Below are 57,671 nucleotides of genomic sequence, written 5' to 3'. Positions count from 1 at the left end.
ACTGATAATGCGTTTTGCCAACGCCTGCACCTGACCGATGTTATCGACGTCCGGCATCATCACAATAAATTCATCCCCGCCGATGCGCCCTACGGTATCGCTGGCACGCAAGATGTGCGTGAGGCGGCGCGCTACCTCAATGATCAACTCATCGCCCGCATGATGGCCATAGGTATCATTGATGTTTTTAAAGCGATCGAGATCAAGCAACAGCAGCGCCACACGTTGATCGTGCCGGGCGGATGCAGCCAGCGCCTGGGTCAGCCGATCTTCCACCAGTGCCCGATTAGGCAGTCCGGTAAGCACATCGTGAAAAGCCAGATGCTGCGCCTGCGCCTCACTGGCGCCGAGCTTAAGCAACGATTGCGACAGATTGAGAGAGGAGGTCCAGATGCGCCTGACCATAAACAGGCAGAGCAGGGTAATCAGCACCACGGATAACAGTGTTGAAGGGCCGAGCATGCGCAGCATCTGCGCGCCGGGTTTATCCGGTAGCCAGCTCAGGTAACCCACTGCATCGCCTTGCTGTGAATTCAGTTGGTAGAGTGCATCTGTTCCAGGCTGCGGTGCGCCATCGCTGAAATGCAGCTGTTGCAGTTGGCTGCGATCCGCCAGATTACGTAAATAGCCATCATCGAGGAATTTGATACTGACTAATCGATAGCGGCCTGCTTCACGTGTGCTGCTGATATCGCCCACAGCGAGGGCCGTGGCACGTTGCCCAATGCGCACGAAATCGGCGCGATCGCTGGGACCCGCCACTTCATCACTGCTCACCACGAGCGGACTGGCCAGCATGTCTTTTAGGTATTGCCCCACGCTGTCACTGGGCACGCGTTTACCCTCACGCCAGATCGCCAGCGGCTGATTGTTACGATCCATCAGCAGAATCAACTGGTGGTCAAACATGTCATAAAGCCAGCCGCCGATATTTTGATCTAACCAGCTCTGATCCGGTACGCCCAATGCCAATTGGTCCGCGAGAGGCGACCAGCGAGTCAAACTGCGCAGCTGACGCAAATGTTCATTCAAACTTTGGCTAAAGGAGGCCTCAATCATGCGTTGCTGTTGATCGCGAGCCTGTTCATTGCTCAGCGAGGTGCCCCAGAACAAGCCAACACCTGCTCCGGCAAAGGTTAAAACTAAAATCGCCACCAACGGCAAAATAACTTCCCGTACAAAATTGCGGCGAAAACCGTCGGACAGTTTGATTGTGTTAATCATTTTAGGGTTCGCGTAACAAGGAGGGATCATTAATAACGTTAGCAGACTTTACGCAAGCTGCATCCTGTAAGGGAAGCGATAAAGCTGTGAAAATAAGCGATAATTTTTTGAACACTGTCACAAAGGTAACAGTTAAAAATTTTTTATTAAAACCACAGCCGTTTCGCTTCGATCCTGCTGCCCTAAAGCAAATTCATCCTCACGTCATTGAGCCGTCACGGCGCTGTCATCTGGCTCGCGCACTGTAGTCGCCATCTCGCAGCACTTGTCGCTGCGCTCCTCAACCCATAGCGAATGAGGTATTGAACGTGATGGAGATATCCAGACATCCGACCACTGTGTATCAGGCGGTCGCCGCCCAACTGGAGCAGGCACTGCAAGAGCGTTATCGCTGTGGTGACTATCTGCCTTCTGAACAACAGTTAGCCGATCACTATGAAGTCAACCGCCATACGTTGCGCCGCGCGGTAGATGAACTGGTGAACAAAGGGCTGCTGCAACGCCGTCACGGTGTTGGCATTTTGGTGCTGATGCGTCCCTATGATTACCCCTTACATGCGCAGGCGCGCTTTAGCCAAAACCTGCTGGAGCAGGGCAGCCACCCCACCAGTGAGCGTCTGCTGGCGGTGCTGCGTCCCGCCAGTGGCGATGTGGCCAGTGCGCTCGCCATTAATGAAGGCGACAACGTGATTCATCTGCGCACGCTGCGCCGCGTGAATGGCGTGCCGGTGTGTGTCATCAATCACTTCCTGCCAGAACTGAGCTGGTGGCCGACGATACAGCAGTTCCAGAACGGCTCGCTGCATGACTTTATGCAGCAGCACCTTGGCCTCGATTTAACGCGTTCGCAAACCCGAATCAGCACCCGCCGCGCCCAGGCTAAAGAGTGTAAACAGCTGGAGATTGCCCTGCAGTCACCGCTGCTGTGCGTGCGCACCCTGAATAAACACCGTGACGGTCAGGTAGCGGAATACTCCGTCAGCCTGACGCGTGGCGACATGATTGAACTGACTCTGGAGCATGAATGAAACAGCAAACCGCTCGCCAGCATTGGCTATCGGTACTCGCGCACAGCGAAGCCAGCCAGCTAAATGCCCACTGGCAGTCGCTGCACCTCAATGCGCAATTTGAAGCGATTCGTCCCGCTGAAACCGGTTTAACCCGTTTGCAGGCGCGCATGGGCGGTAGCGGCAAACGCTTCGTGATGGGCGATGCCACCGTCACGCGTGCCGTAGTGAAACTGCATGATGGCACCCTCGGTTTCAGTTATGTGCTGGGCCGCGATAAAGCCCATGCCGAACGCTGCGCCGTGATTGATGCGCTGCTGCAACAGCCGGAAACCCATGCGCTGTTGCAGGAAAAATTAATTGCCCCGCTGGCGGCCCTGCGTGAAGAGCAGCGTCAGCTGCGCGCACGTGAAATCGCCAGCTCTAAAGTGGACTTCTTTACGCTGGTACGCGGAGATAACTCATGACATTACTCGCCAGTTTTAACCATCCGGTTGCCGATTCACAGCGTGCCTTCCGCCGCATTCTTAAAGCGATGAGCGAGCCAGGCGTGATGGTCTCTCTGCCACTGGAACAGGGCTGGGGCGACCTGTCGCCTGCCGCAACGGCGGTACTGCTGACGCTGGTGGATCAGGAGAGTGCGTTGTGGCTGGATGGTCGCGTAGATAGTGAAATCGTGCGTAACAACCTGCGTTTTCACACCGGTGTGCCGATTGTGGAAGAGCGCCATGCACCCTTTGCCCTGACGCATGCGGTATCCAATCCGGATCCCGCGCAGTTTGCGCCGGGCGACAATATGTCACCGGAAAAAAGCACCACACTGATCATTGAAGTGCCATCACTGAACGGCGGCTTAACCCTGCGCCTGTCTGGTCCTGGCCTGCGTGAGTCACGCGCCATCGCCCCGCAGCTTCCCGAAGCCATTCTGACCTATCTGCGCGAGCGTCCGCATCCGTTCCCACTGGGCGTGGATCTGATTTTCACCTGCGGTGAAGCGATGATGGCCTTGCCACGCACTACCGACGTGGAGGTGTGCTGATGTACGTTGCGGTGAAAGGGGGCGAGAAGGCGATAGCCAGTGCTCATGAGCTACAGGCTGATTTGCGCCGTGGCGACCGCGATATCGCAGAACTCGGTTGCGATCAGGTCGCACAGCAGCTGGGATTAGCGGTGGATCGCGTGATGACCGAAGGCGGTATCTACGATCCCCAACTGGCGGCACTCGCCATTAAACAAGCCAGCGGCGATTTGGTCGAAGCGATCTTTCTGCTGCGTGCCTATCGCACGACGCTACCACGTCTGGCTGACAGCCTGGCGCTGGACACCGATGAGATGCGCATCGAACGTCGTATCTCGGCGGTGTACAAAGATTTGCCGGGCGGTCAGGTGCTCGGTCCTACCTACGATTACAGCCATCGCCTGCTCGATTTCACCCTGCTGGCTAACGGTGAAACCCCGGCGGCACCGCGTGACGATCAGGCGCTACCAGAGCACTGCCCGCATGTGTTCAGCATGATGACCAGAGAGGGCCTGGCAGCGCGCGAAGAGGATGATGGCAGCGAGCCTTGTGATATCACGCGTGAACCGCCTGGCTATCCGGCCACGCGCGCGGCACGTCTGCAACAGTTGGTACGCGGCGACGAAGGTTTCTTGCTGGCGCTCGGCTACTCCACGCAGCGCGGTTATGGCCGCAACCACCCGTTTGCTGGCGAAATCCGTACCGGCTATCTCAGCGTGTCGATCTGCCCGGAAGAACTGGGCTTTGAGATTGATATCGGTGAAATCCTGCTGACCGAGTGTGAAATGGTCAACGGCTTCACCACGCAAACCGAAGGTGCGCCGCACTTCACGCGCGGCTACGGGCTGGTGTTTGGCCGTTCAGAGCGCAAGGCGATGGCGATGGCACTGGTGGATCGTGCCCTGCAAGCACCCGATTACAACGAACGTATTGCAGGCCCGGCGCAGGACGAAGAGTTCGTGCTGTCGCATGCCGACAACGTGGAAGCGGCGGGCTTTGTTTCGCATCTGAAACTGCCGCACTACGTCGATTTCCAGGCGGAGCTGGAGTTGCTGAAACGGCTGCGTGAACAGGTTCAGGAGCAAAACGATGAGTGAGTTAACCGGCTATAACAACGGCTATCTGGATGAGCAGACCAAGCGCACCCTTCGTCGCGCGATCCTCAAAGCGGTAGCGATTCCGGGTTATCAGGTGCCGTTTGCCGGACGTGAAATGCCGATGCCTTACGGCTGGGGCACCGGCGGGATCCAGATCACCGCCAGCATCATTGGCGACAGCGACGTGCTGAAGGTGATTGACCAGGGCGCGGATGACACCACCAACGCCGTGTCGATCCGTCGCTTCTTCCAGCGTGTCAGTGGTGCAGCCACCACCGAAGCTACCAAAGACGCCACGCTGATCCAGACGCGTCACCGCATTCCAGAGACGCCATTGCAGGAAGATCAGGTGCTGATTTTCCAGGTGCCGATTCCTGAGCCGCTGCGCTTCATCGAGCCGCGCGAAACGGAAACCCGCACCATGCACGCACTGGAAGAGTACGGCATCATGCAGGTCAAACTGTATGAAGATATCGCCCGCTACGGCCATATCGCCACCACCTATGCCTATCCGGTGAAGGTCAACGATCGCTACGTGATGGACCCTTCGCCGATCCCGAAATTCGATAACCCGAAAATGCACATGATGCCTGCGCTGCAGCTGTTTGGCGCCGGGCGTGAAAAGCGCATTTATGCCTTACCGCCTTATACCAAAGTGGAAAGCCTCGACTTCGACGACCACCCATTCACCGTACAAAGCTGGGATGAACCCTGTGCCCTGTGCGGTTCACACCACAGCTACCTCGATGAGGTGGTCATGGATGATGCCGGTACGCGCATGTTTGTCTGCTCCGATACCGATTTTTGCCACCAGCAGCAGGAACAACAACATGCACAGTGAACAGCCGCTGCTTGCGGTCAACAATCTGACGCATCTTTATGCGCCAGGCAAAGGTTTTGAAGACGTCAGCTTTGAACTCTATCCAGGGGAAGTCTTGGGCATTGTGGGTGAGTCGGGTTCCGGCAAAACCACCTTGCTGCGCAGCCTGTCTGCGCGTTTAGCGCCGCAGCAGGGCAACATTCTTTATCGTGCTCAGGACCTTTATCAACTGAGTGAGAGCGACCGCCGACGTCTATTGCGCACTGAATGGGGCGTGGTGCATCAGCATCCGCTGGACGGATTGCGCCCGCAGGTCACGGCGGGAGGCAACATCGGTGAGCGCTTGATGGCCGTCGGCCAGCGTCATTACGGTGACATCCGTAAAGAGGCGATGCGCTGGTTGCAGGACGTCGAAATCCCCGCCAACCGCATCGACGATTTGCCGACCACCTTCTCTGGCGGTATGCAGCAGCGTTTGCAGATTGCACGCAACCTGGTGACGCAACCCACGCTGGTGTTTATGGATGAGCCGACCGGTGGTCTGGATGTGTCGGTGCAGGCACGACTGCTGGATCTGCTGCGAACGCTGGTGCGCGAGCTCAATCTGGCGGTGGTGATCGTCACCCACGATCTCGGCGTCGCGCGCTTGCTGGCGCACCGCCTGCTGGTGATGAAGCAGGGCAAGGTGGTGGAGAGCGGTCTGACCGACCGGGTGCTGGACGATCCGCACCATCCTTACACGCAACTGCTGGTCTCATCGGTGCTGGCTTAACTTCATCAGGACATCAACATGCAACCTTTATTGCGCGTAGAGAAACTTAGCAAAACCTTCGTGCTGCACAACCAGAGCGGTGCTGAACTGCCGGTGCTGCAGGATGCCAATCTTGAGGTCGGCGCCGGTGAATGTGTGGTGCTGCACGGCCGTTCCGGCAGCGGTAAATCCACGCTGCTGCGCGCGCTGTACGGCAACTATCAGGCCAACAGCGGTCATATCTGGCTGCAACATCAGGGCGCATGGATCGACATGGCACAGGCGCCCGCGCGGCAGATTTTGGCGATTCGTCGCGAAACCGTTGGCTGGGTCAGCCAGTTCTTGCGCGTTATTCCCCGTGTGCCCACGTTGGAAATCGTCATGCAACCTCTGCTCGAACGCGGCGTGGATCGTGCTTTTTGCGAGAAGCGAGCCAAAGACCTGCTGACCAGGCTGAATGTGCCTGAACGTTTGTGGTCACTCGCACCGTCCACGTTCTCGGGCGGTGAACAGCAGCGCGTGAACATCGCACGGGGTTTTATCGCGGATTATCCGGTACTGCTGCTGGATGAACCCACCGCCTCACTCGACAGTGCGAATAGCGCAGCGGTGGTGGAATTGATTGAACAGGCGCGCACCCGTGGCGCCGCCATTGTTGGCATTTTCCATGACGAAGCGGTGCGCGCACGCGTGGCCGATCGCCTGCACGTCATGCAGCCGGTTAAAACAGGAGCAGAAGCATGATCGTCAATAATGTCCGTCTGGTGCTGGAAAATGAGGTTGTCGCCGGTTCGCTGGAGATCCGCGATGGTCGCATCGCCAGTTTCAGCGACAGCACCAGCCAATTGCCTGGTGCGCTGGATGGCGAAAACGCCTTCCTGTTACCAGGACTGGTTGAGCTGCATACCGACAACCTCGACAAATTCTTCACGCCGCGTCCAAAAGTGGATTGGCCCGCGCACTCGGCAATGAGCAGCCACGATGCCCTGATGGTTGCCAGCGGCATTACCACGGTGCTGGATGCGATTGGCGTCGGCGATGTGCGTGATGGCGGTCATCGCCTCGAGAACCTGAGCAAAATGATCAACGCCATTCAGGACAGCAACCGCAAAGGCATCAACCGGGTCGACCACCATCTGCATCTGCGCTGTGAGTTGCCACACAACACCACGCTGCCGCTGTTTGAAAAGTTGATGAGCACGCCTGAGCTGTCACTGGTATCGCTGATGGACCATTCGCCAGGCCAACGTCAATACGCCTCGCTGGAGATGTATCGCACCTATTACCAGGGCAAATACTCGTTGAATGATGAGCAGATGGATCAGTTCGAACGTGAGCAACTGGCACTGGCCGCCGAGTTCTCGACACCGAACCGCAACGCCATCTCCAGCCTGTGCCGTTCACGGGGGATCCCGATTGCCAGTCACGATGATGCTACTGCCGCACATGTGGCCGAATCGCATGAGGTGGGCAGCACCATTGCGGAGTTCCCCACCACCATCGAGGCTGCCCGCGCCTCGCGTGAGTGCGGTATGCAGGTGTTAATGGGCGCGCCGAATATCGTGCGTGGTGGATCGCACTCGGGCAACGTAGCGGCCTGGGAGCTGGCCAGCCATGGGCTGCTGGATATTCTGTCATCAGATTACTACCCAGCGAGCCTGCTGGACGCGGTGTTCCGCTTAGTGGCAGATGAACGCAACAGCCTGACGTTGCCACAGGCCGCCGCGTTGGTGACACGTCATCCGGCGCGTGCCATTGGCTTGCACGATCGCGGCGTGATTGGCGAAGGCATGCGTGCCGACCTGGTACTGGCGCATACCGAACATGGGCATCCACACATTCGCCACGTCTGGTCGCAGGGCAGGCTGGTGTTCTGATGGCGCGCCTGATCTGGCTCACCGGGCCTTCGGGCTCGGGTAAAGACAGTTTGTTGAATGCGCTACGCGAAGCGCCGCCAGATAACCTGGTGATCGCCCATCGCTACATTACGCGCCCGGCTGATGCCGGGGGCGAAAATCATGTGGCGCTGAGCGAGGCTGAGTTTAGGCGTCGTCAAGCCATGGGGTTGTTTGCCATCAGCTGGCAGGCACACGGCCTCTACTACGGGCTGGGAGAAGAGATCGACCACTGGCTGGCGCGCGGGTTGAATGTGCTGGTCAACGGTTCGCGTCTGCATCTGCCGATTGTCGAGCAACATTACGGCACACAACTGTTGCCGCTGGTGCTGCACGTTTCACCGGCGGTGCTGGAAATGCGCTTACGGCAGCGCGGACGTGAAAGTGAAGGGGAGATTCGTCAACGGCTGGCGCGCGCATCAGAACCGCTCCCTGCGCACTGCCATCCGCTCAATAACGATGGCGCACTCAGCGATACGCTCAACGGGTTGCGTCAATTGCTGGAGCATCCACCATGAAACTCACTTTTCTCGGTACGGGTGGCGTGCAGTCTGCGCCGCTGTTTGGCTGTGATTGCCACGCTTGCGAACGTGCGCGTCTTGAGCCTCGGCGCGCACGCGCCGCGACCAGTGCACTCATTGACACGGGCAGCGAGCGTATCTTACTGGATGCCGGCCGCCACGACCTGCATCAGCGCTTTCGACCCGGTGAACTGAGCCGTATTTTGCTCACCCACTTTCATATGGACCATGTGGCAGGACTGTTCAGTTTACGTTGGGGATTAGGTCAACCGATTCCGGTGTGGGCACCACCGGATGAGAAGGGCTGCGATGACCTGTTTAAACATCCTGGTTTGCTGGATTTCCGTTCTGCCCTCACGCCTTTCGTCCCTCATCGCTTTGGTGCGCTGCAGGTGACACCTCTACCGCTGCAGCACTCAAAACTCACTTATGGCTACCTGTTCGACTGGCAGGGTACGCGTCTCGCCTGGCTTTGTGATACCTGTGGATTGCCACCTGACACTGCAGATTTTCTTCATGGTCAACCGCTGGATCAACTGGTGATTGACTGCAATGACCCGCCACGAGAAAGCGCACGCAATCATAACGATGTGACGCGCGCATTGCAGATTATTGAACAGCTGGCACCGCGCCAGGCGTGGCTTATCCACCTCAGTCATGAGATGGATGGCTGGTTACTTAATAATCGCTTACCTGACAATGTGCTGGCGGCCACCGACGGCCAGACGATTACGGTCGGCTCCGCACTCAGTGTCACTGTTTAATCATTTAACTGTCATTAAGTCTTCATCGGATTTGCCCGTAATAACGGGCAATCAAGACCTCAGAGAGATGGAGTGCAACATGGCACAGGCATTACTGAAAACCGTTATCGACAATCCTTATGTTCCGCACGCCGGGCAAGGCAACAAGGTGCTGTCGGTGCAGGGACTGTGCAAGGCGTACGGCGAAAACCGCGTACTGGATAATGTCAGCTTCGATCTGCATGCGGGCGAGCTGGTGGCCGTGATTGGTCGCTCAGGCGCAGGCAAATCGACACTGTTACACATGCTGAACGGCACCATCAGTGCTTCGCAGGGTGCGATTCTCAGTAATCGTCAGGGTGAAGCCGATCGTGATGTGGTGACGCTCAATAGCCGCCAGATGCGCGAATGGCGCAGCGAATGCGGCATGATTTTCCAGGATTTCTGTCTGGTGCCGCGTCTGGATGTACTGACCAACGTACTGCTGGGGCGCCTGAGCCAGACTTCAACACTGAAATCGTTCTTCAAAGTGTTCTCCGAAGCGGACCGCGCGCAGGCGATTGAGCTGCTGCAGTGGATGAACATGCTGCCGCAGGCGCTGCAGCGTGCGGAGAACCTGTCAGGTGGGCAGATGCAGCGCGTGGCGATTTGCCGTGCGCTGATGCAAAACCCGCGCATTCTGCTGGCAGATGAGCCGGTGGCCTCACTCGATCCGAAAAACACCAAACGCATCATGGATGTGCTGCGTCAGGTGAGTGAGCAGGGCATCAGCGTCATGGTGAACCTGCACTCGATTGAACTGGTGAAGCAGTACTGCACCCGTGTTATCGGCATTCAGCGCGGCAAAGTGCTGTTTGACGGACATCCTTCTCAGTTGACCGATGGCTTGCTGCATGAGCTGTACGGCGACGAAATTAACCAGCTCCACTAACTTCCACGGCAAGAGAAAAAACACGAATGAAACTGACCTCTTTAGCTTTATTGACTGTTGCAATGACTTTTGGCGTTAACGCAGCGGATGCACCAAAAGAATTGAACCTCGGGATTTTGGGTGGACAGAACGCCACTCAGCAGATCGGCGATAACCAGTGCGTGAAAGATTTCTTCGACAAAGAGCTGAACGTCGATACCAAAATGCGCAACTCGTCTGACTACTCAGGCGTGATTCAGGGCCTGCTGGGTAACAAAATTGATATGGTGCTGAGCATGTCTCCAGCATCTTATGCGTCGGTTTATCTGCAGAACCCGAAAGCGGTTGACGTGGTCGGCATCGTGGTGGATGACAAAGACGGATCACAGGGTTATCACTCTGTGGTGATCGTGAAAGCAGACAGCCCGTACAAAAAGCTGGAAGACCTGAAAGGCAAATCCTTTGGTATGGCCGATCCGGATTCAACTTCTGGCTTCCTGATGCCAAACCAGGCGTTCAAGAAAGAGTTTGGAGGCACGGTTGACGACAAGTACAACAACACCTTCTCCAGCGTGATCTTCTCTGGCGGCCACGAGCAAGACATTCTGGGTGTGTTGAATGGTCAGTTCGAAGGCGCAGTGACCTGGACTTCAATGATCGGTGATTATGACAAGGGTTATACCTCTGGTGCCTTTGGCCGCATGATGCGTATGGATCAGCCTGACCTGATGAAGAAAATTCGCATCATCTGGCAGTCTCCGCTGATCCCGAACGGTCCAATCCTCGTGAGCAACAATTTGCCCGCTGACTTCAAACAGAAGCTGGTGGCTGCGATCAAGAAGCTGGATAAAGAAGACCACAGTTGCTTTGTTAAAGCGGTGGGCGGTGCTCAGCACATCGGCCCGGCAACCGTTGCCGATTATCAGAACATCATCGATATGAAACGTGATTTGATGAAAGGTTCACGCGGTTAATGAACCTGCGGGGCAGGTGTGCTGGTAAAGCATACCTGCCTGATGCGCTTGCAGCAAACCGTAGCGGCGCGATGAATCGCGTGGTTTTGACCCGCAGATGAGCGGGTATCAGTGTGCAATGAATCGTGCCGCTACATCGTTGTGCCACGCAATATTACCTCCAATACAGGACATCCCCCTTGACCGATTTCGAACACTACTACCAACGCATCCGTCGTCAGCAAAAACGCGACACTGTGCTCTGGTCGCTGCTGTTGGTGGCGCTCTACCTCGCTGCGGGCAAGATGGCGGAATTCAATCTGGTCACGGTCTGGCAATCACTGCCACACTTTTTTGATTACATCGGCGAAACCGTGCCGGTGTTGCATTGGTCGGTGTTGTTCGCGGATGTCAAAACCGAAGGCTCGCTGGCCTACTGGGGCTACCGCCTGCATTTTCAGCTGCCGCTGATTTGGGAAACTTTGCAGCTGGCGCTGTCGTCGACCATCGTTGCCGTGATGGTCGCTGGGGTACTGGCGTTTTTCGCCGCCGACAACACCCAAACGCCGCGCAGCGTCCGCTTTGCGATCCGTGCCTTTGTCGCTTTCCTGCGCACCATGCCTGAACTGGCGTGGGCGGTGATGTTCGTCATGGCGTTTGGCATTGGGGCGATTCCCGGCTTCCTCGCACTGGCGCTGCACACCGTGGGAAGCCTGACCAAACTGTTTTATGAATCGATTGAGAGCGCTTCGGACAAACCGGTGCGCGGCCTCGCGGCCTGCGGCGCCACCAAATTACAGCGCATGCGCTTCGCCTTCTGGCCACAGGTGAAACCGACGTTTCTCTCCTACAGCTTTATGCGCCTTGAAGTGAACTTCCGTTCTTCCACCATCCTCGGATTGGTCGGTGCGGGCGGTATCGGCCAGGAGCTGATGACCAACATCAAACTGGACCGTTACGATCAGGTCAGTATTACGCTGCTGCTGATCATTGTGGTGGTTTCGCTGCTGGATACGGTATCCGGCTGGTTGCGCCGTCGCGTGGTGGAAGGGGATATAAAATGATCGCATTAGCACCGGATGTAGCAAAACTGAAGCAGGAACATCCTGCACTGTTCGCCGCCCAAAACCGTTATCTGCGCCGGGTGGCTGGCGTTGCACTTGCCATCGCGCTTTATTACCTGTTCTTCTTTGAGTTCTTTGGCATTGAGTGGAGCCGAGTCATTATCGGTTGCGAGCAACTAGGGCGTTACTTCCTGCGCATGTTTGTTTGGCAAGACTTTATGAACTGGCCATTTGGCTATTATTTCTCGCAGATTGGCATAACGCTGGCGATTGTATTTGCCGGGACATTGACCGCATCGCTGATCGCGTTGCCAGTGTCGTTCCTTGCAGCGCGTAACGTGATGCACGATCCCATTGCCCGTCCGATCTCCTTAGTGGTGCGCCGTTTGCTCGACATCCTACGCGGTGTCGATATGGCCATCTGGGGATTGATTTTTGTGCGTGCGGTTGGCATGGGGCCGTTGGCGGGCGTACTGGCGATTGTGGTTCAGGATGTGGGCTTGCTGGGTAAACTGTATGCGGAAGGGCATGAAGCGGTTGAACGTTCGCCAAGCCGTGGTTTAGGTGCGGTGGGGGCCAATAGCCTGCAGAAACATCGCTTTGGCATCTTTACCCAATCCTTCCCGACCTTCCTGGCATTGAGCCTGTACCAGATTGAATCCAATACCCGTTCGGCGGCGGTACTTGGCTTTGTCGGGGCAGGTGGCGTCGGCCTGGTGTATGCCGAGAATATGCGTCTGTGGAACTGGGATGTGGTGATGTTCCTGACCATCCTTCTGGTCGGCGTGGTGATGATTATGGATGTCATCTCCAGCAAATTGCGTAAACGCTACATCACGGGGAAACCGTTGCCGCTGTGGCAGCCTGCCGTGCGCGATTAAGCCGTTCACTGCGTTGCCAGGCGCGCTCCAGCGCCTGCGCCAACTGCACCTGTTGCCAGGGTTTTGCCAACCGTTCACACAGCGGCAAAGTGACCTGACTTTGACGCAAATCCTGACCGCTAATCAGCAGCGTGGCCAGTTCCGGCCACTGCTGTTGTGCCTGACGAATCACATCCGCGCCGTTTAAGGTACCGGGTAACATCAGATCACTGATCAGTAACTCAATGTCTGGCGTCTGCCGCAGCAGCGTTAACGCGGATTCGCCATCGTCACACTCTAATGTGAGATAGCCGAGCTGATGCAAGTGCTCACACAATGTCTGCCTGACGGCGGGTTCATCATCCAGGACCAACACCAGACGGTCGCTGCTGGCAACTGGCGTGAATTCCGGCAGCGCCGGTGCAGACTGGGCCGCTTCCGGTGCACGCGGCAGTAACAGACGCACGGTGGTGCCCTGACCGGGGGCGGTTTCCACCTCGATCTGTCCGCCGGATTGACGCACAAATCCATATACCATCGACAAGCCAAGTCCGCTGCCGCTGCCAGTCTCTTTGGTGGTGAAAAATGGCTCAAACACTTGTTCTCGCACCTCGGCTGACATGCCGCAGCCGTGATCGATAACTTCAATGGTCACGCGATCGCGTTTGCCATCCGCTTCCTGCATTCGCTGATTCCAGATGCGCAGGCGAATTTCCCCGCTTTGTTTCTCCATGGCATCGCGCGCATTGACCACCAGATTCATCAGCGCATTTTCCAGTTGCCCGGCATCGATCCACGCTGGCCAGCCGGGGCGTTGCGCATCTACCACTAATTGCTGACCGGACAACAGTGAATGCTGCAACAGTGAGTGCAGATTATCGACCAGCTCAATCACTGATACCGCACGCGGATAAAGCGACTGTTTACGCGAGAAGGCCAGCAGCCGCTGGGTAAGCTGTGCCGCGCGGTCGGCCGCCAGCCGCGCACGATCGATTCGACTGGCCAGCGAACCAGGGGGGAGTTGGCCCACGGTGAGCGCCAGACTGCCAATAATCACGGCCAGCAGGTTGTTGAAGTCATGAGCGATGCCGCCAGTGAGTTGGCCCACCGCTTTCATTTTTTGGCTGTGCAGCAGCGCTTCTTCCAGCGCCTTGCGCGTGGTGCGCTCCAGTACGGTATTGACCATGCCACGGCGTGGCACCGGGCTAAAGCGCAGTTCCAGCGTGCGGCCGTCGGGCAGGCGAACTTCCTGCGCATCGTGCAGGCTGGTGAGTTGCACATCCATCCGCTCTAGCAGACGTTGATAATGCAGGCCGCGATGCAGGTCGCGCGCCGGAATGCCGAGCAACTCAGCATATTGCGCGTTCCAGACCACCAGTTGCCCGCTGTTATCGAACAACGCAAAGCCATCGCGCATCGCGAGGAAAGTGGATTCCAGTTGATTACTTTTCTCTTTTAACAGGCGCGAAGTGTGGGCCAGTGAAGCGGTATTGCGCGCAAAGACGTTAAAGGCGCGAGCCAGATCGCCAAGCTCATCGCGGCGGGCCAATCCCGGAACATTGACGCTTTTCTCGCCCTGGGCCAGGCGCGTCATGGCCTGGGCGATAGCGGTCAGGCTCGAACCGAGATTCCGATAGATGTAGTAGCCCGCGTAACCGGTGATCAACAGTGCCAGCAGCATAAACAGACCAATAAACCCGATGATGGAGTCCAGCTCCTGATGCGTCACCGTGCTACGCGCATCGCTCTGCTGCGCGACCAGTTGCACATAATGGGTGATGTCACCATTCAGCATCGCAACCAGTGCTTTGATGCGATAGGTCGCGTAGGCAATGGCGATATCGCTCTGCTCAAGCTGTTGAGCGACGGGTTGTAAGCTGCGCGTGGTGTCGACCAAGCGGTCACGCTGCATCGCCAGCGCATCCTGTAGCGGCAGGGCGGACCAAATGGGCAGTACCTGTTGTAATTGCTGTTCAGCAGCTTGCGGTGCCGTGGACTGGATCGCCACCTTTAACAGGGCATCCGTTTGCTGGCGCAGCGGCAAAAAAGCGCCGTCGCTGGCGAGTACATCAATGCGATTCAGCAGCAATTGCGCCTGCCACAGACCACTCAGCATCACGTTGCGTTGTAAGTGGCGTTGATGACCAACACGCAGCAGCTGATTGATGCTCTGTTCCAGCATCTGGCTGCGTTCACGAATGCGCGCCAGCAGCGCGGGTTGCTGTGCGGCCAATGGCGCGTTCGCCAGCAGGGATAAAGACTGCTGCAAGGCTTGCTGCGTCTGTTGCAGACGTGCCGACTCGCTCTGGTACTCCAGCGCACCCACCACCTGCGCCAATCGTACGGCGGCGGTGGCCACGTTGGCCGTATCCCGCGCCAGCGCCAGGCTGCCGTTCATATCCGCCAGGGTTTGCGCCTGTGCCTGCTCCTGAATGTGACCCGCGTGGCGAAATCCAAAAATAGCCACCAGGCTCACCGCCAGCGTCACGCTCACCACCAACAGGTTAAACAGCAGCAAGCGACCCCGTGCGCCAGCGTGCCAGTGCAGACTCTGACTCATTTGCGGACACTCCTTACCTCTCAACTCCCGGCGAGTATAAAAGCGTGAACGGGGTGCAATATGACAAATATGAATGGCCGCTGACATTTTCCATTTATCTGGCGTTGCAACACTCGGCGACAACTTCACACAGCAGGAGCCTGGCGATGGCGGCGACACCTATATTAGAAATGCGCGAAATCACCCGACGCTTCGGCAGCTTCTACGCCTTAAAAGGCGTGGATCTGACCGTGTGGCCGGGTGAAGTCCATGCGCTGATGGGCGAAAACGGTGCCGGAAAAAGTACGCTGATGAAGATTCTGGCCGGTGCGTATATCGCCAGCAGCGGGGAAATTCTTATTGATGGTCAGCCCTACGCCATTAAAGGCCCGAAAGAGGCGCTGGCAGCGGGCATCACACTGATTTATCAGGAAATCAATCTGGCGCCCAATCTCACGGTGGCAGAGAACATTTTTCTCGGCAGCGAGATCACGCGTGGCGGGCTGGTGAAACGTCGGCAGATGGCAGAAGAAGCACAGCAGGTGATTGATCGTTTGGGTGCGCAATTCAGCGCAACCGATCTGGTGAGCAGGCTGAGCATCGCCGAGCAACAGCAGGTGGAGATCGCCCGCGCGCTGCATCGCAACAGCCGTATTCTGGTGATGGATGAACCCACTGCCGCACTCTCCAATCGTGAAACCGAACAGCTGTTTGCGCTGATTAAACGCCTGCGCAGTGAAGGCATGGCGATCATTTATATCAGTCATCGCATGGCGGAAGTGTATGAGCTCTCCGATCGCGTCAGCGTGCTGCGTGATGGACAGTATGTTGGCAGCCTGACGCGTGACCAACTGAATGCCAGTGAACTGGTGCGCATGATGGTCGGGCGTCCACTCAGCGATCTGTTTAATAAAGACCGCAATATTCCCTTCGGTAAGGTGCGCCTGGCCGTTAATCATCTCACCGATAACCGGAAAGTGCATCCCAGCAGTCTCTCGGTGCGTGCCGGTGAAATTGTCGGGCTGGCAGGTTTGGTCGGTGCCGGGCGCAGTGAGTTGGCTCAGCTGATTTTTGGCGTGCACCAGCCGAAAGGCGGCGAGATCTGGATCGATGGGGAGAAGGTGAAAATTCACTCCCCGCGGGATGCCATAGCACGTGGCATTGGTTTCCTGACCGAGAACCGTAAAGAGCAAGGGCTGTTTCTGGAACTGGCCGCGCAGGAAAACATCGTGATGGCCACGCTGGAGCGTGATGCCAGCTACGGTCTGCTCAATCGGCGCAAAGGGCAAAAGATCGCTGGTGATGCCATCGAATCACTCAATATCCGTGTGCCGCACGCTCAGGTGCGGGCAGGTGGATTATCGGGCGGTAACCAACAGAAGCTGCTGATTTCACGCTGGGTGGCGATTGCACCGCGCATCCTGCTGCTGGACGAACCCACGCGCGGCGTGGATGTCGGCGCCAAAAGCGAAATCTACCGCATGATGAATCAGATGGCGCAACAGGGCGTGGCGATATTGATGATCTCCAGCGAGCTGCCGGAGGTGGTCGGGATGAGTGACCGCGTCTACGTGATGCGCGAAGGCAGCATTGCGGGCGAGTTGAGCGGCGCAGAGATCAGCCAGGAAAACATCATGACACTGGCCACCGGCGCACAGCCGGTTCAGGCCTGAGGAGACCGAAATGACCAGTGAAACCGCACGCGTAAAAAGTCCTACGCTCAAACGCGCCTTAATGAGCGATCTGCTGCAAACGGTGGGCATTCTGCCGATTTTGATTCTGATTGTGGCGGTTTTTGGCTTTGTCGCACCGAACTTCTTTACCGAAGCCAACCTGCTGAATATTACCCGGCAGGCTTCGATCAATATCGTGCTGGCGGCGGGGATGACCTTTGTCATCCTCACTGGCGGGATAGATTTATCCGTCGGTTCGATGCTCGGCACCACGGCGGTGGTGGCGATGGTGGTGTCACTCGATCCCGCCTTTGCCGGGCTGACGATACCGGCGGCGCTCGGCGCAGGGCTGATTATGGGGCTGTTTAACGGCATTTTAGTGGCGTGGGCCGGTTTACCGCCCTTTATCGTCACGCTCGGCACCTATACCGCCTTGCGCGGCGCGGCTTATTTGCTGGCGAACGGCACCACCGTCATCAACTCTGATATCAATTTCGAGTGGATAGGCAACGGTTATCTCGGGCCGATCCCATGGCTGATCATCATTGCCTTTGCCGTCATCGCGCTGTGCTGGTTCATTCTGCGCCGCACCACCCTGGGCGTACACATCTACGCTGTGGGCGGCAACATGCAGGCGGCTCGTCTTACCGGCATTAAGGTCGGCATGGTGTTGGTGTTTGTCTATGCCATGAGCGGCATGTTGTCGGGATTGGGCGGATTGATGAGTGCATCACGCCTCTACAGTGCCAATGGCAATCTGGGGGTGGGATACGAGTTGGATGCGATAGCGGCGGTGATCCTGGGCGGTACCAGTTTTGTCGGCGGCATCGGCACCATCACCGGCACGCTAATTGGTGCGCTGATTATCGCCACGTTGAACAACGGCATGACGCTGATGGGCGTGTCTTACTTCTGGCAACTGGTGATCAAGGGCGGAGTGATCATTATTGCCGTGCTGATCGATAAGTACCGTACGCGTCATCACGTGGGTTAAGGGCTATTTGCAACAGGTTGTCACACAACGGCGATCTGCTGGGTCGCCAACATAATCAAAAAAGCAGGAGAACATCGACTATGCGTTTTAATCCGATTATTACCGGACTGCTGGCGGCGACGTTGTTGAGTGCGCCACTGGTGCAGGCAAAAGAACTCAAATCCATTGGTGTCACGGTCGGCGATCTCGCCAACCCGTTCTTCGTGCAGATCACCAAAGGCGCAGAGCTCAAGGCGCGCGAACTGGCGGGCGACAAGGTCAATGTGACGCTGGTCTCCAGCGGTTACGATCTCGGTCAGCAGGTGGCGCAGATTGATAACTTCATCGCCGCTAAAGTGGACATGATTATCCTGAACGCCGCCGACTCCAAAGGCATCGCGCCTGCGGTAAAACGTGCGCGTGACGCCGGAATTGTGGTGGTGGCGGTGGACGTGGCCGCAGACGGTGCTAACGCCACCATTACCTCCGATAACACCCAGGCTGGGGCGATGGCGTGTAAATACATCTCTGATCGCCTGAAAGACAAAGGTAACGTGGTGATCATCAACGGACCGCCTGTTTCGGCGGTGCAAAACCGGGTTGAAGGTTGCATGAACGAGCTGAAAACCCATCCGGATATCAAACTGCTTTCCTACAACCAGAATGCCAAGGGCAGCCGTGATGGTGGCCTGGAAGTGATGACTGGACTGCTGTCAGCCAATCCGAAGATCGATGCGGTATTTGCGATCAACGATCCAACGGCGATAGGTGCGGATCTGGCGGCTAAACAGGCACAGCGCAGTGAGTTCTTTATTGTCGGCGTCGATGGATCGCCTGATGGTGAAGAGGCGCTGAAACGTAAAGGTTCGCTGTTTGTCGCAACGCCAGCACAGGATCCACAGGTGATGGCGGCTAAAGCGGTGGAGATTGGCTACGACATCCTGCAGGGCAAACCCGCGCCTGACAAACCGGTGCTGATCCCAGTCACCATGATCGATCGCAATACCGTGAGCAGCTACAAAGGCTGGACAGTGAAATAACGTTGATCACTTGAGGCGGTCTCTGGGCCGCCCGCATTGGGAGAGGAGTTATGCATCGATCCGAAGTGAACGCCATTCTGCAACTCACCCGAGAATTCTTTATGCGTCAGGACGTGCATCTGCCGCCGTGGGCCGATTATGGCCTAAGCCAATGGCGTGCGCTGGATAAACGCAGCGCAGAAGAGCTGCTGGCGCTGCATCTGGGCTGGGATGTCACCAGTTTTGGTGCTGATGATTTTTCTCAGACCGGCTTAACCTTGTTTACTCTGCGTAACGGATCGCGCGGCGGCCAGCCGTGGGGCAAACCCTATGCCGAAAAGATCATGCATGTGCGGGAAGGGCAGGTGACGCCCATGCACTACCATCCGCAAAAAATGGAAGACATCATCAATCGCGGCGGCGGAAATCTGATCGTGACACTGCATAACCGCGCGGGCGACCGGCTTGATGATTCGCCGGTGAACGTCACGTTGGATGGCATCCGCCAGACTCACGCGGCGGGATCGCAACTGCGCCTGTCACCGGGTGAGAGCGTAACCCTGCAGCCCGGAATCTGGCACAGCTTCTGGGGCGAAGAGGGCTATGGCGATGTGCTGGTTGGCGAAGTCTCGATGCCCAACGATGACGAGCATGACAATGTCTTTCTCACGCCGCTGGCACGCTTCAACCCGATTGATGAGGATGAAGATCCGCGCTGGCTGTTGTGCAACGAATATCACCGCTGGCTGGCATAAAGGAGTTCACGATGGCACTGATTTCTCTGGCGCAGGGTCTGGCCCACGCGCAACAGCACCAATACGCACTCGGCGCATTTAACGTGCTCGATACCCACTTTCTGCGCGCCCTGTTTCAGGCGGCAGAGCAACAGCGATCGCCGTTTATCATCAATATCGCGGAAGTGCACTTTAAGTATGTCAGTCTCGCGCCTCTGATTGCCGCTATTCGCACTGAAGCGGCGCTGCATGATATCCCGGTAGTGCTTAATCTCGACCACGGTTTGCACTTTGAAGCGGTAATGCAGGCGATTCGCCTCGGTTTTACTTCGGTGATGTTTGATGGCTCAACCCTCAGCTATGAGGAAAATGTGCGTCAGACGCGCGAAGTAGTGAAAATGTGCCACGCCATTGGCGTTTCGGTTGAAGCGGAACTCGGCGCGGTAGGTGGCGATGAAGGGGGGGCGCTGTTTGGCGAGGCTGACAGCAACAAGTTTACCGATCCTGCTTTGGCGGCGGAGTTTGTCCAGTCGACCGGGATCGATTGTCTGGCCGTGGCGATTGGCAATGCGCACGGCAAATACAAAGGCGAACCGAAACTTGATTTTGACCGTCTGGCGGCCATTCGCGCGGCCGCAGGCATTCCTCTGGTGCTGCATGGCGGCTCAGGGATCAGTGACGCCGATTTCCGCCACGCCATCAGCCTGGGCATCCATAAAATCAATTTCTACACGGGCATGTCGCAAGCCGCACTCGGTGCAATTGAAAAGCAAATTACCCAGCGTGATGCCCGCTACGACGCCTTTGCTGAACTGCTGATGGCGGTAGAACACGATATTGCCAATGTGGTGGCGCAGCAGATGCAGGTGTTTGGCAGCGCCGGGAGGGCCTGACATGGTGCAACGCAACGGTATTCTCGGTGCGGGCAGTATGCTGGTGGATCATGTGCAACGCATCACGCATTGGCCGGAACAAGGCTGGTTAGCCGAGATTACCCACAGCGAGAAGTGCAGCGGAGGCGCTGCACTGAATGTGCTGTTCACCCTGGCGCGCATGCAGGTCAATTTGCCGCTGGCGGGTGTCGGCATGGTGGGCGGGGACAGCGACGGCGATTACATCGTGCAGTTGCTGGACGAGCATCAGATTGATCGTCAGTTTGTGCAACGTACACACAGTGTCAGCACGGCGATGACGCAAGTGATGACCACGCCCGATGGTCAACGTACGTTTTTCCATGCGCGCGGGGCCAATGCCGAGCTGGATTTGCCCCATTTTGCTGAAGTTGCCACGTCACACCGTATTTTTCATCTTGGCTATTTGCTGTTGCTGGATAGTCTCGACCAGCCTGATGAAGTGTTTGGTACGCGCAGTGCGCATCTGCTGGCACAAATGCAGCAACGCGGCTACCTCACGTCGCTGGATTTGGTGTCGCGAACCGGGGAGTATCGCCCGTTGGTGGTGCCGGCGTTACGCTGGCTCGACTATCTGGTGATTAATGAACTGGAAGCGCAATCACTCACCGGAGTGACGCTGCGCAGCGCTTCGGGGCTGGCAGCGCCCAGTGCGTTTGCCGAGGCCGCCGCCTGGTTAATGGAACAGGGCGTGCGCCAACGCGTGGTGATCCATGCCCCTGAAGGTGCGTGGGGACAAGAGAGAATGGGTGAGAAAGGGTGGCAGCCGGCGTGGTGCCTGAAACCAGAAGAGATTATGGGCAGTGTTGGCGCGGGAGATGCATTTTGCGCTGGGGTGTTATTTGCCAGCCATGAAGGTTGGCCCCTGCTGGAGACCTTGAAGTTGGCACACACCTGCGCCTGTTTCAATTTGCATGCAGCAAACGCGCTGGACGGCACGCGGCCATTGGCCGAGATGCAGCGCTGGATGGATCAGGCAATCTGTGTTTCACGTGCGGCTGAAGCCGGACGCAATACATCAGCGGAAAATACGTAACCGAGGCCACGGATGGTGCGGATCAGGCTGGGTTGATGTGGATTGGCTTCGATTTTCCGCCGCAGTCGCATAATGAGCACGTCTATAGTACGGTCAAACACCTCAAGACTTTCATTGTGGGTCAGTTCCAGCAGTTGATCGCGCGTCAGCACTTTGCGTGCGTGACCTACAAGGGCGCGCAACAGAGTATATTCGCCTTGGGTGAGGGCAACACTTTCGCGCTGAGGATTAAACAGCTGACAACGCGCATCATCCAGCCGCCAGCCATTGAATTGCCATCCTTCATCCTGCTGCGCATCAGCTTGTGCCAGACGCCCACAGCGGCGCAGTGCCGCACGTGCACGCGCGACAACCACCCGAGGATTAAAGGGTTTGGCGATGTAATCATCAGCACCCATCTCTAATCCCACCACCATATCCGCTTCCGACCCCATTCCGGTCAGCATGATAACCAACAGGTCCGGCCGCTGTCGCTGCATCTGTTGCAGCACCAGTAAGCCATTGGTGTCCGGTAGCATCATGTCCAGCATCACCAGGGAGATCTCGGGATGCAGGCTAAGCAGCGCAAGGGCATCTTTGCCCTGATGGCAGCTGTAGACGGTAAACACATGTTCACTCAAAACATCGTGCAGCAATTCACACACGGCACGATCATCATCAACGACCAAAATCGCGGGCTTCATTGCACTGTCTCTTATGTTGCGAAAGGGTTAAAAAGCAGTGTAACCCGATGTTTTTAAGCTGCTGCCCTATGCTGCAGAAACGTGAGCGCCATCGCTGAGCAGTGTGCGAAAGCGTGCGGTGCCGCAATCTTTTTTCTCCTGAGAGCAGTCGAAGGGAAAACGATTGCGCAGCCATGGTGCAATGCACCATAATCGCGCCCTGATCGGGTTCAGAATTATCCTAACCGTAACCGCATTTTGAAACGTAAACGATTGCGTACGGTGATGGCATAGCTATTGCTATGTGGACAGGGGAAAGCGGAAGGTGTGTCTGCCTTGGGTCCAGCGTGTGTCGCTTTCATCAATACAATAATTAGTTTGTTAACCACATTGGCAAGAGAGAACGTGCACCCGTGCCGTCTCCGCTCATGAGAGATGATGATGTTAGAAAAACTCTTCAAACTTAAAGCGCACAACACCACCGTGCGCACCGAAATCATTGCGGGTATCACTACCTTCCTGGCCATGGCCTACATTCTGTTTGTTAACCCGAGCATTCTCGGTGCGACCGGCATGGATAAGGGTGCGGTCTTTGTGGCGACCTGCTTAGCGGCGGCAATTGGCTGTGTGCTGATGGGGCTGATCGCCAACTATCCCATCGCGCTGGCACCAGGCATGGGGCTCAATGCTTTCTTCACTTATACCGTTGTGCTGCACATGGGTTACACCTGGCAGATCGCACTCGGTGCGGTGTTCCTGTCAGCGGTGATCTTCTTTGCGCTGTCAATTTTCAAAATTCGTGAGTGGATTATTGCCAGTATCCCGCTTCCCTTGCGCGCGGGTATCGCTGCGGGTATCGGCTTGTTCCTGGCATTGATCGCGCTGGAAGGCGCGGGCATCGTGGTGGATAACCCGGCAACACTGGTTGGCCTGGGCGATTTGACCAAACCGGGTCCGCTGCTGGCTCTGTTAGGGTTCTTCATCATTGTGGCACTGGAAGCGCGTCGCGTAACCGGCGCGGTGCTGATTGGCATCCTGATTGTCACCTTTATCTCGATGGGGATTGGCCTGACGCCATTTGGTGGCGTGTTCTCCGCACCACCGTCAATTGCACCGACCTTCATGCAGTTGGATATCGCGGGTGCGTTTAACGTGGGTCTGGTGAGCGTCATCTTCGCCTTCCTGTTTGTGGATGTGTTCGATAACACCGGCACGTTACTGGGTGTGACCAAGCGTGCCGGTCTGGCTGATGAGCAAGGCAATGTGCCGAAAATGGGTCGTGCGCTGATCGCTGACAGTGCGGCTGCGCTGTTTGGTTCATTACTGGGCACCTCAACCACCACCAGCTATGTGGAATCGGCTGCGGGTGTCAGTGCCGGTGGCCGTACCGGTTTGACGGCGATTGTGGTTGCGGTGTTGTTCCTGCTAAGCCTGTTCTTCTCACCGCTGGCCGGAAGCGTTCCGGTATACGCTACCGCACCGGCATTGCTGTTTGTGGCGGTGTTAATGGCTTCTGGTCTGGCCGAAATCGACTGGAAAGATATCACCACGGCTGCGCCAGTGACCGTGACCGCGCTGACCATGCCTTTGACTTACTCAATCGCTAACGGTATCGCCTTCGGTTTCATTACCTGGACCGTAGTAAAACTGCTGAGTGGCCGTACGAAAGAGATCAATGCCGCACTGGTGATTCTCTCGATTCTGTTCGTTATCAAACTGGGCTGGCTGAGCGCTTAAGTTTTGGTTTCCGGAAGCCCGCTCGGGCTTCCGTGTTTTCAGTTTCATCCCCCGCAAATATTTCCTGTGCGATTTCTCGCAATCCTTCGCTGTGGCGGCTTTTGTTATTTCTCTGCCAGTTTTAGCCTGTGCGGCGTATTGATGCCTGCCTGATTTTTTTTGCCGTGTATGGCGGGTTCGTGGAATGTTTAATCGGCTCGAATCTGTTTCACTACTCTGCAAGGTGAAGAGGTAGCCGGGACGCTCTGGAGGTTTGTAATGGAATACGCCATGCGTACTGCCCCGTTTCTTCCGCCACTTATTTACGTCGTCAGGAATATCGGAGGTTCAAAAATGGAAGAGCTCACTCAACGAGTCGGGTTGTTGGAAAAGACCACCCATCAAATTCAACAGGATGTTGCCGTCCTGACCGCGCGATCGGAGAATTTTGCGACCAGAGCTGATATCTGCACGCTGCGTAGCGAACTGCTGGGTGAAATGGGACAGTCGGAAAAGCGTAGCGATGGCAAGTTTGACAAGATGGCGCTGAATTTCGACGACAAGCTTGGAAAAATGGCGTTGCACTTTGACGATAAATTGGAAAAGTTAGAAGTGCGTATCGACGGCAAGCTGGACAAAATGGCGCTGCACTTTGACGATAAACTGGAAAAGTTAGAAGTGCGTATCGACGACAAGCTGGACAAAATGGAACTGCGCATCGACGACAAGCTGGACAAAATGGAACTGCGCATCGATGACAAGCTGGACAAAATGGAACAACGCATCGATGTGAAGTTTGAACGCATGGATGAAAAATTCGAGAAGAAATTTGTCAGGATCGATGAGAAGTTTGAAAAGCTGAATGTGAAATTTGAAAAGCTGAATGATCGACTAACCTGGTCAATTATGGTGCCCGCTATTCTGGCTGTGCTGGCCTGGTTTGTGAAAGACCTGTTGGTGAAAGTTTGACCTGTAATCCAATATCATTCCGGCCCCAGTGGGACCGGAATGAAGCATTTACCTGAACGGTGGTTCATTAAAGGTGCGCAGTTTCCTTGAATGCAACTTATCGCCCTCAGCACGCAGCAGCTCAACCGCGCAGATGCCGATCTGCAGATGCTCAGAAATCGCCCCTTCATAGAAGCGATTTGCCTGGCCCGGCAGTTTAATTTCGCCGTGCAGTGGTTTATCCGACACGCACAGCAAGGTGCCATAGGGAACGCGGAAGCGATAACCCTGTGCCGCGATAGTGGCGCTCTCCATGTCTACCGCGACCGCGCGGCTCAGGTTGAAACGCAGCGCGGAAGCGGAGTAACGCAGCTCCCAGTTGCGATCGTCCGTTGTTACCACCGTACCCGTGCGCAGCCGCTGTTTCACCTCTTCTCCCGGCATGCCGCTCACGGCCTTGGTGGCGTCATACAGCGCTCGCTGCACTTCAGCAATGCTTGGAATAGGAATGTCCGGCGGCAGCACGCTATCCAGCACATGGTCGTCTCGCAAATAAGCATGCGCCAGCACGTAATCACCGATGGTCTGGCTTTCGCGCAGGCCGCCGCAGTGACCAATCATCAACCAGGCGTGTGGACGTATCACTGCGAGGTGGTCGCAGATGGTTTTGGCATTGGACGGACCCACACCAATGTTCACCAGTGTGATGCCACGACGATTTGGTGACGTCAGGTGCCAGGCGGGCATCTGGTGCTTCTTCCAGGCCAGATCAGACATCATTGCTGTGGGATCCTGGGTGTCAGCGGTGATCACCACATCGCCAGCACAGGCAAGGCTGTCATAAGGTGTGGAGGGATCCTGAACCTGTTCAATGGCCCAACGCACGAACTCATCAACATAACGCGTGTAATTGGTAAACAGCACAAACGGCTGGAAGTGCTCCACAGCGGTGCCGGTGTAATGGCGTAAACGCGCCAGAGAGAAGTCGGTGCGCAGCGCATCGAAATGTGACAGCGGGAAAATCGCATTGGCATGGAAGAGGCCGTCTGCGGTTTCATCGCCAATCTGTGACAGTTCAGTGGTAGGGAAATGGCGCGCAATGCTGGCGCTCATCGAGCGATCCAGTGTCAGGCCATCAATCACGTAGGGGTACGGGATCTCCTGCTGGGAAGGCACCACTTCAACCAGGACGTCGTACTCTTTCTCCAGCATCTGCAGCTGCTCACTCAGATAGTGGCGCAACAGTGCCGGGCGGGTAATGGTGGTGCTATAACTGCCGGTGTGGGTAAAACGTCCCCATGCACGAGTGCGGTTTTGCTGTGGGCCTTCACCCAGCCAGGTGATGCGCAGTTCCGGATAAACAAACAGGCCTTTCTGTCGCGCATCCTCATCCGGTAGCGTGCCCTGTGTCGTGAAATCGCGAATCGCATTACGCAGTGCTTCCACCGCACTGTCATACAGGCGCTCCAGCTCATCCAGTGCTTGCTGGCTACTCAATCCGTTCCGTTGCGTATTCATAGATTCTCCTTCAGAAACGTGGACCGATTTGACCAGAGCATAGCGGATAAACACCCCAGCACGATGAATAATCTGTGATCGACCGCATTCTGCACCATCACGGTGCTGGTATGCGGCTTAACTCTGGCTATGTTTATGATTAGCAGGGATGTCAACTCGCGCCTTGTCTGCCCTGGCGCGATGTCACTGCAAAAAGCTGCCACCGACCGTCTTCTTTGGCGAGTTTCTTGCTTATTTCATAACCGTGGCCCTACCAGCCACACTATGCGCTGCAAAAGTTTCAGAAATTGATTTCTCCCAGGCCGTGGTATGGCTCCGTTCCTGACCCGTTGAGGATTGAAAGCATGTCTTTGAAATTCATGAAACACCCAGTGAAGGTGGTACTTGCAGGTTGCCTGAGCATGGCATTTTACGCTCAGGCGGATATCAAGATTGGTGTGGCAGGCCCGTTCTCTGGCCCGAATGCGACCTACGGGGCGCAATATTGGAAGGGCGCAAGTCAGGCAGCCGATGATATCAATGCCGCTGGTGGTATTAACGGCGAAAAAATTGTGCTGGTGCAGGGCGATGATGCCTGTGAACCCAAGCAGGCGGTGTCGGTAGCAAACCGACTCGTCGATCAGGACAAAGTGATGGCGGTGGTGGGGCACTTCTGCTCCTCCTCCACCATGCCCGCGTCAGAGGTGTATGACGAAGCTGGCGTGCTGGCGATTACTCCCGGATCAACCAACCCGCAAATTACCGAGCGCGGCATGAAAACCATGTTCCGTATGTGTGGCCGTGACGATCAGCAAGGCGCGATTGCAGCAGACTTCATTATCGACAAACTGAAAGCGAAAAAGGTGGCGGTCATCCATGACAAAGACACTTACGGTCAGGGGCTGGCCGATGCCACCAAAGCTGCGCTGGAAAAACGCGGAGTAAAAGAGGTGCTTTATGAAGGGCTTTCTCGCGGTGAGAAGGACTTCAATGCGCTGGTCACCAAGATTGGCGCGGTGAAACCCGACGTGGTCTATTTTGGTGGCTGTCACCCGGAAGCCGGTCCTCTGGTGCGCCAGATGCGTGAGCAAGGCGTGAATGCCGCCTTCTTCTCCGGTGACTGCATCGTGACGGAAGAGATGGTAACAGCGGCAGGCGGCCCTCAGTACACCAAAGGGGTATACATGACCTTTGGCAATGACCCGCGCACCATTCCGGATGGCAAAGCGGTGATTGAGAAGTTCCGTGCCAGCGGTTTCGAACCGGAAGGTTACACCCTGTACGCTTACGCCTCTGTGCAGGCCATTGCGGCGGCTTACAAAGCGGCGGGTAAAGACAACGCGAAAGCCAGCGATTGGTTGAAAGCGAATAGCGTTGACACCGTCATGGGTAAAAAAGCCTGGGATGGTAAAGGCGATCTGAAAGTCTCGGATTATGTGGTTTATCAGTGGGATGACAAAGGCAAATATCACCAACTGTAATTCGATACGCGGCCCCGTATCACGGGGCCTTTCGCCATTGGGCGCGAGGTATGCGCTCCCTTTACGCGCGGGATGGATTTATGGACGCCTTCTTCTTACAGCAGTTGATCAACGGCCTGACGCTGGGCGCAGTGTATGGGTTGATCGCCATCGGTTACACCATGGTTTACGGCATTATCGGCATGATCAACTTCGCGCATGGCGAGGTGTATATGATCTCCGCCTATTTGTGCGCGATAGGCTTAGCACTCCTGAGCTTCTTCGGTATTCACTCCTTCCCGTTGCTGATTTTTGGCACTTTGCTGTTCACCATTATTGTCACGGCGGCTTATGGCTGGGCCATCGAGCGTATTGCTTATCGACCCCTGCGTAACTCGACACGTCTTGCACCGTTGATTTCCGCCATCGGCATGTCGCTGATTCTGCAAAACTACGTGCAGCTCAGCCAGGGCCCCAACCAGCAGGGCATTCCGACGCTGCTCACGGGGGTGTTGCGCATGGAAGTGGATGGCGGCATTGTGCAAATCACCTGGACCAAGGTCTTTATCCTGATTGCCGCGTTCTGCGGTATGGCGCTGCTCACCTGGATTATTCAGTGCACCAAACTTGGGCGCATCTGCCGGGCTGTTCAGCAGGATCGGCGCATGGCATCCATTCTTGGCATTAACACCGATCGCGTGATTTCGCTGGTGTTTGTCATCGGCGCAGCCATGGCCGGACTGGCGGGTGTGCTGGTGACCATGAACTATGGCACGTTTGATTTTTATGCGGGATTCATCATTGGTATCAAAGCCTTCACGGCGGCGGTGCTGGGCGGTATCGGTTCTCTACCTGGTGCCATGCTCGGTGGACTACTACTTGGGGTAGCGGAAGCGCAGTTTGCGGGGCTGGTTAACTCTGACTACAAAGATGTGTTCTCGTTTTCGCTGCTGGTGGTGATTTTAATCTTCCGTCCGCAGGGACTGCTGGGTCGTCCGCTGGTCGCGAAAGTGTGAGGAAGCCACGATGAATGCAATGACGCAAAAAGCGGGCGTGCGTGAAGCATTGCTCGACACGCTGCTGGCGGGAGTAATTGCGCTGGTGGTGTTTGGTCCGATTGTGGGTGTGGTGCTGGATGGTTACAGCTTCAAACTGTCGCCGCAACGTGTAGCGCTGTTGGTGGGACTGGTGATGGCAGGGCGCTTAATGCTCAGCCTGTTCACCAGTACGCTTTATGGTCAACGCTTTATACGCAAGTTTGAAGGCAATGATGATGGCGTATATGTCCGCGAGCCGGGTTATCGCTCGCGGATGCGCTGGATATTGCCGCTGATACTGATTGCTGCGCTGGCCTTTCCTTTTCTCTCCAGTAAATACCTGCTAACGGTCGCTATTCTGGGGCTGATTTATGTGCTGCTGGGGCTAGGGCTCAATATTGTGGTGGGGTTGGCCGGATTACTCGATTTGGGTTATGTCGCATTTTATGCCATCGGCGCTTATGGCCTGGCGCTGGGCTACGAGTACCTCGGCCTGGGGTTCTGGAGTATGTTGCCGATCGCGGCATTAATGGCGGCGTTTGCCGGAGCGTTGCTGGGGTTTCCGGTGCTGCGCATGCATGGTGACTATCTGGCGATTGTGACCCTCGGCTTTGGTGAAATCATCCGTCTGGTCTTAACCAACTGGTTGTCATTTACCGGCGGCCCCAATGGCGTATCGGTGCCTTCACCGACATTTTTTGGCCTCGAATTTGCTCGCCGGGCGCGGGACGGGGGTGTGCCTTATCACGAGTTTCTGCATCTCGATTACAACCCCAATATGAAATTCATCTTCATTTATGTGGTGCTGGTACTCGTGGTGCTGCTGGTGCTGTTGATCAAGCATCGGTTAACGCGCATGCCCATTGGCCGCGCCTGGGAAGCCTTGCGGGAAGATGAAATTGCCTGCCGCGCCATGGGGCTTAATCATGTACTGGTCAAACTCTCCGCCTTTATGTTGGGTGCCTCGACAGCCGGGATTGCCGGGGTGTTTTTCGCCAGCTATCAGGGGTTCGTCAATCCCACTTCCTTTACTTTCTTCGAATCGGCGTTAATCCTGGCAATTGTGGTTCTGGGGGGGATGGGCTCGACACTCGGCGTGGTGCTTGCCGCCTTTGTGTTGACGGTCGCGCCGGAACTGCTGCGTAGTTTTGCCGAATATCGCGTACTGCTGTTTGGCATGCTGATGGTGTTAATGATGATTTGGCGACCACGCGGATTGGTTCGTACCGCGCGGGTGGGTGTTCCGCTGCGGAAAGGAGTGCGCCATGAGTGATGCCATTCTACAAGTTGATCACTTAATGATGCGCTTTGGCGGCATCAAAGCCCTGAACGATGTCAGCCTTTCTGTGGCGCGCGGTTCGGTTACCTCATTAATCGGTCCGAACGGGGCGGGAAAAACCACGGTGTTCAACTGCCTGACCGGGTTTTATCGCGCCACCGGCGGGCGCATCATACTCAATGCCCACCAGCGCAGTACCGACGTGATTCAGGTACTGGGGCAAAAAATTCATCCGCAGGACTGGCTTCATCCGGCACGGCTGGGATCGCGTGTTTGGTACAAAATGTTTGGCGGCGCGCATCTGGTTAACCGTGCTGGACTGGCGCGGACGTTCCAGAACATCCGCTTGTTTCGTGAGATGTCGGTGGTAGAGAACCTGCTGGTGGCGCAGCACATGCAGGTCAATCGTCAACTGCTGGCCGGTGTATTGAATACCCGTGGTTATCGCGAAGCAGAAAACCGCGCGTTAGACCGCGCGTTCTACTGGCTGGAAAATGTGGATTTGGTCTCCAGCGCCAATCGACTGGCTGGCACGCTCTCGTATGGTCAGCAGCGCCGACTGGAGATTGCGCGCGCCATGTGCACGCGACCGGAACTCATTTGCCTGGACGAGCCCGCAGCGGGACTCAATCCCGTTGAAACCGATGCGCTGAGTCAGATATTGCATCGCTTACGCGCCGATCACCGTATCAGCGTGTTGTTGATTGAGCACGACATGCCGATGGTCATGCGTATCTCCGATCACATTGTGGTGCTGGATCATGGCGATGTTATTGCACAGGGGACGCCGCAGCAAATTCGCCACGATCCCAACGTTATCGCCGCTTATCTCGGCGCAGATGAGGAGTGCGACCATGACTGAACCGATGTTAAGTTTTGAACAGGTGGACGTGTTTTATGGCCCGGTTCAGGCGCTCAGACAGGTTTCCCTGACGGTGAACCAGGGGGAAACGGTGGCGCTGATCGGCGCTAACGGCGCGGGAAAATCTACGCTGCTGATGTCGATTTTTGGCCAGCCGCGCATTGCCAGTGGTGACATTCGCTTACGCGGCGAGTCGATCAGCCATCGCAGCACCCATTTTATCGCCGCCAGCGGCATTGCGCAGGCGCCCGAAGGCCGCCGCATCTTTCCCGATATGACGGTGGAGGAGAACCTGCTGATGGGCACGATTGCGGTGGGCGACCGCTTTGTGAAAGAGGACAAGGAGCGGATGTACCAGCTGTTCCCACGTCTGCTCGAACGCCGCAAACAGCGTGCGATGACGCTTTCCGGGGGTGAGCAGCAGATGCTGGCGATTGCGCGTGCGCTGATGAGCCGCCCTAAATTGTTACTGCTGGATGAACCGAGTCTCGGGCTGGCGCCGACTGTGGTGAAGCAGATCTTCAACATCCTTCGCGAACTCACCCAGCAGGGCATGACGCTGTTCCTGGTAGAACAAAATGCCCGTCATGCGCTGCGACTGGCCGATCGCGGTTATGTGATGGTCAACGGAGAGATAAAACTGAGCGGCAGTGGGGAAGAACTCCTAAATAACGATGAGGTGCGCAGCGCTTATCTCGGTGGTGCAGCGGATCCTGCGGTGGTGGCGACAAAAAGTTTGTAATAATGATTAAATGGTGATGGGAAACACTTTGCATATTTCTCAGTGGCCTATCATCATTATTACTCTTCTTCCTCTCCAAAGTGATTTGGTACTCCCTTGCAAAATCCTGGCGTAGCAGTGATGCGGGCGGTCAGAAATACGGCGTGGTATCCGAAACGTCGCTCTTATCGCACGCTGTTGTGGCGTGAAATTACCCCGTTAGCCGTGCCCATCTTTATTGAAAATCTGTGCGTGATGCTGATGGGCGTCCTGAGTACTTTCCTCGTGAGCTGGCTGGGGAAAGAGGCGATGGCGGGCGTGGGTCTGGCCGACAGCTTCAACATGGTGATTATCTCCTTCTTTGCGGCGATTGATCTCGGCACCACGGTGGTGGTGGCCTTTAGCCTTGCCAAGCGCAACGGCAAACGCGCGCGCGCAGCTACGCGGCAGTCGCTAGGCTTGATGACGGTGCTGGCATTCGTGCTGGTGATTGTGATTGAGATCTGGGGGCATCTGATTATCGATGTTATTGCGGGCAGCGCGGAACCCAAGGTGAAGGAACTGGCGCTGAGCTACCTGCAAACGTCGGCGTGGAGCTATCCGGCCGCGGCGATCGCCCTGATCGGTAGCGGCTCGCTGCGCGGAGCGGGAAACACCAAAATTCCGATGCTGATTAATGGCGGCATGAATATCCTTAACATCGTGATCAGTAGCGTACTGATTTATGGTGCGATGGGGTGGGACGGGATGGGCTTTGTCGGGGCCGGGTTGGGATTAACCATTTCACGCTATATCGGCGCGGCGGCCGCCATTTATGTGCTGTATCGTGGCATTACGCCGGCATTAAGAATCAGTATCGCCAGCTATTTCCGTCGCTGGGATCGCAACATCCTGATGGAAGTACTGGGGATTGGGGTGCCGGCCAGTATTGAGTCGGTGCTGTTTAACGGCGGTAAATTGCTGACGCAGATTTTTGTGGCAGGTATGGGCACCAATGAAATCGCCGGTAACTTTATCGCCTTCTCGATTGCCACTTTAATTAACCTTCCGGGCAACGCCCTCGGTTCGGCTTCCACCATCATTACCGGTAAGCGGCTGGGTAAAAATCAGGTGATGCAGGCGGAAAGGCAGATTAAACATGTGTTCTGGCTGGCGATGATTGGGCTGTGCACACTGGCATTGATCACCGTACCACTGGCGGGCACGCTGGCTAAATTCTACACCCGCGATCCCGAAGTTATCGAAGTCACCAAACACCTCATCTGGCTCAATGCGGCCTTTATGCCCATCTGGACCGCATCCTGGGTGCTGCCTGCTGGTTTGAAAGGCGCGCGCGATGCGCGATACACCATGTACGTGTCGATGTTCAGCATGTGGGGTGCGCGCGTAGTTGCCGGCTACGTGCTGGGGATCATGCTCGGTATGGGCGTGGTCGGGGTGTGGCTGGGTATGTTCCTCGATTGGACGGTGCGCGGTGTGTTCTTCTGGTTCCGTTTGACCAGTGGCAAGTGGCTTAACAATTATCGACGCATGCTGGCCAAAAGCCGGGCATAACCTGCATGGCCGCCGTAGCAGTAGGCGGCCATGAATATATGCATTAATTGGGATTCCATCGCATAACTAATCGTTTTGGTTATAAAGCAAGTTACGCTTTACTGTCAGGGTCAACCATTACTGGAGAACCTGACGATGAAAACGATGCTGTCACAGTGGTTCCATCGCCTGATCAACGCCACATCGACACCCGCTGAAGAGCGTGAATTCGATCTCAGCAATCATATTGATCTGCTGATCCCGGTCAGCCAGCTTTATGGCATTGAATTCCACCCGTCGGTTTATCGCTACTATGAGCGATGAACGCCTGCATCACGTTATGCGTTACAGCTACTGGAATGAACTGTGCGCGCTGCTTAAAAACCCGCTGCCCTGTCCAGCGGGTTTTTTGTGCCTGAATGATAGCCCTTCCTGACGACTTCTTGAGCAAACCCTGACGCAACTCTCCTGCTGGCACTGATTGTATTAATTATGTAAGGCCACCGTAAAGAAATGTATTCCCAAGCCGCTGCGCTCATGCAAGAATAAAAAGGTAAATGATAACCATTGGCGTTATCGTTTAGGTGTTGCATCCCGAGGCAGTGGAGATCAGGGCAGGTTACATGCGCTGATTTGCCGGATGCGATGAGCCCGTCAATAACGATAAGAAATTTACCTTTTAAATGGATAACAATCGCAATTTGCCGTTTGGCAGTTTCAATTCGCTGACCCTGTTCACCGGGCTATGCATTGGTATTTCACCTGCTGCCGCTCTGGCCGCTGATAATGCCAACACAAAATCAGACGATACTCTCGTGGTGACGGCGCAAACGCCTTCACTGTATGCGCCTAATACATCTGCCGATCCCAAATTCACGCGCCCGCTGGTGGATACCACCCGCACCATGACGGTGATTCCTGATCAGGTTATTAAAGATCAAGGCGTCAATAACCTGACCGATGCACTGAAAAATGTGCCAGGTGTGGGGGCGTTTTATGCCGGGGAAAATGGCAGTTCTTCGACCGGTGATGCTGTGTATATGCGTGGCATGGATACGTCGAACAGCATCTATGTGGATGGTATTCGCGACATTGGTAGCGTGACACGCGATACCTTTAACACTCAGCAGATTGAAGTGATTAAAGGGCCGTCTGGCACCGATTACGGTCGCAGCGCGCCGTCGGGTTCAATCAACATGATCAGTAAGCAGCCGCGTCTGGATACGGGCCTGGATGCATCGGTCAGTGTCGGTAGTGCGTGGATGCGCCGCGGTACGCTGGACTATAACCAGGCTATCAGCGACAACAGCGCGTTTCGCCTCAACCTCATGGGCGAGAAAACCCACGATGCCGCACGCGATAATGTGCAAAATGAGCGTTATGGTGTCGCGCCTTCACTGGCATTGGGTCTGGATACGTCAACACGTTTATACCTGAACTATCTGCATGTACATCAGAACAATACGCCAGATGGTGGCATCCCAACCATCGGCCTGCCGGGATACGCATCGCCGACGGCAGCCACTTCTGCACTCAACCATTCTGGCAAAGTGGCGACCAGCAATTATTACGGCACCGATTCCGATTTCGATAAATCCACCACGGATAGCGGCACCGTTCGCTTCGAGCACGATCTCAGCGACAGCACCACGATTCGTAACACCACACGCTGGTCGCGCGTGAAGCAGGAGTATCTGCTGACCGCAGTAATGGGCAGCACCATTACTACGCCAAATCCTAATGATGTTGGCACCTGGACCTGGACGCGCAACGTAAACCTGAAAGATGTCAGTAACCGCATTCTTACCAACCAGACCAATATTACCTCGAAATTCTATACCGGTTCAGTGGGGCATGATGTCAGTGCTGGCGTGGAATTCACGCGTGAAAACCAGACCAACTACGGCGTCAACGCCATTACTGCGCCTGCGGTTAACATCTACCATCCGATCAGCAGCATTTCTGTGGGAGGGCTGGATCGCAATGGCGCCAATGCCAACGGGCAGACCGATACCACCGGAATTTATGCCTTCGATACGCTGGCTATGACCAAAAATTTCGAGCTGAACGGCGGCATTCGTCTTGATAGCTATCACACCGATTATGACAGTGCCACGGCGTGTGGCGGCAGCGGGCGCGGTGCACTGGCGTGTCCGACGGGCATCGCACGCGGCACGCCGCTCACTACCGTTGATACGGCCAAGTCTGGCAATCTGGTGAACTGGAAAGCGGGTGCGCTCTATCGTCTGACCGAGCAGGGCAATGTTTACGTCAACTATGCTATTTCTCAGCAGCCTCCAGGCGGCAGCAGCTTTGCGTTGGCGGCAGGTGGCACCGGCAATAGTGCTAACCGCACTGATTTCAAACCGCAAAAAGCCAAATCAAGCGAAGTGGGAACCAAATGGCAGGTGCTGGATAAACGCCTGTTGTTGAATGCTGCACTGTTCCGTACCGATATCGAGAATGAAGTGGACGCTAACGACGACGGCACTTATTCGCAAACCGGTAAAAAACGCGTAGAGGGCTATGAGCTTTCAGCTACCGGCAACATCACCCCAGATTGGGAAGTGATCGCCGGTTACACTCAGCAGCATGCTTCGGTGAAAGAGGGCGCAGCGGTTGCTCAGGATGGCTCTTCTGCTATCGCTTATACACCGAAACACGCCTTCACCTTGTGGACGCAATATCAGGCTACTGATGCGATTTCTGTTGGCGCGGGTGCGCGTTACGTGGGCAGCCTGCGTCGCGGCAGCGATGGCGCGGTAGGCACGCCAGACCATACTGAAGGTTATTGGGTGGCCGATGCGAAGCTGGGCTACAAGGTTAATAACAACCTCGATCTGCAGCTCAACGCGTACAATATTTTCGATACCAACTATGTGGCTTCCATCAATAAGAGTGGCTACCGCTACCATCCGGGTGAGCCGCGTACCTTCCTGTTAACGGCAAACGTGCACTTCTAAGATTCACCATGGGGCGTTCGCGCCCCTATTTATGAGAGAACACCGCGATGATGTATCATATTCCTGCAGTGCTGACGCCAGAAGACGTGGCGAATTTCAGTTCGCTGCTGCAACAGGCCGAATGGATTGACGGACGCGCCACGGTGGGCAGCCAGGGCGCCACGGTAAAAAATAATCAGCAGATTGATACGCGTACGCCGCTTTATGATCGCTTGCAAACAGCAGTGATGCAGGCTTTGAACAACAACCCGCTGTTCTTCTCTGCTGCACTACCGCGCTCTATTTCTACACCGCTGTTTAACCGTTACGAACAGGGTGAAACCTACGGCTTTCACGTTGATGGCGCGGTGAGACATAACGGTGCCGCTGGCTGGATGCGAACCGATCTCTCGGCCACGCTCTTTCTCAGTGAACCTGACAGTTATGACGGCGGCGAACTGGTGATTGAAGACACCTATGGTCAACATAAGGTGAAATTGCCTGCCGGCCATCTGGTGCTTTACCCTTCGAGCAGTCTGCACTGTGTCACACCGGTGACGCGCGGCGCACGTGTGGCGTCGTTTCTGTGGATTCAGTCGATGGTGCGTGATGATAAGCAACGCGCCATGCTGTTCGAACTGGACCGCAATATCCAAAGCCTCAAAGCGCGTCATGGCGATAGCGATGAGCTGCTGTCCCTGCTGAACATGTATCACAACCTGTTGCGGGGTTGGACGGAAGTGTAACGAATGAGGGGGGCTTGCAGAGTGCACGCCTTCACCTGATGACGCAAAGGTTCATATTTGAACCTTTGACCTGTTCTATTGAGCGTCCTGGCGTTTAAAATTCAAATCACGCTATGAAAGGCTCAATAAATGAACCTTAAGCGCGCAAAGTCTGGTGAGTGATGTCGAAGTCAGTGTGCCAGAGACGAGGGAGCAACCGTGTGATTAACAGCAAAAAGCCCGCTCAGGTTTCCCTGAGCGGGCTTCTCTAAATATGGCTCCTCTGACTGGGATCGCCTTTGCCAGTAATTGGCTAATAAGTAAGCTAAACCTGAATTGCCGCTCTGTCAAGACCACCAGAATGACCACCAATAGGTGTGGGTTACATAAATCTCGTTTGAGCGTTCCAGAGTACATAATGATCGTTACTATGATTCTACATAACATTATGAGCTAAAAAATGATTGAAGGTTAATTATTCTTCTCTTCGGATTTGATTCTGCACTTTTTCATTGACACAATTAATAATGACAGTTCAAAAATTAGGCGATTATGTTGATATGCCGCTAATCGATAGATTTATCCGGTATTTGCTCCCAGCCTGAACTACCTACTCGCTTGCAGGTGGATTTCTCAATACGGACAAGACATACCATTAGTAAGTTTTCTGATCTTGATCAGAATGATCTGGCGATATCCGGCTCATTGGCACGGCTTTGCTTGATGTAGCTAACTTTTTTTTCCTTCCGCTCATCTGGTCAACGATATGATGAAAGCCGGTAAACATACAGCGTCGGATTGCCCTCAACTCAGGCAATAATTGTAGGAGTAATGCTGGATTGCACGGGAGGTACTGGTAGTAGATTACCGTTTTAATGCAGTGATACAGACGTTGATGAGTAATCCTACAGAATCGGCAATATTATGACACACGGGGTGATTAAGCATGAAGGCGCTTTCTAATCCCCTAAGAAAAAAATGCTTTGGTTGTTAATATAAATTATTGATATTTATTTAAATAATCATCATGTATAGATGGATTATGGCTCGACCACTAAGAAAATTAAACAGAGAAAGTGTGGCTTATACTCGGCGAGAAATCGCTGAGGCTGAGATCAATGAACTCGAAAAGCTCAGTGATGATGATATTGCCATCAGAGGAGCTGTTTGGCCTGAAGGTATCCCCGGTTTTATCTCGAGTGAAGCTTTACTTTATTTTGTACGAAACACGAATAACCTTTCACTTCGAGAAACATTGCTTAAATCTTTGCTGGAAAGAGTTCATCGGAACCTCCCTAAGCCCAATAGGTTGGATGGAAAAACTGCATCGATGAGTAGCATGGCGATCCGGGACAAGGCCCGTGATGATTTCATAGACCTAATGCTGCTAGATTAAGCTGATTACGATGAGCGACTCGACTATTTTGAAGTCAATTTTAATGGAGCATTGGCTAGCGATCGGGTTGATGTTAAAAGACAAGTTCTGACCTGCTCCTATTTTTGGAACGAAAAAATCTTTTACGGTATAATGTATATGTACAGCAAAAGGCTGTGCGATTAAAACAAGGAAAATTAAATGGATATTAAAATAATTAATCAGCTACTTTCTGATTATGCGGATATTAGCCGTAAGTTAGCTAACTATATTGGTGAACGTGATTATACTGAAGAAGAGCAAGAGATTATGGATGTACTAATACGTATACATACTCGTCTTACTGAATATAAGATAAAGTGATATTACTTTTCTCAATTGCCATGTCTAAAGTATATTAGTCGCCCAGGTCACCGGCCACAGAAACATCAACATCCTCTGGCGGGTCTACACCGATCTTTACCCCAACCGGGTACACGCCAAGTTTGAACGGTTGCAACAAAAAGTGGTAGCAGGGGCCAGATAAAGTGGGAAAAGTGGGATGATGAGTCTCACGCCCCCATTCAATTTATCCACTTGCTACCCTACAATAGATTAAATACTACCTAGGGGGCAGTTTTTTCCTTTTATCTAACAATCTAAAGCCTTCAGGTACTGGCTTGAATTTATCATTCTCTTCAGGCCAGCGTTTTGCTCGGCTTTGGAAAGCTCGGAGTGCGGTAATATCCAAGGTGGCTGCAACCATAAAATCATTGTCTCCACCTCTCAATCTAGCGATATCGCGCAGGAAGCTCTCTTTGGCTGGCGATCGGATACGACTATCACCGTATTTTCGGTTGTTTACCAGTATAGTGTAGGCATGAACGTCCAATGCTGCGGATTCGATAAGAGACGAAAAAGTATCTAGATCCCTATTCCAACTGAGAACCATAAGAGCGTCAACAGCGCCTTGGAAACGAATTCGTGCTTTGCTGTTTTGCAGTTCCGAACAGACCATTACACCAAAGTTGAAGCCATTATGGATATAAATCGGCTTTGGTGCTTTCTCAGGTGTATCCCACTCCTTTCCATATTTCACTGTTAGCTCTCTATCCTCGCCAACTGCTGGTTCAAGCTTTGGCTGCCATATTTTGACAAAGGTTGGATAGCCAAGCCGGTTATCTGCGAGGACCAGTGCTGCTTCACTTAGGATTTTGTTGCCATCTTTGTGCCGATACTCGGTTCCTGCGATTAGGCTGATACCCGCAGCACTGAGTCTGCTAGCGATACTGTTCAGCCAGCGCAGAGGAATAGATAGTTCTGGAAATATAACATAATCAGGCTTTGGGCTCAGTTTCAAAGCATCGTTAACCAGCTTTGATATTTTCTGATAACGTTTGCGGCTTAAATTCGGTTTATTGCAGGCGGTAGCAGCCCAGTCAGTGTCTTCGGTACGTAAGTTGGTTAAGGCAACGACGACTTTATCCTTGCTATCTGTCCCTATTCTCAGGTATTTCTTGCGCTGTTTTGATTTCTTGTCGTTGGCGTCCTGTTCCGCCGCCAAAAGGGTGGGCTTTATCCAAACCCCACGCAGCACTTGGGTGTATTTAGCCCAAGTCACTGCTGGACCATAGATTGGAAGTTTTCCAGATGCCGATAACAAGCCTACGCATTCAGGCGCTAATTCTGATATTTCAGCCGGAGATAGTGGCCTGGTTGGGAAAAGATAGGGCAGATAGCTGTCATTTATCTTTTGTCCCTTGGTTACCATGCTTAACCTAGTTTTTCGGGTAGAGCTAATAAACTGCTCAAATACCTCCACATCGAGAAACTCTGAGTTACCAAGCAACTTAAGGATTCTCTTTTCCTTCTTAGCATCGCGTTTACCTGCTAGTTTTTCAGCAGACGGACTATTCAGAATGTGCTTGTAGGCTTCTTTTGCGAGGTCTGCTGCTGCAACAAGTGGTGCTTTCTTCTCGAAATCTGCCACATCAAAATGTAGGTCTAATAACTCTACAAAATCAGTCAGTGTTATCACAATCTGATTCAAAAAAAGATCCGCTAAGCGTTTCTTTTTGCTCGACCGTTCACCTAAGAATAGCTTGTTTGGATCATGGTAGCGTGTGGCAGCATCAATAAATAACCATGTCAAAGTGCCCTTGATATAGCCCCATAGATCTTTGAGTACTTTGGCATCACCTCCATTAATTCGAACCTTCTTACCTTGGCCTACTTCGGAAGCTAAGGTATCAATGGCTTGATAGGACTTTACTGCTATTTGCTCGGCTTGGTCCCACTCGTTCATGCTGATTGCAAACCCGAGTAGTCTTGGCAAGTAATGGAAATGAGCAAATAGATTATCCACTCGTAAGATATGGTTATGGGCAAACTGGTAAAACTCTTCGCGCTGCTCTTTCCATTGATTAGGTGGCAAATCTCGCGCGAGGGTTTCTACATGGCGTAATTGCAGTGACCACCCCAAACGGCGAATGGTCAAGCCATCAGCTTTACGCAATGTATCGGCATTTTCCCCTACGCTACCGGCAGCGGAGAGCACTTTGGCTGCCGTCGAATGCTCCAACTGGTCTGGCGACGGCATCAAACGGTGTTCACTGGAAAGCTCATATATCTCTTTTTCAATGCTATCCAGAAGATCGAGCCCCGCTCGCCCCTGTAATATAAATAACTTTTGCTTGTCAGACTGAAGCGAAATTTTTGAATTGCCTTGGATATTTGCGCCTTGGTTTATCTCCCAAACCTTTCTGTTTTTAGCGTTCTGATAAATAACGTTTTCACCCATTCTAGCCTGAATCAGGTTCATTAGATCCAAGCTATTGAAAATCGTACCGGTATCACGTAGAACCAAAAACATATCGTCTACATAGCGGCCGTAATGTATCGGTGACAGCTTCTCCAAAACAAGCCTGTCCCATTTGTATAGCAGGGCATTTGAAATGATACGACTACATGTAAGACCAATCACCAATCCGCCGCTGATCTTGGCTCTCTTACCCCCAACAGTTTGGCCAAATTTTGAAGAACCTTCTGCCCAATTGCTGAGGAATTTCGAGAGCTGTTTGGTGAATGCTTCTTCTTCATTTGTCAGTTGTAGATCAAGTGCTTCAAGCAAACCTTTGCCAAAAATAGCAAGCGGGTCAATAAAGTGGTAATAACATTTCAGATCTAGGGATACAGCAATAATATCGCGTTCTTTTTCTAACTCGTCCCGGATAGCCTTAAGGCCGTCGCTACGCCATTTTTGATAGGGCTGAAAATACGGGACAAATGAGCCAATTGAGCTAATGTGGAATGGTTTTTCATCGCCATCTGTGAAGAACTCATCATTACGAATTCGTTTTAGCCTAGCGCCGTAGCAGCTATCATCGAACTTGGCGTCAAACTTGCGACCAATCATGTTGAGCCACAGTGCAGAAATGATGTGGGTTTCTACAGGAAAGTCGCCCACAATACGGAATTCAGGAACTATGTCGTAATTATTGAACAGACTTTCTACCGCTCTCTCTGGTTTAGAAAAGTGCACGTGGCCATTCTCAATAGTATCTGATTTTTTATTTGTAGAAAGTTTCTTTGGCAGTAATCGAAAATGCCCGAGTAATGCTTCATTATCGTCAAAACCCGCGTCGCTCTTTAATTGAATTAACAGCTCATTTAGGTTAGCCAATAAGTCTTGCTCATACTCAGCGAACTTTATGGCAGTCGGGAAGATATTCTCGAAGAAACAGTCGGCTTTGGCCTTCCTATACGCAACTAGGAGATCTTCTATAGTTAGAGAGTTCCATCCTGTAAATTCAGCCTGATAACTCATTATTGTTCCCCTTGGTTATCTACTGCTGTCACTACCTGTTCTATTAGCCGCTTGATAGTTGGATGGCTCAACTTTGATGCGAGTGGAGATACATAGTCACGACCCTGACTCCAATGTAGGTTAGTATTGTATATCAAGCCAAGCAGGAAGTAGCTTTCTGGAATATCAATACCAGTACTGGCAGCGAAGTCCATTTTGTTCTTGGTTTTTTTGGTAGTAAGAAACTCTTTCTGTTGATCTTCATGAGTCAGCATTTCATAGCCGAGTTTCTCTATGGCGACACGGACGGCAAAACAGACCGCTATAGGGTCGTAATTTTTACACTCCAGATAGCGCTTCAGTTCGATATAGGCATAATTTTGAAAAGCTGCTGAACTTCGCCACACTTGCGGCAAGTTGTTTGGCCATTCAGGTTCGGGAATCTCGCATTGGTCTGTATGAAAATGAAACCAACACATCTCTAATCGGTCTTTGATTAATGCTTGTTTATCCCTTGCTTCTATCAGGCGAAGTGTGTCCTGCGACTTTCCTTTAGACATTGATTGAAGATAATTGATCTGAATCTTATGTTTGTTAAAACAGAAATCAAAAAATACGCCTGGGTCCAAGTGCGTTAAAATTATTGGATAAATTATTTGGTTGCGTTGTTTGTATTCTTCAATAATTGAGGTGACATAGTATTGGAAAGCTACCAGATTGGCGTCATCCAAGTAGTCAAACACCTCGTCAATCACCAATATGAGCGGTTTCTTGCTGCTCTCATACAAAGTTTTATGTAGCTGTACCACAAGCGTAATTATGTCACGTTGGCCGTTCGATAATTGGTGGGCTTTGGGGAAGCTAATAACCAACTCTTTCTTTTTCTTGGTCTCTTCAACCTTGGCCCATTGCCAAGTAGAGCTTTTGAAGTTTGTCAGCAAGTCTTGATAGTGTGCTTTGACTGTAACGTAATATAGCCAGTCTGTCGCAGCGGAAAATGTTTTAGGATCGGCTGCATGTAGGCTGGCGATTTGGTAAGCCGCAAAAAAACCTTCGATCTCGGTAGCGGCTGCACCACTCTTGATTAGCCGTTCAGAGATGCCATTTAAAATAGCCACTGCTCTTAGGTTATCAATACAGTTATCCAATATCCATTGTGATATGACAGCAGCACTTCCATTCTGTTTGTTCACCATGTCGGCAATGGCTCGAACCGCTGTCTGAATTCGAAATTGAGTGAACTTTGTTAAATCGACGTCCTTAATTGCATCCAAAATTCTTTGATCTTTTAATAGATCGGCTATGTTAGGCAGAATCTTTCCGTTTTGACCAAAATTGGCTTTAGCATCAGCAAGCTTATACGAAAAGTCTGCTTTTGCCGGAATCTTGCAGATGATTATGGGTTTCACTTCAATGGTGGAGGATACCGCCCCCTTGAAAAGCTTTTTCGCTTTCGGGATTAGGCCGCTATTGACTACCAGCACATCAAACTGTTGTCGAATTTCGTTTTTTGTTCTATTAGCACTTAATTTCTGCCCGTCAACGGTGATACTCAGTTCGGGCACAAGAGTTTCATCCCCTTTATGATGATCGTTTTCGGCAAGATCTATTCGCTTTGTATTCATTGACGAGAAAGCTGTAGCGATCGAACTCTTGCCAAAGCCATTAGGTGCAACCAAAAGATTGGGTTTATGGGCACTTAGCTGCACATTGAAGCATTCGTGCGAAATGCCTCTGATGTTCCTTATCTCTATTTGGCTTATGGTCATCGTTTAACTTCCTTATTTTACCGTTACTTGACCGTTCATTAGCATGTGAAGGAACCAGTCACGAAGTTGAGCTAGTTGTGCATTTTCTCTTTCTGTAAATGTAGTGGTCAACTAAAACTGACCACCGCTTTAGAGTTTTACTGATATCGATTTTCTTATTGGTTTGGTGATAACCTGTCTTATATTCGTACGGCCTGAGTGCGATTGCATGGGCAGTGTCGTTGAAGCTCATATAACCTGTTACAGGCATATAATACTGGGGGCAGGTCACCCTGGCAACAAGGGCGCATGCGCAATCCATTTTTTTGCCCGGCCAAACTCCACGGCCTCTTTGAACATCTCCGCTTCCATCGTTTTTTTGCTCAGAAGAAGCTGAAGCTCGCGGATTTGCTTATTGGCCGCAGCAAGCTCAGAGGCGGGCACGACTTCTTCGCCAGATGTTACGGCGTTCAGGGAACCGTCTTCATACTGCCTACGCCATTTGAAGATCTGGTTAGCATTGATGCCATGCAGGCGAGCACATGAGACACGGTGATGCCGGGTTCCATAGTTTGCTGAATAATGGCAATTTTTTCCTGCGAAGTACTCCGCCGACGCCGTTCAGGTCCTGTTAACACTTCGACCATCTTATTATTCTGACTGGTGTTAAACATAGTTCTAAGACTACCTCTTTTTAAGAGAGGCGAAGTGTCCGATGATCTATGGGGCCAGTCTAAATACTCCGGAGCTAAAACCTAGCAAATCCACTGGGAAATAAAGATATAGGGGTGAGAATAATTTAGGGTATAAATGATTCCTTTATACCCTTATTGCGAAAATAGGTCACAGAATATTTTTCTGTAGCCAGATCTGGGTGCCTTCTATATCGTACGCCTTTGCTCCATATCCTTTCGCAAGCAGGGACTCCGGCAGATAATCGTCATATTTATCCAGATATTTTTCTGGAACATCTGCAGCGAGCTCAGACTCTGATGGCAAGCCCGACAACTGAATTTCTTTTAGTGCATGTTGGACCGAGGATACACTTGCGTCATCTATTTCTATAACACCGGCAAATGAACTGGCTTTAAAGCTGCTACGCATGAGCAAGGCCGTTATTGTATTAACGACTTTATCCCCCATCCAGGGGAGAACGTAACTATGCTGGCCGTCGGAAATAAAATGGGAGTTTTGCAGATTGAAACGCTTGAAACTGTCACAGCCTTCTGCAAAGAGGCTTCTGGCGGTGGCATCTGCATAATCGACTCTCTTACTTCCTATCTTGATGCGATAATCATTCTCCCTGTATATGGCGAGCATCTCTTGGCGAACAACATCATGAACAGACATACCCCCACCACTAAACTGTGGCGGCTGGCCGCCTTTGGTCGCCTCGACATAGATAACTTTTTTTTCCACCTCGATCTCTGTCACTTTCCAGCGGCGTCCACCGAAGATTATGTGCTGGTCAGGCAGAAGGGGAGAGTCCACTGGTACTGTGCCAAGGGTTCGGCTTCCTGTGACAATGCGGAACTCTTCTGGAGTATTGAACACGGCGTAAAACGTATAATGGTTAGTCAGTTTCTCTCCCTCAGCCCCGATAACCATTTCTCCGCTAGCAAGTTGTGTCAGCAGGCCGTATGCCCCCATATGCCGAAGCAGAGTTTTGAAATCAGTTAAGTCGATGTTCCGGAAGGGGCCAGTCTGGCACAGTTGTGACCAAAGTTGATCGGCTCGAACCCCGCCCCATTGCGCTGTGATCGCAAGGATTTGGTGCAGCAACGTGGAGTAATGCATCTGGCGGGAGTCAGCCGGTTCGAACCATCGCTTAGTGATCATCAATCTAATCATCGCCATCGACTGAACCAGTTGTAGCCGCAAGTGGTCTACGATGCCGCTGGTTGCGGTAAGTCCTTGCTCAGAGATCAGCATTCTCAGAACTGATGGCGAATCTCGCCGTCCTGACCGGCCCATACGCTGACGCAGGCTGGAGACAGAATGCGGAGGAGTAACTTGTATAACCGACTGCACCTTACCGATATCAATACCCAGCTCAAGCGTCATGGTACAGACGGCTGTTGTAGGTAAATTACCCTGCTGTAGGCGGGCTTCGAGCGTCTCGCGTAATTCCCTAGACAAGGAGCCGTGATGGGGAAAGAATTCGTTGGGAACAACATTTTCCTCACACATGTCGCTCAGCGTCGCCGCGATGCTTTCAGTGCGCTTTCGACTGTTTGCAAAAACTAAATGGGAGTCGCCACGGCAGAGTCTGAAAATGTCAGCGCAGACGTGTTTTTCTGCTGAGCTTTGTGGTTCTTCTCCTTTTTCGGGCACCGGTACCAGATAGCCTTTAACCTGCACTTGTAATGTGGCCGCGCTATTGCTGTCTGTCACAATTTCGCAGTGCAATCGCTGATCCGGACGCAACAGTTCAGGCACTTTATCCAGTTCTCCTAACGTAGCGCTTAACGCAACGCGGGGAACTGGATTCGCATGACGGCCCAGCACATGATCAATTCTGTTGAGCAGGGAGAGCAACTGCATGCCACGCTCGGTACCAATAAAGGCGTGAAACTCATCAATAACAATGTAGGCTACTGGCGAAAACGCCTGTTTAATCCAGCCTGATGAATTTATGAGTAAGGACTCAAGTGATTCTGGCGTGATAAGTAGGATGCCCGCCGGGTCAGTCCGTATCTTCTTCTTTTTGCTTTGCGGTACATCACCATGCCATGGCGTCACCGGCATATCCAACGCCTCGCCCAGGCTCTCAAGACGACGGTACTGGTCGTTAATCAGCGCTTTAAGCGGGCTGATATAGACAATACCAAACCCGCTAGTGATACCTGCAATTGCTGAACAGGCAGGTAGAAAGAAAGCCTCTGTTTTACCCGCTGCTGTGCCTGCACTAATTAGCACGTCCTGGTCTCGAGCTAAAATTGCCGGGATAGCGCTCTCTTGCAGGGGCCTTAATGTAGACCAGCCCTGCTTATAAACCCACTTACGAACGCGAGGATCGAGACTATCGTATGCGCTGCTCATAACTTGAAGTTGGCCAGATCGTCATCATTTTCTTCCTGCTCAATGGCATCATCCATATCGCTTGGCCTGTCATCTTCAATCGACACACCCGAGATTAGCGTTTGCCAGTTTATAGTACTGTTTTGTTCCAGCACGGACAGCATATCTAGGAAACCTTTGATGGTATTTCGGGGGGTACGGAAGTAAGCATCCCCGATGGTTTTACTGCAATGATGCAGAAAACCGGTAAGTGCATCATCTGATACCAGATACTTTTCGGGCTCTCCGCCTGCATAAACATGGCGAAGATTTTTCAGTAAAATATACAATTCTTCTGGGGTGAGGCTGGCAAGATGCAGCGTGGGCGACGAGTAGTCAACCACTCCTGCTTTCTGAGCGAACCGATTTTCCGCCAGACGCGATTGCAGCGCTTCATAACTGTAAAGTCCTTTACGCGGATCAAACAAGAACTCGGGCGTGCCTCCAAGAATAAAACCAATATTCTCGGCAGAACCCTGCAGACAGTCATTCAGGATCCGCAGGATTTGTTCATAGTTCGCAGTTCTCGCCTGAGTGTTGTTCAGCTTATAAAGGTTTACCATCTCGTCGAGACTGACCAGTAACCCGGCATAACCTGCCTGACGGACAAACAGGCTTACCAGCTTCAATGAATCGTAGAACGAAGCGTCTGAGATAATAGTCCGGACGTCGAGATCGTTACGGGCATCGGTTTTGGTGGTGTATTCACCCCGCAACCAGCGAATAGCATTGGATTTTAATGTCTCGTTATCCTGTTCATGTCCGCGCCAGAATGCATCGATGACTTTAGCAAAGTCATATCCCCCCACCATGTCAGTCAGAGCAGCCAGGCGCTGGTGAATAACCGACGAGACTGTAGTGCTATCCGCATCAGCCTCCTTCCTCGCCTCCGTGACGAACCGCTCCACAACACTGAGTAACGCATTACCATCAGGTTTGTTGCGGGTGGACATGTTCTTCATAAGCTCTGAGTAGAGATTGCGCGCCTGACCTCCCGATGAATGAATGCGCCTGTCGGGGGAAAGGTCGGCACTGACTGTTACCAGCTTTTTTTCCAGCGCAATAGAACGTACAACGCTCAGAAAGAACGTTTTGCCTGATCCGTATTCACCGATGATAAGCCTGAAGCTCGCGCCGCCATCCGCAATCCGCTCAATATCCTGATGGAGAGCTGATATCTCATTCATCCGGCCCACCTGGATGTGCTGAATGCCTATTCTTGGCGTTACACCAGACTTCAGTGATTGGATAATAGCATCCCGTTCTTTAACTCTTATGCGTGTCGCAGACATTAACTATCCCTCTAATTCTTTAGCAATTTCCAGGTCTACCCAGATATCATCATCGGCATCATCCAGCACTGGTGCATCAACAACTGCATAGGACCAGTCATTAATAACCTCAAGTGCACCGCTGAGCATCAAATTAAAATTCTCGCACAGTTCCGTCACCTCTTTCCGGGGCCACTGTTCCTTTTCCAAAAGCCTGTGGTAAAGCTGGCTATGTGCATTATCAAGGCCACCATCCTGCGCTCCGGCTACGGGAGTGCTCTCACGCAATTCCGGTTCGTCCTCGGTGAAAATCGTGCTAAGTAATTTACGGACATCGTCTGTGGCTGACTCATGGTGAGCCAGCACGCTGGCGTCCAGCGTGAACTCAGTGGCCCCAAGACTCGCTGATGTAGACGATAGCGGGGTAACCTCTGCCGTAGAATGCTGATGGATGTTGCCGGAGATAGTTGAAGGATCCAGCCCTAGGCCTGAATAAATTTTTTCCAGCTGTTTGATTTCGGCAGGCTCAATTCTGCCATCCGAGCAGGCTACTCCCACGATAACCTTACCTACTGCTGATTTTTCCATCGCACTCAACAGCGCTATTCTATTTTTCATGCCTGCCATGTTGGCCGGGGTATGAAGTTGCCATGTCAAATACGCATGTAAGGAGCGTTTTTCATCTTCGCTAAAGCCAGAATTATGGTCGATAGCATTTTCCAGCACTTTCTGCTCGGCCTGATCAAGGCTATTGTCGGTTAAGGCCACTATTGACCCCAGCCTTAGCGTCATTACCGCTGAGATAAACGCCGGAGATGGTGGTAAGCGCGTTCCCTCACCAGCGGCAAATAAAACCAGTGCGCCGTCAGCTTCTGCTTTCACATGGTGGAAAAGCGGATCGGGTGCCAGGCAGTAGCCCATTTTCAGTGCAAAGGCCTGCATCAGGTCGGCCTCTTTTTTATTGATTTTCGCCGGGCAAGTGGCTCCCATATGTGCCCAGAAGTCAGCAACGGTGGTTAACCCCTTGTGACTCGCTATCACTTCATCAGCCCAGCGTTTGAATGTATTTAAAACTTTTCCTGCGCTTTCATTGATGATTTCCATAGGCAGCAACATGATTGCCGCAGTATCATTTTCTGACGTACCTTTCCTGCCAAGATAGCGGCTGTAAGCATCCAGTTCATCTGTACAGATCTCTGCAAGTGTCATAATTTTCTGGACAGGCCCCTTCAATGCACTAGGGTCAGGCAAGTCTGGAACAGGCAGGCGAATGCCGCGCAGACTGGGACTTGCAGGGGTATAATCCAGACGCAGTCGTGTTTTATTAGGTTTGACAACCATCCCCTCACCATATTTGAGGGTATAGCGCCGTTTGAAAAGCGCAGCAAATTCTTTCGCACAACGGCGGGCGGGAGTTCGTAACGCATACTCCGTGTGATTTGTTACCCACGTCAGCGCCAGATCGGCTGACACAGGAACTCCAGCATCCACAGCCTTTGCCAGCGCTAGCTTAAACAGCATACCATTGCTGAAACTCGAATCACGGCCAAGGTCGGCAACCAGATCAACATCTGGGCGCAGAATAGACATTGCTTCCAGTAACTGGGACGAGTAATTCCGGAAAGAGCGGTTCTCAATGAATACCGATCTTAACCGGCAGATTTCATTAAATAGTGTACGGAACTCTGCGTCAGGTGTATTACCATCCCGGCAGTCAACAAGTGCCTTTCTTTCCAGCCCATACAGATAGATAAATACGTAGCCTACAGGGCATGACGCGTCGGACCTATCACTGGCAAGCCAGTTTAGATACGCGCCGCGCGCATCCGCTGAAAGCGAGGAATAGCTGGGCCAGTATCCCAATGAACTATCTTCGTAAAGATAAGATTTATGGTGAATATTAAGCGTGTCGTCAATTAATGATGCCTCAGTGCCATCATCATAATAGCCGCTCATGCTTTGCCCGGCGGGCTTCATCCGCTGTCCGAAGTAGAAATGACCACTGGTGATCTTCATACCGCCTACAGTAGTCACCTCACCAGGCTGCACCCATCGAGCCAAAGTACCAGTAGTTTTTGGGGGATTCTGACGTTGAATCGTTGTTACTCTGTATTCGACACTCCGGTCGCTGTCCAGTGTAAAAGTTGCCAGATCATCATCTTCACTGTCATCTTTTCTCACAACAGCCTCTTTTTTCTTGATGTCAGCAAGCCATTCTTTAGGTGGCGCTTTCACGGTTTTTGAAGAATAAGAACCCGCAGATTTATGTTTTTTCTTTTTGAAAAACAATAGATAAATTACATAAATCGCCGCTATAAATATCCATAACTCCATGGGTAACAACCTTAAGAATGACTTTTCGCATACGCCGACAATGGCGAGGGAAAGTAGGGGGGAAGTAGATTAATCTTAAAATAATACTTCTAAATTGCGAGGGTTAAAATCAAAACTTGACCAAATTTAGCCTATTGGTTTTCATCGATAAAACCATTAGCTATCAGCGAAATGCGCAAAGTCGGCAGTTAATTCTTAAGAAGTACTAATGCTAAACCTCCGAGTACTGTTGCGTTGTTGCGGGGGCAACACCAGTCACATAGATGTAGTCTCGACAAGTCTTCACACTTACTGGCAAAACTTACCTGTCAATGAGCAGAACCCACGATTCGACTGGAAACATAGCCTTTTGGGTTAGCTTTATTCCTAACCTATTGATCTCTAGCATTTCCACTTTTCGCAAAGCAGACAGCAATGTTTTATTGTCTTCAACCTCAAAACACTGCTAGTTCAGGTCTGAACGAATACCGAACAATTCAATCCCCAACCCATTTCACCACTGCGACCCAAGGGGCGCTACGCCCGCCTATGCTATGTCAGTTTTTTTTCCGTGCGACTTCCGTTCTCGTATCAGCTTCCGGTTAATCGTTTCCCAACACAACCCGTCCCGCAAGGGTAAATGGCACGCATTCTGCGCCCTTGCTGGCCGGAACGATGTCGGGAAAGCGAACCGTCAGGCGATACGAAGACGAAAATCACACCACTGACGGAGAAAAAACATGACCATTTCCCTGCATACCCAGACTAGCGCCCCTAACACCGCAGCGGCGACCAGCGTATCCCCGCTGGAGCAGTCAGGCTCCTCAAAAACGAAATTTTCTAAAGCCAAAACCGATATTTATCAGACTGTCACCAACAACATCATTGCAACGCTTGAAGCCGGTGTAAAACCGTGGTCTTGCCCGTGGAAACGAGTGCCGGGCATGTCTGGGTTACCTTCCAACTTCGCAACCGGTATCGCGTATAGCGGAATGAATATCATGCTGTTGTGGTGTAGCGCGTCAAAACAGGGCTTTGGTGATTCACGCTGGATGACCTACAAACAGGCGCAGGCAATAGGCGGGCAGGTTCGAAAAGGTGAACACGGTACGACAGCCATTTTCTATACAACCTTAGAGAAAGAAAACGAAGACGGTGACATCGACCAGATCCCAATGCTGAAAACCTTCAATGTGTTCAATGTTGAACAAATTGATGGCCTTCCACTGACAACTGAAATAGTCAGCCCAGAAGCAACCTTTGACCCGTTGCCTGAGGCTGAAAATCTGTTCCAGAAGAGTGGCGCAAACATCATTGAGAAAGGACAAAATGCATTTTTCCAACCCTCAACTGATGAGGTCTGGCTACCAGAGCGTCACCTTTTTTCCGATGCTGCTAATTTCTACGCTACTGGCCTGCATGAGCTGGTTCACTGGAGCGGTGGTAAAAAAAGGCTTAACCGTGAAATGAAAGGGAAATTTGGCAGCGCAGATTATGCGGAGGAGGAATTAGTGGCTGAGCTGGGAAGTGCTTTTCTGATGGCGGATTTGGGTATTGTTGGAGAGGTGCAGCACGAAAGCTATATCGCTTCCTGGCTGAAAGCATTGAAGAATGACAAGCGTTATATTTTCAAAGCGGCCAGCACGGCATCAAAAGCACATCGTTATTTGATGGATAAAGCCTGAGGGCAGGGGCAAGAAGCCGCAAAGGAATGTGGCTTTAACATAATATGGTAGTGGGTGGAGTAGCGGTGGTGTTAGGGGGTATCATTCCACTGCGAATTTTCCTGGCACCGGATGCCAGGAAAATTCGCAGGCTGCGGGGCGGGCGGCAAAGAGCCCGTCAACCCTTTAAATGTATAGGCTCCGACTTGATCCGGCGGTCCTCTTTGTTAGAAAACGATTCAACTTGACAGTCGACAACGAACAGCGGACATTGTCTGAACTGGGAGGTAAGCTCTAAAATGAGTGACACAATTTGCAGGAATACTTATAGCATCCTTAACCTGTAGCGTAGGCAAAACTGCACCGGTCTTACTCCTCCTTTCTACCTCTGGCCTTTACATAAATCACCATGCCGTATATGTTTATCAAGCCAATAGCTTTCATATGATAGTAAAATGTCTAGGTAGTCGTTCAATTGCCTAGACCTTCAGAATTTTACTGAGCAGCGGCCAAATTAGCGCCGTTGCGTGCAGGGATGACCCGCTATGATCGAATCAATTAGTCTCTCCAATATCGCTACCTACCGTCCTGACAAATCAGAAGTTATTAATCTCAAAAAGATTAATTTCATTTATGGAGCAAATGGAGCGGGCAAGACCACAATCAGTCGACTTATTGAGAAACCTAGCCTCTCAACAGACTCTAGTATTACCTGGCTCAGAAATATGGCAGTGCCAGCAATGATCTATAACAACGACTTCATCACTGCCAACTTCTCAGAATCCAAAGAGTTTCAGGGAGTATTTACACTCGGCAAGGCCGAGAAAGTCCAGCTCGACCGCCTCAAAGATCTTAAAGATGAAAGAAAGCGCCATGAACAGTTGAGGGCCAAGTTAATCATCTCTCTTGATGGTGAAGATGGAAAACCTGGAAAGCATGCTGAGTTGATTTCTTTGGAAGCAAAGTTGGTTGGCCGATGCTGGGAACAGAAAGTGAAGCATGATGAATATTTCAAAGGGGCATTTACTGGTTTAAGGAATAATAAGGAAGCATTCAAAGCAAGGGTTCTTCAAGAACATGAGAATAACAAATCCACCTTGGTTGATTTGGTTGATCTCAAGGCTAGAGCGGCAGTTTTATATGGTGACCAACCCTCGAAAATAGATCTTGTTTCGACCTTGGATTTATCACGGTTGATAGCATTCGAGAAAAGCCCGATTCTGGTTAAAAAGGTGGTAGGCAAAGACGATGTTAGTATATCCGCGATTATTCAGCGGTTAGGTAATAGCGACTGGGTTAGGCAGGGTATGAGATTTCTGGAGCATACGGATGAACAATGTCCGTTCTGTCAGCAGACTCTGCCCCACGACTTCGAGAAGGAACTTACTGACTACTTCGATGAGACTTTTGAGGCGGATTCGAAGGCGATCTCTGCCCTACGTAATAATTATTTTCAAATTGCTGAGGATCTTTTGGCTCAGGCACATGTTCTGTTAGCTTTGGATTGCACAGAACTGGACAAGGAAAAACTTAATCCTAAGATTCAAGCACTGGATGCTGTTGTTCTTATCAATAAAGGGCGGATGGACAATAAAGTTACTACTCCAAGTGCTGAGGTGTTTCTTGAGGGGCTGGAGGATATTGAGGCTGATATTGCTGCTATTGTTAATACGGCGAATGCGAAAATAACCGAACAAAATCGCCTAGTTGCAAGCTTCACTGCTGAGCAGCGCAGGCTCACCGGAGAAGTGTGGAAATATATTATCGATGCCGAGCTAAAGAATACCTTGGCTGATTATACCTCTGAGAAGAATAAGCTACAGAAATCTATTTCGGGCATCGCATTGAGCCGGGATAAAGCCACGGAAGATATTAATGCTACAGACGTCGATATCGATAAGATTGAGGCGGAGCTTACCAGTGTAAAGCCTACAGTAATTGCTATAAATAAGATTTTAAAAAATTTTGGATTCTTCAGCTTTTCTCTAGATCCTGCATGTGCGGATAACTCTTATAGAATTATCCGAGCGGATGGGAGAGATGCCAAGCAAACATTGAGCGAGGGAGAGAAGACCTTCGTAACGTTCCTTTATTTCTACCACCTGTTGAGAGGGAGTATTACGACATCCGGTATAACCGCCGATAGGATTGTGGTCATCGATGACCCTGTTTCTAGCCTTGATAGTGATGTGTTGTTTATCGTGAGTAGTTTGATCAAGGAGCTTTTCGCCGAAGTTAGAAAGAGTGGTAGCCATCTTAAACAAGTTGTGGTGCTTACACACAACGTGCATTTCCATAAAGAGGTCACGTACGATCAGCGCCGGAAGGCCAATACATCTCTTGCTGATGAAACATTTTGGATTGTCCGCAAACCAAATGAGTATTCGGTAATTGAGTTCCATTCAAGTAATCCAATCAGGAATTCTTATCAATTACTCTGGGCAGAGCTGAAAAGGACACCGGTGCCAGTCCTTACGTTGCAGAATACCATGCGACGGATTTTGGAGAACTATTTCAAGATTTTGGGTGGTGTCGATACGTACCACTTGGTTGACAAGTTTGAGGGTATTGAAAAGACACAATGCCAGTCTTTGATGAGTTGGGTAAACGATGGATCGCATTACGCTCCGGATGAGCTCTACGTGGCCATTAGTGACAATATGGCAGCGAGCTACCTGAAAATTTTCTTCAAGATATTCAAGGCGGCTAAGCATGATGCGCATTACAGAATGATGATGGGCGATTCATATGTTGATCTAGATCCGGAAGAGATCTCAGAGCAGCAGGCGATGACTGATGCTAAAGAAGAGGGGGGCGTTGTATTTAATGATGCCGGTGTAGTAGAGAAATCAGCCCCAGTACCGACTGTACTCAAGTCTGAGATTGCTCAGCCCGGATTCGATCAGGGTATGCCGTTTTGAAGCCTTCCGTTGACGAGCGCATCTATGAAAACATCCATCGACTAGATCAGGTTCGAAGCATCCGACCGAACGAGCGAATGATCACTTTCCCTTGATTAAGGATAGCGTTGCAACGACCCGTTAAACTCACAGTATAAAGCGGACAAGCTTACTGAGCCGAAGGTCCGATGTGAGCGAATTGCAGACATTAACGCTGAGTTAATGAGCTGCTGAAAGCAGTAGCACAGTAATGTGTTAGTGTGTCTTAATCAGAAAGTATACAGGCTTATATTGGCTGCCATACATCCTGTAAGGTTGAATTTCTTTTGCATCCCGGACGAAGTCCTCAAAAGACTCCAAGTTAAAAATAGCACTGTTCCTTACAAGAGCTAAAATGTCCTCTTTTCCTAACAAACATCCATTTTTTTTCATCTTACTTATTGGATTTAAATATTCATGATAATTATTTTTTGCTAGATCTAACCATGCGTAATCCTCACAATTAGATAAATCCCATAGGTCTCCTGCTCTAGGGCAGCCAGTTATCACTGGAACTCCTTTTGCTTCCCCTATTTTATTAAAAGCCTCAACCTCCCAATTAATAGTAAAATATATTTCACTACTATCCTGATCATTAAGTTTTGGCCTGCGCGGAAACATTACTAGCACATGAAACAGGTCATCTTTATGAAGATGTCTTGAGATCTTACTAAACTCTCGAGATATCCACGGAAACACTGGAGCAACATGGCTATACTGTTCCTGCAAAATCTTCTTTAGTGCTGGTACTAATGAATACTCTGCGCTGTGTTCACTTATGTAACTAGTCGCCATACATCTCCTTACACTAACGGCCCATCCACCGAAATTTTACTCATACCATGTTCTAGGGAATTTAACCAGTAACTTGGGTAAACCAAAGGAATGATCGACTGAAGTTGAACTAAAGCTTTCCACAATGCCTTGGTCTGCTCTTGGCAGGTAGGGGATCAACCAGCTGGTCCTCAGGTCCTATATGAGCGAAGAGCGGAATCTACATGCCGCTATCATCGGTTATCAGGCATCGTAGCAGTAGCTAATTAAAAACAACTCCCACTAGAATTGTGGGAGTTCATGTGCGATTAAAACTCTATGATTAATCAACAAATTACTTTACACGCTCAAACTCAAGCGAGTATTTCGTTGCAGACTTTATTGACTGGAACCATTTCACATGATCCCACTCAGCTCCCGATAATAAATTCCGTAATGTCTGCCTATCTCTTTCTGCCATTCTTAGCCCGAAGGCAATGGAGTTTACTGCATCCGGTTCGAACTTATGTGCAACGGACTTAACGAAAACTAATCGCCGTTCCCTCTCATATTTCCAGCTTGTATATTTTGTTCCAAGAATTGATATTAAAATATCGCCAGCGATAGATTTTAAGTTATTCATTCCATCGATGCGCTCGAAATAATTGAAGCGTTCAATTATTTCTTGAAAAGGGTACTCATCTTGATAAGTCACATCGATAGGGTATATATAAGAGCCCTGAGGTCTAATTTTGTGCTCCTTAAATCCTATACATACACCTTTATGCTCATCAGCATAATGTGACCACATTAACTGATTCTTACGGGCTTTGCTAAATGAACAAATACCAGCTGAACTTAGTTGCTGATGCAGATACTCCTCATAAGCCTTGCGCTCTGCAATTGGGATTGGATAGCGGGCCCACACAGCATCTAAAACTTCATGTATAGAAGACTCTGCTTCAAATGGATCATTCAACGTGGCCGGTGAAGCAAACCAAAGTTCTCGATTTAATAGTAGTTCTAAGCAGCTTTTATCAAATTTGCGATATTTGAAAAGGATTCGACTTCTTGGGAGTTGTGCCATTTGACTATAATTTCTAAAATGCCGGGTGCTATAAATTTAAGGCAATTTGAGGTGTAAGTATAGAATATTCAATGTCTTCTTCTGGCACAAAGTTGCCTGTCAGATTAAGTTATGGCCCTGAGCCATAAAAATGTTAACTCATATCTTAGCTAACATTTTTAGAAGCAGTGACCCGACTTCAATTATCAATATACCTTTCTGCATCGCCAGAACGAGCCGTGGCACTCCGTGCTGCCGCAATACGCCCGCGAGCAATTTTCACATAATTCTCTTCTCGCTCTATACCGATGAAACAGAAACCTTCCATCGCCGCAGCTTTCCCGGTGCTCCCACTTCCCATAAAGGGATCAAGGATAGTGCCGCCCGGGGGCGTAATCAGGCGGCAAAGGTAACGCATCAGCTCGGTGGGCTTTACACATGGATGATTGTTACCCTCACCACGGTCCTTTCTGCTGGCTTTCGCACAATAAAAGAACCGACTGGGGCTGCTAATTTCTGATCCTACCCGCGAATAGTGGACACGCGACTAAGTGAGTAAACTCTCAAG

48 protein-coding genes and 1 pseudogene (1 of these 49 running past the window's edge) are annotated in these 57,671 nt (G+C 52.1%); 35 read left to right on the top strand and 14 right to left on the bottom strand.

From position 1 onward, the window contains the following. Window positions 1-1,224 carry the 5' portion of a bifunctional diguanylate cyclase/phosphodiesterase gene (locus tag IAE30_RS13740; RefSeq protein ID WP_200680161.1) on the bottom strand. It extends 942 nt beyond the left edge of the window, so only the first 1,224 of its 2,166 coding nucleotides appear in the window; its start codon is at window positions 1,222-1,224; the stop codon falls past the left edge of the window. A 311-nt stretch (window positions 1,225-1,535) separates the two neighbouring features. On the opposite strand from IAE30_RS13740, the gene phnF reads away from it, so the two are divergent. The 14 genes from phnF (at window position 1,536) to phnE (IAE30_RS13670) (ending at window position 12,884) form a co-directional block, all read left to right on the top strand. After that, complete coding sequence (gene phnF, locus IAE30_RS13735) at window positions 1,536-2,252, top strand: phosphonate metabolism transcriptional regulator PhnF (protein ID WP_045832256.1); 717 nt, start codon at window positions 1,536-1,538, stop codon at window positions 2,250-2,252. Then, complete coding sequence (phnG, locus tag IAE30_RS13730) at window positions 2,249-2,698, top strand: phosphonate C-P lyase system protein PhnG (RefSeq protein WP_045832255.1); 450 nt, start codon at window positions 2,249-2,251, stop codon at window positions 2,696-2,698. The genes phnF and phnG overlap by 4 nt, the downstream gene beginning before the upstream one ends. Further along, window positions 2,695-3,270, top strand: a complete 576-nt coding sequence (phnH, locus tag IAE30_RS13725) for a phosphonate C-P lyase system protein PhnH (RefSeq protein ID WP_200680160.1) — start codon at window positions 2,695-2,697, stop codon at window positions 3,268-3,270. Before phnG ends, phnH begins: the two co-directional genes overlap by 4 nt. Continuing rightward, the gene (locus IAE30_RS13720) at window positions 3,270-4,346 is read left to right on the top strand and encodes a carbon-phosphorus lyase complex subunit PhnI (RefSeq protein ID WP_038646242.1); all 1,077 of its coding nucleotides are present in this window, start codon (window positions 3,270-3,272) and stop codon (window positions 4,344-4,346) included. Before phnH ends, IAE30_RS13720 begins: the two co-directional genes overlap by 1 nt. Beyond that, window positions 4,339-5,187 (top strand): alpha-D-ribose 1-methylphosphonate 5-phosphate C-P-lyase PhnJ, encoded by an 849-nt coding sequence (locus tag IAE30_RS13715; RefSeq protein WP_200680159.1) that lies wholly within the window; start codon window positions 4,339-4,341, stop codon window positions 5,185-5,187. The genes IAE30_RS13720 and IAE30_RS13715 overlap by 8 nt, the downstream gene beginning before the upstream one ends. After that, complete coding sequence (gene phnK / locus IAE30_RS13710) at window positions 5,177-5,938, top strand: phosphonate C-P lyase system protein PhnK (RefSeq protein ID WP_038646247.1); 762 nt, start codon at window positions 5,177-5,179, stop codon at window positions 5,936-5,938. The genes IAE30_RS13715 and phnK overlap by 11 nt, the downstream gene beginning before the upstream one ends. Before the next feature lie 18 nt (window positions 5,939-5,956). Next, the gene (phnL, locus tag IAE30_RS13705; RefSeq protein WP_038646250.1) at window positions 5,957-6,661 is read left to right on the top strand and encodes a phosphonate C-P lyase system protein PhnL; all 705 of its coding nucleotides are present in this window, start codon (window positions 5,957-5,959) and stop codon (window positions 6,659-6,661) included. Continuing rightward, complete coding sequence (gene phnM, locus IAE30_RS13700; protein ID WP_038646252.1) at window positions 6,658-7,794, top strand: alpha-D-ribose 1-methylphosphonate 5-triphosphate diphosphatase; 1,137 nt, start codon at window positions 6,658-6,660, stop codon at window positions 7,792-7,794. The genes phnL and phnM overlap by 4 nt, the downstream gene beginning before the upstream one ends. After that, window positions 7,794-8,330, top strand: a complete 537-nt coding sequence (gene phnN, locus IAE30_RS13695) for a ribose 1,5-bisphosphokinase (RefSeq protein WP_045815164.1) — start codon at window positions 7,794-7,796, stop codon at window positions 8,328-8,330. The genes phnM and phnN overlap by 1 nt, the downstream gene beginning before the upstream one ends. After that, the gene (gene phnP / locus IAE30_RS13690) at window positions 8,327-9,097 is read left to right on the top strand and encodes a phosphonate metabolism protein PhnP (RefSeq protein WP_200680157.1); all 771 of its coding nucleotides are present in this window, start codon (window positions 8,327-8,329) and stop codon (window positions 9,095-9,097) included. The genes phnN and phnP overlap by 4 nt, the downstream gene beginning before the upstream one ends. Window positions 9,098-9,176: 79 nt before the next feature. Next, a complete protein-coding gene (phnC, locus tag IAE30_RS13685) occupies window positions 9,177-10,007 on the top strand; it encodes a phosphonate ABC transporter ATP-binding protein (protein ID WP_034824566.1) in 831 nt (276 codons plus the stop codon). Between the two features lie 26 nt (window positions 10,008-10,033). Next, the gene (phnD, locus tag IAE30_RS13680; RefSeq protein WP_200680155.1) at window positions 10,034-10,960 is read left to right on the top strand and encodes a phosphonate ABC transporter substrate-binding protein; all 927 of its coding nucleotides are present in this window, start codon (window positions 10,034-10,036) and stop codon (window positions 10,958-10,960) included. 179 nt (window positions 10,961-11,139) lie between these two features. Further along, window positions 11,140-12,003, top strand: coding sequence for a phosphonate ABC transporter, permease protein PhnE (gene phnE / locus IAE30_RS13675; protein WP_200680153.1), 864 nt, complete (start codon window positions 11,140-11,142; stop codon window positions 12,001-12,003). Continuing rightward, window positions 12,000-12,884, top strand: coding sequence for a phosphonate ABC transporter, permease protein PhnE (phnE, locus tag IAE30_RS13670; RefSeq protein ID WP_200537942.1), 885 nt, complete (start codon window positions 12,000-12,002; stop codon window positions 12,882-12,884). Before phnE (IAE30_RS13675) ends, phnE (IAE30_RS13670) begins: the two co-directional genes overlap by 4 nt. Here the strand turns inward: phnE (IAE30_RS13670) and IAE30_RS13665 are convergent. Further along, window positions 12,838-15,423, bottom strand: a complete 2,586-nt coding sequence (locus IAE30_RS13665) for an ATP-binding protein (protein ID WP_200680151.1) — start codon at window positions 15,421-15,423, stop codon at window positions 12,838-12,840. The genes phnE (IAE30_RS13670) and IAE30_RS13665 overlap by 47 nt on opposite strands. Window positions 15,424-15,569: 146 nt before the next feature. Here IAE30_RS13665 and IAE30_RS13660 point away from each other — a divergent pair, with 146 nt between their 5' ends. From IAE30_RS13660 to IAE30_RS13635, 6 genes are all read left to right on the top strand, one after another. After that, on the top strand, window positions 15,570-17,075 hold the full coding sequence (locus IAE30_RS13660) for a sugar ABC transporter ATP-binding protein (RefSeq protein ID WP_200680149.1): 1,506 nt from the start codon (window positions 15,570-15,572) through the stop codon (window positions 17,073-17,075). A gap of 10 nt (window positions 17,076-17,085) precedes the next feature. Further along, entirely contained in the window at window positions 17,086-18,069 is a 984-nt protein-coding gene (locus IAE30_RS13655; RefSeq protein WP_038646270.1) for a ribose ABC transporter permease, read from the top strand. A gap of 80 nt (window positions 18,070-18,149) precedes the next feature. After that, complete coding sequence (locus IAE30_RS13650) at window positions 18,150-19,088, top strand: ABC transporter substrate-binding protein (protein ID WP_038646272.1); 939 nt, start codon at window positions 18,150-18,152, stop codon at window positions 19,086-19,088. Between the two features lie 50 nt (window positions 19,089-19,138). After that, window positions 19,139-19,822, top strand: a complete 684-nt coding sequence (locus IAE30_RS13645; protein WP_038646274.1) for a D-lyxose/D-mannose family sugar isomerase — start codon at window positions 19,139-19,141, stop codon at window positions 19,820-19,822. Between the two features lie 11 nt (window positions 19,823-19,833). Then, window positions 19,834-20,694: a ketose 1,6-bisphosphate aldolase gene (locus IAE30_RS13640; RefSeq protein ID WP_038646276.1), complete on the top strand. Its 861-nt coding sequence runs from the start codon at window positions 19,834-19,836 to the stop codon at window positions 20,692-20,694. Between the two features lies 1 nt (window position 20,695). Beyond that, on the top strand, window positions 20,696-21,748 hold the full coding sequence (locus IAE30_RS13635) for a carbohydrate kinase family protein (protein ID WP_200680148.1): 1,053 nt from the start codon (window positions 20,696-20,698) through the stop codon (window positions 21,746-21,748). Here IAE30_RS13635 and IAE30_RS13630 read toward each other — a convergent pair. Continuing rightward, entirely contained in the window at window positions 21,685-22,431 is a 747-nt protein-coding gene (locus IAE30_RS13630) for a response regulator (protein WP_038646280.1), read from the bottom strand. The genes IAE30_RS13635 and IAE30_RS13630 overlap by 64 nt on opposite strands. A gap of 417 nt (window positions 22,432-22,848) precedes the next feature. Between IAE30_RS13630 and IAE30_RS13625 the strand changes: the two genes are divergently transcribed. Then, window positions 22,849-24,147, top strand: coding sequence for an NCS2 family permease (locus tag IAE30_RS13625; protein ID WP_231638511.1), 1,299 nt, complete (start codon window positions 22,849-22,851; stop codon window positions 24,145-24,147). 258 nt (window positions 24,148-24,405) lie between these two features. Beyond that, entirely contained in the window at window positions 24,406-25,095 is a 690-nt protein-coding gene (locus IAE30_RS13620; protein ID WP_234472761.1) for an MICOS complex subunit MIC60, read from the top strand. Between the two features lie 48 nt (window positions 25,096-25,143). Here IAE30_RS13620 and IAE30_RS13615 read toward each other — a convergent pair whose 3' ends face one another. Next, entirely contained in the window at window positions 25,144-26,592 is a 1,449-nt protein-coding gene (locus IAE30_RS13615) for an AMP nucleosidase (RefSeq protein WP_038646283.1), read from the bottom strand. A gap of 401 nt (window positions 26,593-26,993) precedes the next feature. On the opposite strand from IAE30_RS13615, the gene IAE30_RS13610 reads away from it, so the two are divergent. The 9 genes from IAE30_RS13610 to ybiX all read left to right on the top strand — a co-directional run bounded on the left by IAE30_RS13610 (window position 26,994) and on the right by ybiX (window position 37,151). Beyond that, window positions 26,994-28,052 (top strand): branched-chain amino acid ABC transporter substrate-binding protein, encoded by a 1,059-nt coding sequence (locus IAE30_RS13610; protein ID WP_160868152.1) that lies wholly within the window; start codon window positions 26,994-26,996, stop codon window positions 28,050-28,052. Between the two features lie 80 nt (window positions 28,053-28,132). Then, a complete protein-coding gene (locus IAE30_RS13605) occupies window positions 28,133-29,047 on the top strand; it encodes a branched-chain amino acid ABC transporter permease LivH (RefSeq protein ID WP_200680147.1) in 915 nt (304 codons plus the stop codon). Between the two features lie 10 nt (window positions 29,048-29,057). Beyond that, the gene (livM, locus tag IAE30_RS13600; protein ID WP_038646287.1) at window positions 29,058-30,341 is read left to right on the top strand and encodes a high-affinity branched-chain amino acid ABC transporter permease LivM; all 1,284 of its coding nucleotides are present in this window, start codon (window positions 29,058-29,060) and stop codon (window positions 30,339-30,341) included. Continuing rightward, window positions 30,334-31,209 carry an ATP-binding cassette domain-containing protein gene (locus IAE30_RS13595; RefSeq protein ID WP_200680146.1) on the top strand — a complete coding sequence of 292 codons (876 nt, stop codon included), beginning with the start codon at window positions 30,334-30,336 and terminating at the stop codon, window positions 31,207-31,209. The genes livM and IAE30_RS13595 overlap by 8 nt, the downstream gene beginning before the upstream one ends. After that, window positions 31,202-31,951 (top strand): ABC transporter ATP-binding protein, encoded by a 750-nt coding sequence (locus IAE30_RS13590; RefSeq protein ID WP_200680145.1) that lies wholly within the window; start codon window positions 31,202-31,204, stop codon window positions 31,949-31,951. Before IAE30_RS13595 ends, IAE30_RS13590 begins: the two co-directional genes overlap by 8 nt. 120 nt (window positions 31,952-32,071) lie before the next feature. Beyond that, complete coding sequence (locus tag IAE30_RS13585) at window positions 32,072-33,484, top strand: EmmdR/YeeO family multidrug/toxin efflux MATE transporter (RefSeq protein ID WP_200680144.1); 1,413 nt, start codon at window positions 32,072-32,074, stop codon at window positions 33,482-33,484. A 135-nt stretch (window positions 33,485-33,619) separates the two neighbouring features. Beyond that, window positions 33,620-33,787 carry a hypothetical protein gene (locus IAE30_RS13580; RefSeq protein ID WP_167540446.1) on the top strand — a complete coding sequence of 56 codons (168 nt, stop codon included), beginning with the start codon at window positions 33,620-33,622 and terminating at the stop codon, window positions 33,785-33,787. A gap of 359 nt (window positions 33,788-34,146) precedes the next feature. Next, window positions 34,147-36,426 carry a catecholate siderophore receptor Fiu gene (locus IAE30_RS13575; RefSeq protein ID WP_200680143.1) on the top strand — a complete coding sequence of 760 codons (2,280 nt, stop codon included), beginning with the start codon at window positions 34,147-34,149 and terminating at the stop codon, window positions 36,424-36,426. Window positions 36,427-36,473: 47 nt separating this feature from the next. Then, on the top strand, window positions 36,474-37,151 hold the full coding sequence (gene ybiX, locus IAE30_RS13570) for a PKHD-type hydroxylase YbiX (protein WP_038646295.1): 678 nt from the start codon (window positions 36,474-36,476) through the stop codon (window positions 37,149-37,151). Between the two features lie 204 nt (window positions 37,152-37,355). Here ybiX and IAE30_RS13565 read toward each other — a convergent pair whose 3' ends face one another. Further along, the gene (locus IAE30_RS13565; RefSeq protein ID WP_200680140.1) at window positions 37,356-37,547 is read right to left on the bottom strand and encodes a hypothetical protein; all 192 of its coding nucleotides are present in this window, start codon (window positions 37,545-37,547) and stop codon (window positions 37,356-37,358) included. 625 nt (window positions 37,548-38,172) lie between these two features. Between IAE30_RS13565 and IAE30_RS13560 the strand changes: the two genes are divergently transcribed. Further along, window positions 38,173-38,526, top strand: coding sequence for a hypothetical protein (locus tag IAE30_RS13560; protein ID WP_234472760.1), 354 nt, complete (start codon window positions 38,173-38,175; stop codon window positions 38,524-38,526). 180 nt (window positions 38,527-38,706) lie between these two features. After that, the gene (locus IAE30_RS13555) at window positions 38,707-38,868 is read left to right on the top strand and encodes a hypothetical protein (RefSeq protein ID WP_161556326.1); all 162 of its coding nucleotides are present in this window, start codon (window positions 38,707-38,709) and stop codon (window positions 38,866-38,868) included. Window positions 38,869-39,106: 238 nt separating this feature from the next. Here IAE30_RS13555 and IAE30_RS13550 read toward each other — a convergent pair whose 3' ends face one another. The 6 genes and pseudogenes from IAE30_RS13550 to IAE30_RS13525 form a co-directional block, all read right to left on the bottom strand. Beyond that, window positions 39,107-42,310 carry a hypothetical protein gene (locus IAE30_RS13550; protein WP_200680137.1) on the bottom strand — a complete coding sequence of 1,068 codons (3,204 nt, stop codon included), beginning with the start codon at window positions 42,308-42,310 and terminating at the stop codon, window positions 39,107-39,109. Then, on the bottom strand, window positions 42,310-44,058 hold the full coding sequence (locus IAE30_RS13545; protein ID WP_200680135.1) for a hypothetical protein: 1,749 nt from the start codon (window positions 44,056-44,058) through the stop codon (window positions 42,310-42,312). The genes IAE30_RS13550 and IAE30_RS13545 overlap by 1 nt, the downstream gene beginning before the upstream one ends. Before the next feature lie 274 nt (window positions 44,059-44,332). Continuing rightward, a pseudogene (locus IAE30_RS13540) lies at window positions 44,333-44,684 on the bottom strand (transposase); the annotation flags it as partial. A 196-nt stretch (window positions 44,685-44,880) separates the two neighbouring features. Next, entirely contained in the window at window positions 44,881-47,079 is a 2,199-nt protein-coding gene (locus IAE30_RS13535; protein WP_200680134.1) for a DEAD/DEAH box helicase, read from the bottom strand. Beyond that, window positions 47,076-48,389: an ATP-binding protein gene (locus IAE30_RS13530; protein ID WP_200680133.1), complete on the bottom strand. Its 1,314-nt coding sequence runs from the start codon at window positions 48,387-48,389 to the stop codon at window positions 47,076-47,078. The genes IAE30_RS13535 and IAE30_RS13530 overlap by 4 nt, the downstream gene beginning before the upstream one ends. Window positions 48,390-48,392: 3 nt before the next feature. Continuing rightward, window positions 48,393-50,702: a TerB N-terminal domain-containing protein gene (locus tag IAE30_RS13525; protein ID WP_200679990.1), complete on the bottom strand. Its 2,310-nt coding sequence runs from the start codon at window positions 50,700-50,702 to the stop codon at window positions 48,393-48,395. Window positions 50,703-51,421: 719 nt separating this feature from the next. Between IAE30_RS13525 and IAE30_RS13520 the strand changes: the two genes are divergently transcribed. Continuing rightward, the gene (locus tag IAE30_RS13520; RefSeq protein ID WP_200679988.1) at window positions 51,422-52,366 is read left to right on the top strand and encodes an ArdC family protein; all 945 of its coding nucleotides are present in this window, start codon (window positions 51,422-51,424) and stop codon (window positions 52,364-52,366) included. Between the two features lie 524 nt (window positions 52,367-52,890). Continuing rightward, window positions 52,891-55,266, top strand: coding sequence for an AAA family ATPase (locus IAE30_RS13515; RefSeq protein WP_200679986.1), 2,376 nt, complete (start codon window positions 52,891-52,893; stop codon window positions 55,264-55,266). A 234-nt stretch (window positions 55,267-55,500) separates the two neighbouring features. On the opposite strand, the gene IAE30_RS13510 is transcribed toward IAE30_RS13515, so the two are convergent. From IAE30_RS13510 to IAE30_RS13500, 3 genes are all read right to left on the bottom strand, one after another. Further along, the gene (locus tag IAE30_RS13510) at window positions 55,501-56,079 is read right to left on the bottom strand and encodes a hypothetical protein (protein ID WP_200679984.1); all 579 of its coding nucleotides are present in this window, start codon (window positions 56,077-56,079) and stop codon (window positions 55,501-55,503) included. Window positions 56,080-56,392: 313 nt separating this feature from the next. Then, on the bottom strand, window positions 56,393-57,124 hold the full coding sequence (locus IAE30_RS13505; RefSeq protein WP_200679983.1) for a DUF2971 domain-containing protein: 732 nt from the start codon (window positions 57,122-57,124) through the stop codon (window positions 56,393-56,395). A 178-nt stretch (window positions 57,125-57,302) separates the two neighbouring features. Further along, window positions 57,303-57,524, bottom strand: coding sequence for a DNA methyltransferase (locus tag IAE30_RS13500; protein WP_234472766.1), 222 nt, complete (start codon window positions 57,522-57,524; stop codon window positions 57,303-57,305). Window positions 57,525-57,671: the final 147 nt, after the last annotated feature.

The organism is Pantoea sp. S61, assembly GCF_016625145.1.
Lineage (GTDB): Bacteria > Pseudomonadota > Gammaproteobacteria > Enterobacterales > Enterobacteriaceae > Pantoea > Pantoea rwandensis_B.
This window is presented reverse-complemented; position numbering and strand designations above follow the sequence as displayed.

Bases quoted from the DNA above. Each gene is read 5' to 3' on its own strand.
- IAE30_RS13565 (WP_200680140.1), bottom strand. From the start codon at position 37,547: ATGTACTCTGGAACGCTCAAACGAGATTTATGTAACCCACACCTATTG.
- IAE30_RS13610 (WP_160868152.1), top strand. From the start codon at position 26,994: ATGGCATTTTACGCTCAGGCGGATATCAAGATTGGTGTGGCAGGCCCG.
- phnN (WP_045815164.1), top strand. From the start codon at position 7,794: ATGGCGCGCCTGATCTGGCTCACCGGGCCTTCGGGCTCGGGTAAAGAC.
- IAE30_RS13640 (WP_038646276.1), top strand. From the start codon at position 19,834: ATGGCACTGATTTCTCTGGCGCAGGGTCTGGCCCACGCGCAACAGCAC.
- IAE30_RS13595 (WP_200680146.1), top strand. From the start codon at position 30,334: ATGAGTGATGCCATTCTACAAGTTGATCACTTAATGATGCGCTTTGGC.
- phnH (WP_200680160.1), top strand. From the start codon at position 2,695: ATGACATTACTCGCCAGTTTTAACCATCCGGTTGCCGATTCACAGCGT.
- IAE30_RS13525 (WP_200679990.1), bottom strand. From the start codon at position 50,702: ATGGAGTTATGGATATTTATAGCGGCGATTTATGTAATTTATCTATTG.
- ybiX (WP_038646295.1), top strand. From the start codon at position 36,474: ATGATGTATCATATTCCTGCAGTGCTGACGCCAGAAGACGTGGCGAAT.
- phnK (WP_038646247.1), top strand. From the start codon at position 5,177: ATGCACAGTGAACAGCCGCTGCTTGCGGTCAACAATCTGACGCATCTT.
- phnL (WP_038646250.1), top strand. From the start codon at position 5,957: ATGCAACCTTTATTGCGCGTAGAGAAACTTAGCAAAACCTTCGTGCTG.
- IAE30_RS13530 (WP_200680133.1), bottom strand. From the start codon at position 48,389: ATGTCTGCGACACGCATAAGAGTTAAAGAACGGGATGCTATTATCCAA.
- IAE30_RS13560 (WP_234472760.1), top strand. From the start codon at position 38,173: ATGGCTCGACCACTAAGAAAATTAAACAGAGAAAGTGTGGCTTATACT.
- IAE30_RS13535 (WP_200680134.1), bottom strand. From the start codon at position 47,079: ATGAGCAGCGCATACGATAGTCTCGATCCTCGCGTTCGTAAGTGGGTT.
- IAE30_RS13510 (WP_200679984.1), bottom strand. From the start codon at position 56,079: ATGGCGACTAGTTACATAAGTGAACACAGCGCAGAGTATTCATTAGTA.
- IAE30_RS13615 (WP_038646283.1), bottom strand. From the start codon at position 26,592: ATGAATACGCAACGGAACGGATTGAGTAGCCAGCAAGCACTGGATGAG.
- IAE30_RS13650 (WP_038646272.1), top strand. From the start codon at position 18,150: ATGCGTTTTAATCCGATTATTACCGGACTGCTGGCGGCGACGTTGTTG.
- IAE30_RS13665 (WP_200680151.1), bottom strand. From the start codon at position 15,423: ATGAGTCAGAGTCTGCACTGGCACGCTGGCGCACGGGGTCGCTTGCTG.
- phnP (WP_200680157.1), top strand. From the start codon at position 8,327: ATGAAACTCACTTTTCTCGGTACGGGTGGCGTGCAGTCTGCGCCGCTG.
- IAE30_RS13715 (WP_200680159.1), top strand. From the start codon at position 4,339: ATGAGTGAGTTAACCGGCTATAACAACGGCTATCTGGATGAGCAGACC.
- phnG (WP_045832255.1), top strand. From the start codon at position 2,249: ATGAAACAGCAAACCGCTCGCCAGCATTGGCTATCGGTACTCGCGCAC.
- phnE (WP_200537942.1), top strand. From the start codon at position 12,000: ATGATCGCATTAGCACCGGATGTAGCAAAACTGAAGCAGGAACATCCT.
- IAE30_RS13645 (WP_038646274.1), top strand. From the start codon at position 19,139: ATGCATCGATCCGAAGTGAACGCCATTCTGCAACTCACCCGAGAATTC.
- IAE30_RS13605 (WP_200680147.1), top strand. From the start codon at position 28,133: ATGGACGCCTTCTTCTTACAGCAGTTGATCAACGGCCTGACGCTGGGC.
- IAE30_RS13635 (WP_200680148.1), top strand. From the start codon at position 20,696: ATGGTGCAACGCAACGGTATTCTCGGTGCGGGCAGTATGCTGGTGGAT.
- IAE30_RS13555 (WP_161556326.1), top strand. From the start codon at position 38,707: ATGGATATTAAAATAATTAATCAGCTACTTTCTGATTATGCGGATATT.
- phnC (WP_034824566.1), top strand. From the start codon at position 9,177: ATGGCACAGGCATTACTGAAAACCGTTATCGACAATCCTTATGTTCCG.
- IAE30_RS13660 (WP_200680149.1), top strand. From the start codon at position 15,570: ATGGCGGCGACACCTATATTAGAAATGCGCGAAATCACCCGACGCTTC.
- IAE30_RS13590 (WP_200680145.1), top strand. From the start codon at position 31,202: ATGACTGAACCGATGTTAAGTTTTGAACAGGTGGACGTGTTTTATGGC.
- IAE30_RS13550 (WP_200680137.1), bottom strand. From the start codon at position 42,310: ATGAGTTATCAGGCTGAATTTACAGGATGGAACTCTCTAACTATAGAA.
- IAE30_RS13545 (WP_200680135.1), bottom strand. From the start codon at position 44,058: ATGACCATAAGCCAAATAGAGATAAGGAACATCAGAGGCATTTCGCAC.
- IAE30_RS13515 (WP_200679986.1), top strand. From the start codon at position 52,891: ATGATCGAATCAATTAGTCTCTCCAATATCGCTACCTACCGTCCTGAC.
- IAE30_RS13585 (WP_200680144.1), top strand. From the start codon at position 32,072: ATGCGGGCGGTCAGAAATACGGCGTGGTATCCGAAACGTCGCTCTTAT.
- IAE30_RS13520 (WP_200679988.1), top strand. From the start codon at position 51,422: ATGACCATTTCCCTGCATACCCAGACTAGCGCCCCTAACACCGCAGCG.
- IAE30_RS13620 (WP_234472761.1), top strand. From the start codon at position 24,406: ATGGAATACGCCATGCGTACTGCCCCGTTTCTTCCGCCACTTATTTAC.
- phnM (WP_038646252.1), top strand. From the start codon at position 6,658: ATGATCGTCAATAATGTCCGTCTGGTGCTGGAAAATGAGGTTGTCGCC.
- IAE30_RS13625 (WP_231638511.1), top strand. From the start codon at position 22,849: ATGATGTTAGAAAAACTCTTCAAACTTAAAGCGCACAACACCACCGTG.
- IAE30_RS13655 (WP_038646270.1), top strand. From the start codon at position 17,086: ATGACCAGTGAAACCGCACGCGTAAAAAGTCCTACGCTCAAACGCGCC.
- IAE30_RS13630 (WP_038646280.1), bottom strand. From the start codon at position 22,431: ATGAAGCCCGCGATTTTGGTCGTTGATGATGATCGTGCCGTGTGTGAA.
- IAE30_RS13505 (WP_200679983.1), bottom strand. From the start codon at position 57,124: ATGGCACAACTCCCAAGAAGTCGAATCCTTTTCAAATATCGCAAATTT.
- IAE30_RS13720 (WP_038646242.1), top strand. From the start codon at position 3,270: ATGTACGTTGCGGTGAAAGGGGGCGAGAAGGCGATAGCCAGTGCTCAT.
- livM (WP_038646287.1), top strand. From the start codon at position 29,058: ATGAATGCAATGACGCAAAAAGCGGGCGTGCGTGAAGCATTGCTCGAC.
- IAE30_RS13580 (WP_167540446.1), top strand. From the start codon at position 33,620: ATGAAAACGATGCTGTCACAGTGGTTCCATCGCCTGATCAACGCCACA.
- IAE30_RS13575 (WP_200680143.1), top strand. From the start codon at position 34,147: ATGGATAACAATCGCAATTTGCCGTTTGGCAGTTTCAATTCGCTGACC.
- phnF (WP_045832256.1), top strand. From the start codon at position 1,536: ATGGAGATATCCAGACATCCGACCACTGTGTATCAGGCGGTCGCCGCC.
- phnD (WP_200680155.1), top strand. From the start codon at position 10,034: ATGAAACTGACCTCTTTAGCTTTATTGACTGTTGCAATGACTTTTGGC.